The following is a 56480-nucleotide window of genomic DNA, read 5'->3' as shown; positions in this document are numbered from 1 at the left end:
CGGAAACGCATCCTCCAGCAGGCTGCGGGCGAGGGTGTTCAGCTGGCTGGGCGAGAGGATCTCGCCGGTGACGGCGGCATTCATCCGGTCAGGATAAACGCTGCCGCGGCAGGGACAGGTAAAATGGCGCCATGTCCGGATCGCCGCAACCCCTCCCGCCTTGCCACTCCGATGACGTGGCGCCGTATGGCGCGATGCCGCGCCGCGCCACGCGTCAGGTGGGCGTCGGTGGCGTGAAGGTGGGCGGCGACGCACCGGTGGTGGTGCAGTCGATGACCAATACCGATACCGCCGACGTGGCATCGACCGCGAAGCAGGTCGCCGAGCTGTGGCGTGCGGGTTCGGAACTGGTGCGCATCACCGTCAACAATCCCGAGTCGGCCGCGGCAGTGCCGCGCATCGTCGAGCGCCTGGCGATGCAGGGCATCGAGGTGCCGATCATCGGCGACTTCCACTACAACGGCCACCAGCTGCTCGAACGCGAGCCGGCCTGCGCCGAGGCGCTGGCGAAGTACCGCATCAACCCCGGCAACGTCGGTTTCGGCAAGAAGCGGGATACGCAGTTCGCGCAACTGATCGAGTTCGCCATCCGCTATGGCAAGCCGGTGCGGATCGGCGCCAACTGGGGCTCGCTGGACCAGGCATTGGCCGCGCAACTGATGGACGAGAACGCGCAACGCGCCGAACCGTGGGACGCGGGACGCGTGCTGCGCGAGGCGCTGATCCGTTCCGCGATCGATTCGGCCGAACGCGCGGTCGAGCTCGGCCTGCCGCGCGAGAAGATCATCCTGTCGGCCAAGGTCAGCGGCGTGCAGGAACTGGTTGCGGTGTATCGCGACCTCGCGCGGCGCAGCGATTTCGCCCTGCACCTGGGCCTGACCGAAGCCGGCATCGGCAGCAAGGGCATCGTCGCGTCCAGTGCGGCGCTGGCGGTGCTGCTGCAGGAAGGCATCGGCGACACCATCCGCATCTCGCTCACGCCGGAGCCGGGCGCGCCACGCACGCAGGAAGTGGTGGTGGCGCAGGAACTGCTGCAGACCATGGGCCTGCGCGCGTTCACGCCGATGGTCACCGCATGCCCCGGCTGCGGCCGTACCACCAGCGAGTTCTTCCAGGTGCTGGCCAAGGCGGTGCAAGAGCACGTGCGCGCGAAGATGCCCGAGTGGAAGGTCACGCATCCGGGCGCCGAGAACATGACCCTGGCGGTGATGGGCTGCGTGGTGAACGGCCCGGGCGAATCGCGACACGCCAACATCGGCATCTCGCTGCCGGGCACGGGCGAGGCGCCTGCCGCACCGGTGTTCATCGACGGCGAAAAGGCGGTGACGCTGCGCGGCGAGCACATCGCGGGTGAGTTCGTCGCGCTGGTGGACGACTACGTCGACCGGCACTACGGCCGCGTCGCAGGTGGCTGAACCGAACGGGATCCTGCGCGGCGAATGGCGCGAGCTCATCGCCACGCTGGTGCGGCATGGTCCGAGGCTGGCATTGCTGTTCGCAGCGCTGCTGCTGCCGATGTGGCTGTTCCTTGAGTTGGCCGACGAAGTGCACGAGGGCGAGTCGCTGCCCTTCGACGAGCCGATCCTGCTGTTCGCGCAGGCAATGGCGCGCGACGGCTTCGATCGCGTGTTCCTGTACTTTTCGGCAGCGGGCTACCAGTACGGCGTGGTGCCTTTCGACATCCTGCTGGTGGCGGGGCTGGCCATCGCACGTCGCTTCCGCGACAGCGTATTCGCCGGCCTTTCAATTGGGGGTTCCGCGCTGCTGAACATCGCGACGAAGCAACTATATGCACGGGACCGGCCGTCGCTGTGGGAGTCGATCGCGCCTGAGTCCACCTTCAGTTTCCCCAGCGGCCATGCGATGGGCTCGATGACCCTGGCGCTGGTCCTGCTGCTGTTGTGCTGGCGCACGCGGTGGCGCTGGTGGGTGGTCGCTGCCATGGCCGTGTTCGTGCCGATGGTGGGCCTGTCGCGCGTGTACCTGGGGGTGCACTACCCCTCCGACATCCTCGCCGGCTGGGCCGCGGCCACGGTGTGGGTGCTCGGTGCATGGGTGCTGGTGCGCCCATTGCGCGCCCGTCCTGCCTGACGCAACGCGGCCTTATCCGACGGCTCGTTACCCCATTCGTGACCGTATGCTGCGCTGCGTTGTGCAGTCCTCCGCAAAACCGGTAGAGTCGGCTGCAATGGCGGGCGTGGCCGAGGGGGCCGCCGCGCCATTGATTCCGTGTATCCCGTATGCGTCGCAGGCCATGCCTGCGGTGCCTCGTTCATTCCTCAGCTGTGCCGATCTGGAGAGAGATCAGATGTCTCGAGCAAGAACATTCGGCTGGACCGCGGGGTTGCTGGCGATCGCTGCGATCGCGGGTGCCGCCGTACTGACAAAGGCAGGGCCGGTCGCCGGCCTGTTGTCCGGAAGCGACGCGCGCACGCAGCCGGCACAGCCTCCGGGCGCCGGCACTGCGGTCGTCGGCGAGCGGCTTGCAGGCCTTGGCATTGACGGGCCGCCCGCGCGCGCTGCGGTTGATGGCGCCAAGGGGACCTTCATCGTCGTGTTCCGCGAACCCGCGCTGGGCGCCTATCGTGGCGGCATCGCCAGCCTTCCGGAACCGAAGCGCACGGTGGGCGCGCGAGGCAAGGCGAAGCTGGACGTCAATGCGCCACAGGCCAGGAACTATGTCAGCTACCTGCGCGGCCGCCAGGCGGACCACAAGGGAAGCATCGAACGCAGCATCGGCCGCCCGCTGGATGTCCGTCTTGGCATGCAGCACGCGGTCAACGGCATCGTCGCCGAGGTCTCGGCGGTGGAGGCGGAACGCATCCGCAATCTGCCGGAGGTGCTCCTGGTCGAGGAATATCGCGAGTACCTGCTGGATACCGATCTCGGCCCGGCGCTGATTGGCGCCGAACCGGTCTGGACGGGCACCAATCCGGGTGCGCCGACCGCCTACAAGGGCGAGGGCATCGTGTTCGGCATCCTCGATTCCGGCATCAACTGGGGCAGCCCGTCGTTCTCGGCGCTGTCGGCCATCGATGGCTACCAGCACGTCAATCCGCGTGGCGCCGGCAACTATCTCGGCACCTGCGCGGCGGGGGGCGTGGATGCCGGCCGCTGCAATGACAAGCTGATCGGTGGTTACGATTTCGTTTGCGGCGCGCCGGGCAACCAGTGCGGCCTGGCGAACATCCGCGAAGAGCCGGGCTTCGGCGATACCAATGGCCACGGTAGCCACACCGCTTCCACCGCGGGCGGCAATCGCCGTGCCGTGGAGTTCGGCGGGCATGACCTCGAGATCTCCGGCGTCGCGCCGCGCGCGAACATCGTCGCGTTCGATGTCTGCTACACCAATACCGCGACCGGCCAGGGCCTTTGCCCGAACGTGTCGGCGGTGGCGGCCGTCAACCAGGCCATCGCCGATGGCGTGGTCGACGTGATCAACTACTCCATCGGCGGCGGTGCGCAGCCCTGGAGCGAGGCCGTGTCGCTGGCCTTCCTCAATGCCGTCGATGCGGGCATCTACATCGCCGCGTCCGCGGGCAACAGCGGCCCGGGGCCGAACACGATGGGACACCTCGAGCCGTGGGTCGCCTCGACGGCGGCGTCGCAGCATGGCCGTGGCGATTTCCTGACCGTACTGGAAGTGACGGGACCGGCGCCGGTGCCGGAGCCGCTGGGCGCGGTGATCATGAATCCCGGCAGCAATGGCGTCGCACAGACGGTCTCCATCCCGGGGACCTCGCGGCTGGTCGTCAGCCCCGGCATCGACACCGCCGCGGATGGCTGCCTGCCCAATCCCTATCCGGCCGACTCGCTCACCGGCGCGATCATCGTGATCCGGCGCGGCACCTGCGGATTCGCCGAAAAGGTCAACAACGCTGCAGCCGCAGGGGCCGCCGCGGTCGTGATCGCGAACAACGCCGCCGGCGGCATCATTCCCTCGGTGCCGGGTACCACCATCCCGGCGTTCGGCATCCTGCAGGCCGATGGCAACGCACTGCGCAACTTCGCGGCGGCCAATCCCGGCGCCACCACGGCGGGCATTCCCTACCCCGCGATCATCATGACGAACACACCGGACGCACTGGGCGCATTCAGCTCGCGCGGACCTGCGGGGACGTTCGATTTGCTGAAGCCCGACGTGACGGCACCCGGCGTGCGCGTGCTTGCGGTCACTGCGGGGACCACGCTGACCGGGTTCGAGAATGCGATCGACCTGTACAACGGCACCTCGATGGCCTCGCCGCACCAGGCGGGCGCCGCCGGCCTGGTGCGCCAGGCGCGTCCGGGCTGGACGGTGCCGGAGATCAAGTCGGCACTCGCGCTGACCGCCGACCAGACCGTGTTGCTGGAGGACCAGGTCACGCCAGCCACGCCTTTTGGTGCGGGCAGCGGCCGCATCCGCGTGGACAAGGCCATCAATGCCGGCCTGGTCATGGATGAAAGCGTGGCGAACTACCTGGCGGCCAACCCGGCCACCGGTGGCCAGCCCTCCACGCTGAACCAGCCCAGCCTTGCCAGCGCCAGTTGCTTTACCTCGTGTTCGTTCCAGCGCACGTTCCGCAATACCCAGGCGCGCGCGATGACGTGGCGAGTGACGCTGGAGGGCCTGCCGGGCCGTACCAACGGGGCGAACCTCAAGTTCGCGGCCAATGGCACGGCGACCCTGAACGTGCTGGTCGATACCAAGTCGTTGCCGGCCGATGGCAGCTGGCATTTCGGTACCGTGGTGCTCACGCCGACCACGGCCGGCACCAACGCGTCCGTGCTGCGCATGCCGGTCGCGGTGTCCGTGCCGCCGCCGGCGATCGTGCTGCCGGACGTCATCGCATCGTTGCAGGCGAACCGCAGCGGCGCTGGCACCGGTTCGGTGGCCAATGTCGGCGGTTCGACGCTGCATTACACGATCGACAACGCCGGCGTAGCCAGCACCACGGTCGTCGACGTGCCCCGCGGCACGCTGACCAGCGGCTACGCATCGTCGTTCCTCAGCGACAATGCCACACCGGCGCTGTTTGCCGCGGACGATTTCGTGCTGTCGACCCCGCTGACCGTGAGGTCGGTCTATACCGAAGGCTTCACGGTGACTTCCGGGTCGCTGCTGACCAGCGCGACACGGTTCGGCTGGGCGATCTTCGCCGATGCCGGCGGCAATCCGGCCGGTAGCCCGAGCAACTTGTCGTCCGCCGTGTGGAGCTACGAATCGGCCCCGAACGGACCGGGAATCACCATCACCACCTCCGGGCAGTTCAACCACGTCCGCTTCGACCTGGCCGCGGCTGGCCAGGCACCGACGCTGCCGGCGGGACGCTATTGGCTGGTGCCCTATGCGCGCACCACCACCAACTTCCGTTGGGTGTGGTTCGGCTCGCAGACCGCGACCGGTGATTTCAGGACCATGACCCAGAACGCCGGTGGTACCGCCGCATGGACGACACCGGCGGCCGCGTACAATGGCCTGAACCTCAACATCGTCGGCGAGGTGCCATGCGGCGCGCCGTGGATTGGCCCGGTGACCCCGGTCGTTGGCAATGTGCTGGCAGGCAATGCGAACACGCTGCGCATTGCTCTGTCTTCTGCAGGGTTGGCGCCGGGCAGCAGCAATGTCGCCTACATCTGCGCGTCGAGCAACGACCCGCTGAAGCCCAAGGCGGCGGGCCGGGTTCGCCTGAACGTCACGCCTTGAGCAACGTTCCCTGGATGTGATCCTGGAAGGGCCGGTGCAAACCGGCCCTTCTTCTTTTCCGGAGGCTTGCGTGTGCGGAGGGGTGCGAGGGCGTGCAGGCAGGCCTGGACGGCCATCGATGTGCCGGCCGTGGGCCTGGAGCGACCAAGCGCCGACACCGGCGTACCGGGGCGGGTTTCCCGTGGAAGGCGTTGCGGGCGAATCGGAACGCCGGGGTCAGGTTTCCACGCACACCTGGTTGCGGCCACCGTCCTTGGCACGATAGAGCGCGGCATCGGCGGCAGCCATCAGCGATGGCCTGTTGGCGCGTGCTTCCGACAGTGTCGCGATGCCGATGCTGACGGTGATGCGCCGGGATTCGCCGCCAGGCGCGAACGTGGCGGCGGCGATGGCCTGCCGCACGCGCTCGGCAAAGTGCGAGGCAACGCCGCCATCGCTCTCGGGCAGCAGTACCGCGAATTCCTCGCCACCAATGCGTGCAGCGATGTCCTCGCTGCGGACGTGCTGGCCCAGTAGCGCTGCGATACGCCGCAGGACCTCGTCCCCGGCGATGTGGCCATGGCGGTCGTTGACCGGCTTGAACAGGTCGACGTCGATGATGCACAGCGCCAGCGGACGCTGGTGGCGCAGGGCGCGTGCGATTTCCTTGTCCGCCATCTCGATGAAGTGCCGGCGGTTGTACAGCTCGGTCAGCATGTCGTGGGTGGCGAGCTGGTAGATCTCTTCGTGGTAGCGCGCCTCGACGCTGGTCTGGCTGATGAACTTCAGGATGCTCTCGCCGACCACGATGTGGTCGCCGTCGGACAGCACGGTTTCCTCCACGCCACGGTCGTTCACGCGCGTGCGGTTGGTGGCGCCGAGGTCGCGCAGGCGGTAGTCGTCGCCATCGCGCCAGATGCGGCAGTGCTCGCGCGACACGCTCTTGTGCGCGATCACCAGGTCGGATTCGTGCGATCGACCGACCAGGACGGGCGCATCTTCCACGTCCGCGCGACGGCCGAGGCCTTCGCCATGGATGACTACCACGCAGGCCGAACGCGGCGTGGTCCGGTGCGGACCACTGCTGAGCAGGGTGCGTTGCGTGGTTTCCGCGGGATCGTGGGGCACGGCCGGGACGGCATGGAGGGGAGACTGGAGTGTAACGGCAGGGGCGTGCCGCGTTCATCCGGTCGTTCGCGTATTCATGCCGGGTGGGGTGGTTCCGTTACCATGCACGCTGCCTGGCCGAAGGGGACGACCATGGGCACCGGTGAGCACGAGCACGACCCAGACCGCACCGAGCTGCTGGCGACGCAATCGTCGCTGGCAGGCGTGGACGTGGGCGACGGCTTGCCGCCGGGGACACGCCTTGGTCGCTACCGCATCCAAGCGCGCGTGGGACACGGCGGCATGGGGGACGTCTATCGTGCCGAACAGCTGCATCCGGTGCGGCGCACGGTGGCGCTGAAGCTGCTGCGCGCGCAGCGGCTGGAGGCGAGGCACAAGGCCTACTTCGAACTCGAGCGGCAGGTGCTGGCGCAGATGCGGCATCCGGCGATCGCCCAGATCTACGATGCCGATACCACCGAGGATGGCCAGCCGTACTTCGCGATGGAGTTCATCGACGGCCGTCCGGTCACGGAGTACTGCCAGTCGAACGGCCTGCTGCTGGCCCAGCGCATCGCGCTGTTCATCGACATCTGCAACGGCGTGCAGCATGCGCACCAGAAGGGCGTGATCCACCGCGACCTCAAGCCGGGAAACCTGCTTGTGGATGAGATCGACGGCAAGGCGCACCCGAAGATCATCGATTTCGGCATCGCGACTGCGGCTGCACTGGCGGAAACGCGGGAAGTGGCCGGCACGCCCGACTACATGAGCCCGGAGCAGGCGGGCGGGGACCAGTCGCTGGTGGATACGCGCAGCGATGTCTACGCCCTGGGCGTCGTGCTGTGCGAACTGTTGACCGGGCGGCGCCCCGCGACGGCCGGCGAAACGATGACCGACCATGAGCGCACGCTGCGCCTGCCGTCGGAGCAATTGGCGACCTTGCCACCGGGCGAGGCCGAGCGGCTGGCGAAGAGCCAGGGCCGCCGCCTGTCCGGCATGCGGCGGGTGTTGCGCGGCGAACTCGACTGGGTGGTGGCGAAAGCCATGCGCCATGACCGCAACGCGCGCTACGCGTCGGTGGCGGAACTTGCCGACGACCTGCGCCGATTCCTCGATGGCAGGGTGGTGCAGGCGGTGCCGGCGTCGCGCTGGTATGCGTCGCGCAAGTTCGTCTCGCGCCATCGCGTGGGCCTTGCGGCGGCGTCGGTGGCGGTGGCTGCACTGGTCGGCGGACTGGCGCTGTCGTTGCTGGGGCTGATGGAGGCGAGGGAACAGCGCGCCATCGCCGAACGGCGCAGCGGCGAACTGGAGAAGGTGGCGGCGTTCCAGCAGTCGATGCTGGAGAACATCGACATCCAGGGCATGGGGCTTGGACTGTCCGCGGGCCTGCGCGATCAGGTGGCGCGCGCCGATCCCGACCGGTTGCCGGCGCTGGACGCCGTGCTGGAAGCCGCCAGTACCACCGACATCGCACGCATGTTGATCGAACGCGAGATGCTGGACCGGGCGGAACTTGCGATCGCGCGCGACTTCGACGACCAGCCTGCCCTGGCGGCAGACCTGCGCGAAGCCAGTGGTCGCGTCCATGCCGCGCTTGGCCTCTATGAAAAGGCCGCCGAATCGCAGGCCGCCGTGGCGGCCTATCGGGCATCGACGCTGGGACCGCGCGATCCGGCGACGCTGCGCGCGCGGATGGCCCACGGCAGTGCGCTCCACAAACTGTCGCGTTACGACGATGCGCGACAGGTGCTGGAATCGGCGCTCGTGGATGCGGCGGCATTGCCGGATGGCGACGAGACGCGCGCCGGCATCGAGCTGGAACTGAGCGAAGTCGATGCCCTGCAAGGCGACCTGCCCGAAGCGGTGGCGCGCAAGCGCGGGGTGGTCGAACGCCTGTCCACGGTCCGCGGCGAGGCCGATACGCTGACCCTGCGGGCGATGACGGGCCTGGCGCTGGTGCTGGGACGCGCGGGCGACATCGTCGAAGCGCGTGCGCTGCTGGAGAAGGTGGTGCCGTTGCGCATCGAGGTGGATGGACTCGACGACGGCGACACGCTGGCATCGATGGGTGCGCTGGCGACGATGCGCGCCATGCAGTCCGAGTTCGAGCCTGCGGTGGCGATGCAGCGGACGCTGGCCGAGGCGATGATCCGGCGGCTGGGTGCGGAGCATCCCGACACGCTGGCGGTCCGCAACAACCTCGCCAACATGCTCAGCGGCCTGGGGCGACACCACGAGGCGCTGGCCGAGGCGCAAGCGGTCCTGGAGGCGCGCACGCGGGTGCTGGGCGCGGAACATCCACAGACGCTGCGCACGGCGCTCAACGTCGCCAGCTTCCACGCCCGCATGGACGACTTCGACCGCGGCCTGCCGCTGGAGGCGAAGGTGCTGGAGGCTCGGCGGCGCATCCTGGGCCAGGATCATCCGGACACCTTGTTCATCCAGCTCAACCACGGCGTCACCCTGCAGCGTGCGGGCCGGTCGCGCGATGCCTTGCGGCATTTCGATGATGGCCTGCCGCGCGCCCTGCGCGTGCTGGGCGAAAAGCATCCCCAGTACCAGGCCGGGTTGATGATGTCCGGGGAGGCCTTGCTGGATACGGGGCGCAGGAATGCGGGGATCGAACGGCTTCGGCAGGCGTTGGCGCTGCGCAAGGCGCACTTGCCGCCGGATTCGCCCGAAACCCCCAATACCGCCTGGGCCCTGGTGAAGGCACTGCGGCTGTCGGGTCTCGGCGACGAGGCCGCCGAGGTGCAGCGGCGCGACATCGATCCGCTGCTGGCGGCCGATCCAGCCACGCTCACCGCGGCACTCACCGAACGGCGCGGCAGGATCGAGCAGCAGATCCGCGAAGGCGAACCCGGCAGCCGGCGCTAGCGCTGCGTCATTCTCCCGGCTTGGCGGCTTCCACCGGCGCCCTGGTCGCCGCGCGGCGCTGTAGTACCGCCTCGCGGTGGGCGATGTAGCCATTGGCGCCGAGCACGATGCCGGCCCCCAGCAGGGTCCAGGCATCGATGGTTTCCGCGAACAGCAGCCAGCCCAGTACGATGACGATCGGCAGCTGCATGAAGCTGATCGGCTGCAGCGCCGAGACCTCGCCCAGCTGCAGCGCACGGGTCCACAGCAACTGGCCGAACGTGCCCAGCACGCCGGTCGCGACCAGCCATACCCACGCCTCGCCTTGCGGCCAGGTCCAGTGCAGCAGGGCCGGGCCCAGCGACAGCGGCACCCAGAACACATAGGTGTAGAAGACGATGGTGTCGGGCGCGTCCAGCCGCGACAGCTGCTTCATCTGGATCGCCACCAGTGCGGCCAATCCTGCGCCCAGCAGCGCCACCAGCATGCCGGGGGTGAACGACGCCCCCGGGCGCAGGATCACGATCACGCCGACGAAACCGGCGGCGACCGCCAGCCAGCGTCGCACGCGCACGTTTTCACCCAGCCACAGCGCGGCCGCGATGGTGGCGAACAAGGGCGTGGCGTAGCCCAGCGACACCGCCTGCGACAACGGCAGGTGGCCGATGGCCCAGAACGCGCACAACATCGAACCCAGGCCGATCGCGGTCCGCACGAAGTATCGGCCCAGGTGCCGCGTGCGCGGCAGCGCCCTTCGCTTGTGCAGCAGGATCGGCAGCAAGGCCAGCAGCCCGAAGAAGTTGCGGAAGAACGCGATCTCGCCGGTGGGAATGGTTTTCGACGCCAGCCGGATGGTCAGCACCATCACCGCGAACGCCGCGGTGCTGCCCAGCATCAGCAGCGCGGCGCGGCCGTGCGCGGTGGTGGGCAGGCCGCGACGGGGCGGGGCCACGCTCACCAGCGTGCGCCGACGATGCGCGGCTCCGGTTCCAGCGCCACGCCGAAGCGCGCCTGCACCGAAGCCGCGATGCGGCGCGCGAGATCGAGCAACTGCGCACCGGTCGCGTTGCCATGGTTCACCAGTACCAGCGCGTGCTGCGCGGACACGCCGGCGTCGCCGTCGCGGTGGCCCTTCCAGCCGCAGGCGTCGATCAGCCAGGCCGCGGACAGTTTGCGCGTGGCGTCGTCGCTGCCCCGGAACACCGGCAGTGCCGGATGTTCTGCCGAAAGCACGTCGGCAATCGACGTCGCGATGACGGGATTCTTGAAGAAGCTGCCCGCATTGCCGACCACGGCCGGGTCGGGCAGCTTGCGTTGGCGGATGCGGACCACCGCGTCGCCGACCTGGCGGCAATCCGGCGTGGCGATGCCCATGCCGGCCAGTTCGTCGCGCAACCCGGCGTAGTCGAGCCGGGGCGGGGCGCTGCGCGACAGCGAAAACGACACCGCGGTCACGATGAAACGGTCGGGCTCGCGCTTGAAGCGGCTGTCGCGATAGCCGAAGCCGCAGTCGGCGGCGTCGAAGCGCAGCGCCTCGCGCGTGCCGGTGTCGAACGCCTCGACGGCAACGATGCATTCGCGCACTTCCACGCCATAGGCGCCGATGTTCTGGATGGGCGCTGCACCAACGGTGCCCGGGATGAGCGCAAGGTTCTCCAGTCCGCCCAGTCCTTGCGCCAATGTCCACTGCACGCAGCGATGCCAGTTGGCGCCGGCCTCGGCGCGCACGATGGCGGTGTCGCCGTCGTCGTCGAGCGTGACGATGGCGTCGCCCGAGAGCGCCAGCATGGCCACGTCGGGATCGCCGGCCAGCAGCAGGTTGCTGCCGCCGCCAAGCACCATCGCGCCCTCGGCGTCGAAGCGTGGATCGGCGAACAGGTCGGGCAGGGCGCGCGCGTCATGCACCTCGGCAAGCATTGGCGCGCGTGCCTGCACCCCGAAGCTGTTGCGTGCGCGCAGGTCCGCATCCGCGGACAGCGTGTAGGCCGGCGTCATCGCGGGATCACGCCAGCGGGATATTGCGGCTGGGGGCTTCCTTGCGCCGGCGCATGGCCTCGACGCATTCGCCGATCAGCTGCGGGCCGCGATACACCAGCCCGGTGTACACCTGCACCAGCGCTGCACCGGCGGCCATCTTCTTCGCGGCGTCGGCGCCGGACAGGATGCCGCCCACGCCGACCAGCGGGATGTGCTCGGGCATCCGCGTGCGCAACATCCGCAACACCGCGGTGGACTTGTTCATCAGCGGCTCGCCGGACAGGCCGCCGGTTTCGCGCGCCTTCGGATGGCCCTGCACGCTGATCCGCGACACCGTGGTGTTGGTGGCGATCACGCCATCGACCTCCAGGTCCGACAGCACGCGCGCGGCGGCGTCGACGTCATCGTCGGACAGGTCGGGCGCCACCTTCACCAGCATCGGCACGCGCTTGCCGTGTTTCGCGCCCAGCCGTTCCTGCGCCTCGCGCAACAGGCCGACCAGGCGGCGCAGGGCCTGCTCTTCCTGCAGCTCGCGCAGGCCCGCCGTGTTGGGCGAGGAAATGTTGACCGTGATGTAGTCGGCCAGCGGATAGACGCGTTCGAGGCAGAAGAGATAGTCGGCCTCGGCCGAGTCGTTCGGCGTGGCCTTGTTCTTGCCGATGTTGATGCCCAGCAGGCCATCGCGTCGCTGCGCCTTGCCGACGTTGCGTACCAGCGCCTCGACGCCATCGTTGTTGAACCCCAGCCGGTTGATGACCGCCCGGTGCTGCGGCAGCCGGAACATGCGTGGCTTGGGATTGCCCGCCTGCGGCTCCGGCGTGACCGTACCCACCTCGATGAAGCCGAAGCCCAGCGCGAACAGCGCATCGATGTGCGCGCCGTTCTTGTCCAAGCCGGCGGCAAGGCCCACCGGGTTGGGGAAGGTCAGCCCGAACGCACGCGTGGGGAAGGGGTGCGGCTTGCGCGCGAGCAGCGGCGAGAGGCCGGTGCGATAGGCCGTCTCCAGCGCAGCCAGCCCGGCCCCGTGCGCACGCTCCGCATCGAGGCCGAACAGGAAGGGACGCGCCAGGCCGTACATGTCAGCTGTTCAGCCCGAACCAGACCAGGCCGCCGAAGAACAGCATCACCAGCACCAGGCCAACGAAGCTCAGCGCCAGCATGGCATAGCCCAGCACCAACCCCGCGACGGCCATGCCGTCGCCGTCCATGCCATCGACGGTACGCCGGATCTCCGAACGCGCGAGATGCCCGGTGATCACCGCCACGATGCTTCCGATCCATGGCAACAGCGTCCAGCCGAGGATGCCGAACACGAGGCTGACGATGGCGAGCGTGCTGGTGGCGCGGACCGGGGCGTGCATGCGCGTGTCCTCTCGGGGATCGAACGGGTCAGAGGTCGAACTTGATGCCCTGTGCCAGCGGCAGCGCGTTGGAGTAGTTGATGGTATTGGTTTGCCGGCGCATGTAGGCCTTCCACGCATCCGAGCCGGATTCACGGCCACCGCCGGTCTCCTTCTCGCCGCCGAAGGCGCCGCCGATCTCGGCGCCCGAGGTGCCGATGTTGACGTTGGCGATGCCGCAATCCGACCCCCACGCCGCGAGGAACTGCTCGGCGCGCTTGAGGTTGGTGGTGAAGATGGCCGACGACAGGCCCTGCGGCACGTCGTTCTGCATGGCGATGGCGTCGTCCAGCTCGCGGTACTTCATCACGTACAGGATCGGCGCGAAGGTCTCGTGCTGGACGATGTCGGCATCGTTGGACAGGCCGGTGACCAGGGTCGGCAGCACGAAGTTGCCCCTGCGGTCGGTCAGCGCGGCACCGCCGGTCTCGATGGTGCCGCCGGCCGCCTTCGCCTTTTCGATGGCGTCGAGGTAGGCCTGCACGCCTTCGGGGCTGTTGAGCGGGCCCATCAGGTTGGCCGGGTCGGTCGGGTCGCCGATCTTCTTTTCCACCTGCTTGTAGGCGGTGACCAGCTTGCCCAGCACGTCGTCGTACACCGATTCGTGCACGAACAGGCGGCGCGTGGTGGTGCAGCGCTGGCCGGCGGTGCCGACCGCGCCGAACACGATCGCCGGGATCGCCAGCTTCAGGTCGGCGGTTTCGTCGACGATGATCGCGTTGTTGCCGCCCAGCTCCAGCAGGCTGCGGCCCATGCGGCGCGCGACGCGCTCGCCGACCTGGCGGCCCACCTTCGTCGAACCGGTGAAGCTGACCAGCGCGATGCGCTTGTCGTCGACGAACTGCTGCGCCAGTTCGGTGCCGCCATCGTTGAACAGGAAGAAGATGTCCGGGAAGCCGCCCTCGCGCAGCGCCTCGTTGCAGATCTTCATCGAGGCGATGGCGGACAGCGGCGTCTTCGGCGACGGCTTCCAGATGCAGATGTCGCCGCACACGCCGGCGACGAACGCATTCCACGCCCACACCGCCACCGGGAAGTTGAACGCGCTGATGATCCCGACCAGGCCGATCGGATGCCACTGCTCGTACATGCGATGGCCGGGGCGCTCGCTGTGCATGGTCAGGCCGTAGAGCTGGCGCGACAGGCCGACGGCGAACTCGCCGATGTCGATCATCTCCTGCACTTCGCCGTCGCCCTCGGGCTTGGACTTGCCCATCTCCAGCGCCACCAGCGAACCCAGCGCGTCCTTGTGCGTGCGCAATGCGTCGGCGCAGAGGCGGATGGCCTCGCCGCGGCGCGGCGCAGGCGTGGTGCGCCAGACCTTGAACGCGGCCTGCGCGCGCTCGACGATCAGGTCGTAATCGGCCTGCGAAGAGGCCTGCACCTTGCCCAACACCTCGCCCGTGGTCGGATTGACCGGCTCCAGCACGCCGGCATCGCGGGTCTTCGCCCATTCGCCGTTGCCAAGGTAGGTGCCGGATTCGTCGGCGGTCAGGCCGAGGGCGGTGAGGACGGAATGGGTCATGGGGTGCGGACTCCTGTGCATCGCAACGCCTCGTTGGCGGGCGGCGATGGCCTTGCATGGGTGGTGCCCCCGGCGCGATTCGAACGCACGACCTTCCCCTTAGGAGGGGGACGCTCTATCCAGCTGAGCTACGGGGGCGAAGTGTGATGATTTTCGCACGGGGCAGGGCGATTCCCCAACCGCCGGCGAAGCGGTGGGCGCGGGCTTCACATCAACCGTGGCGCAGATAGGCGCTATTGCGGCAGCGGCTGGCAGCCCAGTGCCGCAAGCGGGCCGTGCAACATTGGCACCAGCATCAGCCATGGCGCAGCGAGGGTCAGCAGGCCGAGGGCGAGCACCGTGCCTGCGGCCAGGCCGCGTAGCCGGGGGCGCTGCAGCCAGCGTCCCAGGCGCTGCCCCGACCAGGTCAAGGGCAGCATCACCGGCAGGGTGCCCAGACCGAAGGCCAGCATGGTCAGCGCGCCGTTGCGGGGATCGGCCTGCAGCCATGCCACCGTGAGCAGGCTGAAGCTCAGCCCACAGGGCAGCCAGCCCCAGAGCGCGCCCGCCACCAGCCGCCGCGGGAGCGTCGTCGCGGGCAGCACCCGGCGATGCAACGGTTGTAGCCAGCGCCAGAGCCGCTGGCCCGGCCGTGCCAGGAAACCGCCGACGCCGGCCACGCCGAACAGGCGCAGTGCGATCACCACCAGCGCCGCACCCACCAGCATCCGCAGTCCGATGCCGAGCCACGGCGAGCGCAGCGCGGCCAGCAAGCCGTGCCCGAGCGCGCCGACCAGCGCGCCGGCCGCGACGTAGCCGCCGATACGCCCGATGTTGAGCTGCAGCGCCGGCGCCCAGCCCCGTGCGACGGACGTGGCCGACAATCCGGTGGCGATGCCGCCACACATCGCGGCGCAGTGCAGCCCGCCCAGCAGGCCGCTGGCCAGCGCCGCCGGCAGCACCAGCCAGTCAATCGGCATCGGGGGCGCGATCCGGGGCCTGTGTGTCCGCCAGTGATGGCGGCAGCGGGCGCTCGCGCTGGTCTTCGGCCAGGATGTCCAGCGCGGGTGTGTCGAGGTCGTCGAACTGGCCGCGCCGCACCGCCCAGATGAACGCCCAGAAGGCGAACCCCAGCAGCACCAGGCTGATCGGGACCAGCAACAGCAGGATCCTCATGTCGAAGGCCTCGTCGTGCGCGCCAGGCGCAGGGCATTGAGCGTCACCACCAGCGATGATCCTGCCATGCCCAATGCCGCGATCCACGGCGTCACCATGCCGGCGGCCGCCAGCGGGATGGCCAGCAGGTTGTAGCCGAGCGCCCAACCGAGGTTCTGGCGGATCACCGCGCGGGTGCGCCGTGCCACCGTGATCGCCGCCGGGATGCGTGCCAGCGTGGGGCCGGTCATCACCAGGTCGGCGGCACGCTGCGCCAGTGCCGCGCCACTGTCCATCGCCAGCGAGACATCGGCGCCGGCCAGCACCGGCGCGTCGTTGAGGCCGTCGCCCACCATGGCCACCACGCGCCCCTCGGCCTGCAGCCGGCGGACGAACGCAAGCTTGTCCTCGGGCCGTTGCCGCGAATGCGCACCGTCGACGCCAAGCCGCGCCGCGAATGCCTCGACTGCCGCGCTGCCATCGCCACTGGACAGGTGCGTGCGCAGGCCGAGGCCGCGCAGCGACGCGAGCGCGCCGCCGGCGTCGTCGCGTTCGGTTTCGCGCAGGGAGAAGCGCGCCAAGGCGACGGCACCGTCACCCAGCCAGAGCGCGCCGTCGTCCTCGCGTCCGGCTGCGAAGTCGGCGCGACCGACGCGCCAACGCACGCCGTCGATGCTGCCTTCCACACCCTGTCCGGCGCGCGTCGCCACATCGCGGGCAATGAGCGGCGTCTGCACGCCCGCGAACGCAGCGGCGAGCGGATGGTTCGCGTCGCGCTCCAGCGCGGCGGCCAGCGCAAGCACCTGCGGTTGGCTGCTGTCGCCGAAACATTCCACCGAGGCCAGCGCCGGGCGATCGGTACTGAGCGTGCCGGTCTTGTCGAACACCACGTCGGTGGCGGCGGCCAGCGTTTCCAGCGCATCGGCGCGCGTGGCCAGTACGCCCAGGCGGGCCAGTGCGCCGTGCGCCGCGGCCAGCGCGGTCGGCACCGACAGCGACAGCGCGCAGGGGCAGCTGACCACCAGCAGGGCCAGGGTGACTTCGAACGCGCGCGACGGGTCGTAAATGCGCCAGCCGGCATACACCGCCACCGCCACCAGCAGCAGTCCGATGACGAAGCGGCTGCCGATGCCATCGGCGATGCGCGCCAGCCGCGGACGATGCGATTGCGCGTCTTCCACCAGGCGGGTGAGCTGCGACAGCCGTGTTTCCGGCCCGGTGCAGGCCACGCGCACGCGTACCGGCGATTCGCGGTTGACGGTGCCGGCGTACACCGCGTCGCCGGCGTGCTTGCGCACCGGGCGCGATTCGCCGGTGAGCAGGGATTCCTCGAACCAGGCCTCGCCATCGAGCAGCACGCCATCGGCAGGCACTGATTCGCCAGCGGCGATGCAGGCCACGTCGTCGATCGCGAGCTCGGACACCGGCACGATCCCGCGGCCGCCATCCGCCGTCTCGCGCATGGCGAACGCCGGCCGCGCCCGCGCCAGGGCATCGACCTGCGCGCTGGCCACGTTGCGCGCGCGCTGCTCCAGCATCCGCGCCAGCAGCAGCAGGAACACGAACATCACCGCGGCGTCGTACCAGACGTGCAGGCCGCCACGGATCGTCTCGACCAGGCTGGCGACATAGGCGAGCAGGGTGGAGGTGGCGATCAGCGTATCCATGCCGACATGGCGTGCGCGCAGTTCGCGCCACATGCCGGCCAGGAACGGCCAGCCGGAATAGAACACCACCGGCGTGGTGATCAGGAACGCGATCCAGCGGAAGAAGTCGCGCGTGGCCGGCGGCATCTGGTTGTCGAAATCCAGGTACAACGCCTCGGCCATCATCATCGCCTGCAGCGTGCCCAGCCCGGCGATGCCGATGCGCAGCAGCCAGCGATTGCGCTCGCCGATGCGTGCGCGTTCGCGGGCATCGCCAGTGGCGAGGTAGGGGCGGTATCCCAACGCCGTCAGCCGTTGCAGCACCGAGGACAGTGGCGCCTGCGTTGGATCCCATTCGATGCGGATGCGGCCGGTGACGGCGTTTGCGGTCACGTCGCGCACGCCGGTTTCGCGCAGCAGCGCCTTCTGGATCAGCCAGGCGCACGCGGCGCAGCGCATGCCGTCGGTCAACAGGGTGATGCGGCGGCCATCGTCGACGGCATGGGCATGTTCGCGCAGCAGGTCCTCGCGGTCCCATGCCGAGAAATCGACGATATCGGTGCCCACGCGCCCGGCATGCGCGCTGCGCAGCCGGTAATAGTCGCCAAGGTCGGCGTCGCGGATCCAGCGCGCCGCAGCGGCGCACCCCTCGCAGCAATACGCATGCGGGCCGTCGCCGGCATCGGCCCGGACCGCATTGGCTGGCAGGGATTCGCCACAGTGGCGGCAGGCGGCTGCATGGGCCGCGACGCGGATCATCAGGCTCGACCGGACGCGCTATTGCGCCAACGCAGGTGCCAGCCGGGTGGCATGCTGCTGCCGCGGCAGGCGACCGCGCAGTCGCCAGCCGCCTTCGGCCGACGCCAGCTCGACCAGCCAGTCATGGCTGTCGTCCAGCGCGTACCTCACCTGCCAGCCGCCGTCTGCGGGCGGCAACTCGACTTCGATGTCCTCGATGGCGCGGGTCGGGTGCGCCAGTACCAGCCGCAGCGTCGCGCCGGCATCGAAGTCGCCGGTGGCCGGGATGACCTGCAGCACGCCGTCGTCTGCGCGCAGCACCGCGCTCAGGCGCAGTTCGCGGGCGCGGCCATCGGCGCCCAGGTCGGCGGTCTGGATCTGTGAGACGCGTTGCACGTCGTCGCGCACCACGTCGGCACCACCGCTGCGGATGGCGATGGCCAGCAGGGACAGCCCGGCCACCACGGAGGCGAGCGGCAGGCCGATCACCAGCCACATCATCGGGACTTTCCAGAACGGCTTGTTCTCTTGCATCACAGGGGTCCGAAGAAGCTGCTGTCGACGTGTTTGCGGGTGGTGCCGTCGCTGTCCTCGATGCGGAACCGCACGTCGCTGCGACCGCTCGTGCCCGGCGGTGCCACCAGGACCACCGGCACCGAGGCGACGGTTCCCGCGCGGGCGTGTGTGAGCTGGCCATCGTCGCGCAATTCGATGCCAAAGGGGGCGGCCTCCAGCACGATGCGGAAATCGCGGTCGCGGTCGGACTTGTTCACCAGCTTCAGCGTGTAGCTGTTCTCGATGCCGCCGTCCGCGGCTTGGCGATACAGCGCGTTACGGTCACGCAGCACCTCGACGATCAGGTCGTCGCGCGTGCCCACGCCGACCGTCCACGCGACCATGAAGCCCAGCAACAGGGTGCCGTACAGCAGGATGCGCGCCCGCAGCACCCGGGTCGGCTTGCCGTCGATGGCGTTCTGGGTGGAGTAGCGCACCAGCCCCTTCGGATAGCCGACCTTCGCCATCACCTCGTCGCAGGCATCCACGCACGCGCCGCAGGCGATGCACTCGTACTGCAGCCCGTTGCGGATATCGATGCCGGTCGGGCAGACCTGCACGCAGATGGTGCAGTCGATGCAGTCGCCCAGTGCGTCGGGCGCGAACTTCGGCAGGGGCTGCGCGTCGCCCAGGTCGCCGTCCCAGGTGATCGTGCCCCGGGCATGCGCGGCCTGCGTGGCCGCGGACGGATGCCGGCCGGCGCGGAACACGTAATCGTATGCGGTGAGCTTGTCGAGCAGGCCCCGGCCCCGGGCCATTACGTCACCCAGCCCGCGCTTGCGCGGACCGCGCGGCTCGCCGCGCATCGGGTCGTAGGCGATGATCAGCGTGTTGCGGTCGAACATCGCGCTCTGGAAGCGCGCGTAGGGGCACATGTACTTGCACACCTGTTCCCGCAGGAAGCCCGCATTGCCCCAGGTGGCGAAGGCGTAGAACAGTACCCAGAAGGTTTCCCAGCCGCTCCACGACAGGGTGGCCAACCGCGCGGCCAGGTCGGTGATCGGGGTGAAGAATCCGACGAAGGTAAACCCGGTCCACAGCGCGAACCCGACCCACAGCGCATGCTTCGCGCCCTTGCGCGCGAGTTTTTCGCCGCTCCACGGCGCGGCATCGAGCTTGATCCGCCTGGCGCGGTCGCCTTCGGTCCAGCGCTCCATCTTCAGGAAGACTTCCGTCCAGACCGTCTGCGGGCAGGCATAGCCGCAGAACAGGCGTCCGGCCAGCGCGGTGAAGAAGAACAGGGCCAGCGCCGCGATGATCAGCAGCAGCGCCAGGAACAGGAAGTCCTGCGGCCAGAACGTCAGCCCGAACACGTGGAACTTGCGCGCCGGCAGGTCGAACAGCACGGCCTGCCGGCCGTCCCAACGCAGCCACGGGAACACGTAGAACATGCCCAGCAGCCAGGACGCCGCGGCGATGCGCAGGCGCTGCAGCCGACCGCTCACGTCGCGCGGATAGACCTTGCCCTCGCTGACGTAATGCGAGTCGCCGTGCGCGTCCACAACGTCCAGCGGGATGCGTCGGCCGGTCACGACGATGCTCCGGTCGCGGCGGGGCGCAGGGCGCGATGGCAGGTGTGGAGGGTCATGGGGTATGTGGCCAAGGCTTGCCGCCAAGGCTCAGTCGTCCTGCAGCGGCCGGTTGTAGCGGCTTGCCGGGCGCAACAGGATCCAGGTGAACAGGCTCGACGATGCGGTCGCCAGCCAGAACGCGAAGAAGCCGACCGTGTAACCCCCTTGGCGGGTCAACGCCAGGCGCGGGAAGGTCATGTCGCGCAGTTCGAGCGGATCGACGAAGGCGAAGAACACCATCGTGCACACCCCGGCGGCGAAGAAGCTCGGCCACAGGATGGCGCCCACCCGCTGCGCCATGGGGCGTGGCGGGTGGTCGAAGCGCTTTTCGCCGGTATCGCTCATGGCGCGGCCGTCGATGCGGATGCGTCGGGCGGGTTGGACAGCGACCACACATACGCGGCGGCGAGGCGGGAACGGGTCTCGCCCAGCAGGCCGCGGTGCGCGGGCATCACGCCGTGCCGGCCCTGCATGATCGTGGCGCGGATGCCATCGAGCGACGACGGATACATGCTGTTGCGCGCGGTCAGGTCCGGTGCGCCAAGGTCCGGGTTTCCGTGCCCCTGCGGGCCATGGCACGCCACGCAGAGGCTGTCGAAGTACTTTTGCCCCATCGCGGCCATCTGGTCGGTACGCAGCGTCTGGCTCACGTCGGCCGTGCGCAACGCACGCACGTAGGCCGCAGTCTGGGTGACGGCGACGTCGCCGCCGATGCCGGTCAGCACCGTGCCCAGCGGCGGCATGATGCCTTCGCGGCCGTCGAGCACCGACTGCAGTACCTGTTCGGGGGTTCCGCCCCAGTTCCAGGTGTCGTCGGTGAGGTTGGGATAGCCCGGCGCGCCCTGCGCGGACGAGCCATGGCAGGCGGCGCACGTGTTGGCGAAGATCGAACGGCCGATCTCGCGCGCCTGAGGGTCCGCTGCCAGCTGGTCGATCGGACGGCCGGCGTACATGCGGAAGGTTTCTTCCAGCAGCGCATCGCGCCGTGCCTTGTCGGCATCGTGTTCGCCTGCCGACGTCCAGCCGCTGGCGCCGGCGAAATTGCCGAAGCCCGGGTACCACACCAGGTAGCCGATGCCGAAAACGATGGTGAGGTAGAACAGGTTGATCCACCACTTCGGCAATGGCTTGTTGTACTCGGTGAGATCGCCGTCCCAGACGTGGCTGGTGTCCTCCGGCCTGGGGTCGCCCGGGCGGCGCCTGGCTGTCCACCACAGCAGCCAGACGCAGCCCGCGACATTCAGCAGCACCAGTGCGATCACGTACCACGACCATGCATGGCTCATGGCGCGTGCTCCTCGTCGTTGGACAGCGGCAGCTGCGCGGCTGCCTCGAAATCGGATTTCCGCCGCGGGCTCCACGCCCAGATCCATCCACCGATGAAGCACAGCAGCAGGACGGCAGTGACGATGCCGGAGATCATTGCGTGGCCCCCCCTTCCTTCGGCGCGTGGCGCCCCAGTCCCTGCAGGTACGCCACCATCGCGTCCAGCTCGGTCTTGCCCACCAGCGCTTCCGGCGCACTGGCGATGTCTTCGTCGGTGTAGGGGTCGCCCAGGCGCTGCAGTGCGCGCATGCGGCGCACGATCTGCTCGCGGTCCAGTGCGCGCCGGGCCAGCCAGGGGTACGCCGGCATGTTGGATTCCGGCACGACGTCGCGCGGATTGGTCAGGTGCACCCGGTGCCACTCGTCCGAATAGCGGCCCCCGACGCGCGCCAGGTCCGGCCCGGTGCGCTTGCTGCCCCACTGGAAGGGGCGGTCGTAGACCGATTCGCCGGCCAGCGAATAGTGACCGTAGCGTTCGGACTCGAAGCGCAGCGTGCGCACCATCTGCGAGTGGCAGTTGTAGCAGCCTTCGCGCACGTAGACGTCGCGTCCGGCGAGCTCGAGCGGCCGATAGGGTTCCACGCCCGGCAGCGGTTCGATGGCTTCGGCCTGGTACATCAGCGGCACGATCTCGGCGAGGCCGCCGAACGACACCACCACCGCGATCAGGATCGCCATGAGGCCGACGTTCTTCTCGACCTTCTCATGCGCGTTGTTGCCGCTCATGCCTGTGCTCCTGCGCGGGCCGTGGCGGGCATCACGGCGTGGTGGGGGTCGGGAGGCAGCGCCGGCTGGTCGGCCGGCACGGCGCTGGACTGCTGGTAGGTCTTCCACACGTTCCAGGCCATCAGCAACATGCCGCCCAGCACCACCACGCCGCCGGCCAGGCGCACCAGGTAGTAGGGATAGGTGGCGTTGAGCGACTCGACGAAGGTGTAGGTGAGCGTGCCGTCGTCGTTGGTGGCGCGCCACATCAGGCCCTGCATCACGCCGGCGATCCACATCGAGGCGATGTACAGCACCACGCCAATGGTGTGTACCCAGAAATGGATGTCGATCCACTTGGTCGAGTACATCTCGCGCAGGCCGAGCATCCGCGGGAGCAGCGAGTAGATGGAGCCAATCGAGATCATCGCCACCCAGCCCAGCGCGCCGGCGTGCACGTGGCCGACGGTCCAGTCGGTGTAGTGGGACAGCGAGTTGACCGTCTTGATCGACATCATCGGCCCCTCGAAGGTCGCGATCATGTAGAAACTCAGCGCGACGATCAGGAACTTGAGGATCGGGTCGGTGCGCAGTTTGTGCCACACGCCCGACAGGGTCATGATGCCGTTGATCGCGCCGCCCCAGCTGGGCGCCAGCAGGATCAGCGAGAACACCATGCCCAGCGACTGCGCCCAGTCCGGCAGCGCGGTGTACTGCAGGTGGTGCGGGCCCGCCCACATGTAGACCGCGATCAGCGCCCAGAAGTGCACGATCGACAGCCGGTAGGAGTAGATCGGGCGGCCCGCCTGCTTGGGGACGTAGTAGTACATCATCCCCAGGAAGCCCGCGGTCAGGAAGAAGCCGACCGCATTGTGGCCGTACCACCACTGCACCATCGCGTCGACCGCGCCGGTGTAGGCGGAGTAGGAGTGCAGCAGGCTGGACGGCATCGCGATGCTGTTGACGATGTGCAGCAGCGCCACCGCGATGATGAAGGCCGCGAAGAACCAGTTGGCCACGTAGATGTGCTTGACCTTGCGGATCGCGATGGTGCCGAGGTACAGCACCGCGTAGGCCACCCAGACCACCGCGATCAGGATGTCGATCGGCCAGATCAGTTCGGCGTACTCCTTGCCCTGGGTGAGCCCCAGCGGCAGGGTGATGGCGGCCAGCACGATCACCAGCTGCCAGCCCCAGAACACGAAGGCGGCCAGCTTGTCCGACAGCAGCCGCACGTGGCAGGTGCGCTGCACCACGTGCAGGCTGGTGGCGAACAGCGCGGAGCCGCCGAAGGCGAAGATCACCGCGTTGGTGTGCAGCGGCCGCAGCCGGCCATAGCCCAGCCACTCGATGCCGCGGGTCAGGTCGGGCCAGTACAGCTGCGCGGCGATGACCACGCCCACCAGCATCCCGACGATGCCCCAGGCCACGGTCATCACGGCGAACTGCCGGACCACCTTGTCGTTGTACGTGCCCTCGATGGCGTGCTGCATCGGGTGTTCCCCAGGTTTCGACGGGGGGATGCTAGGCAGGCACGCACGGTTTGTACTTGATCCAGATCAACGCCCTGCCGCCGCCGCCATGCCAGCGTTGTTCACCGCCTGCGAGGCCTTGATCGAGGTCAACGCGCGGAAAGCGGCCCGCCGCGAGACTCTGGCCATGGACAGCGCATCTACCAGTATCCCCACCCCCGCCGCGGATTGGACCTTCGACACCGACCTGTTGCGTCGCTACGACGGTCCGGGTCCGCGCTATACCTCGTACCCCACTGCGCCCAGTTTCGATCCGGCCTTCGGCGAAGATGGCTACCGCCGTGCGGTGGCGCGGGGCAACGTGCGCGCCACGCCGCTGTCGCTCTACGTCCATGTCCCGTTCTGCAACAGCCCGTGCTTCTACTGCGGCTGCAACCGCGTGGTCACGCGCGACAACACCCGTGGGCTGGACTACGTGGACCGGCTGCTGCGCGAAGTGGCGATGGTCGCGCCCCTGTTCGACAGGGGACGGCAGGTGGTGCAGCTGCACCTGGGTGGCGGGACGCCCAACTTCCTGCGCCCGGCGCTGCTGGAGAGGCTGGTGGACGGATTGGGCCGGCGCTTCGGCTTCAGCGCCACCCCCGGACGCGACTTCTCGATCGAACTGGACCCTCGCCACGTGACCGCGGACGACATCGCGATGCTCTCGGCGATCGGGTTCAACCGCACCAGCCTGGGCGTGCAGGACTTCGATCCGGCGGTGCAACTGGCGATCAATCGCGAGCAGGGCGTGGACGACACGCTCGAGATCATCGATGCCTGCCGTCGTTATGGCATGCGTTCGGTCAACGTCGACCTGATCTACGGACTGCCGAAGCAGACGCTGTCCGGCTTCTCCCACACGCTGGACACCGTGGTCGCCGCGCGTCCCGACCGCCTGGCGATCTACGGCTACGCGCACATGCCGCAGTTGTTCCGCGCCCAGCGGCAGATCCGCGATGAGGACCTGCCTGGGCCGGAGGGGCGCCTGGCACTGCTGGGCATGGCGGTGGAGCGGCTATCGGCCGCAGGCTACGAGTACATCGGCATGGACCACTTCGCCCTGCCGGACGATGCGCTGGCCCGCGCGCGACGGGAGGGCGGGCTGCATCGCAACTTCATGGGCTACACCACCCATGCCGATACCGATCTCGTGGGCCTGGGAGTGAGCGCGATCAGCCGCATCGGCGACAGCTTCAGCCAGAACCAGCGCGACCTGACGGCGTGGGAGGCGATGGTGGATGCCGGGCGGCAACCGCTGTGGCGCGGACTGTGCATGGACGCGGACGACCTGCTGCGGGCCGACGTGATCCAGCAGCTGATGTGCCGCGGCGAGATCGACATCGGCGACATCGAGCGACGCCACGGCATCGCGTTCCCGGCCTACTTCAGCGACGCGCTGGCGGCACTGCAGCCGCTGCAGGCCGATGGCCTGGTGGATTGCTGCGGCGACCGCATCGTCGCCACGGCGCGGGGCCGCGCGCTGCTGCGGGTGATCGCGATGCGTTTCGACCGCTATCTCGCCACCCCGACGGGGCAAGGCGGGTATTCGCGCGCGGTCTAGGGACTTTCCGGCCAGGGCCAGCCGTGCATGCCCCCCGCGATCAACCGCAGGGCCGGTCGCGCGCGAACGGATTGAGCCGGCGCACCCAGCTGTCGCCGCAGTTGATGTCCCGGGGTGCAGGTTCGACGACGGGGGCGGCGGCTTCGGCTGCGCGTTGCGCGGTTTCGCGGCGGCTGCGTTCGGCCTGGGCGATCGCGGTACGGATCTGCGGCAGCGCCGCCAGCGCGGCGCGTTCGCCTTCGAGGATCGCGGCATTGCGCTGCTGGAAGCTGACCGGGCCGATGTCGTTGACCTGCGGGCGGATCACCACCTCGGCGCGCGCCAGCTCCTGGCGGCCGAGGGTCTGGCCCATGATCATGATCGACTGGTTGACGATGCCGGCCATGCCGGTGGGCGTGTTGCCCGCGGCCTTGCTGGAGATGTCCACGGCGATGACGAGGTCGGCGCCGAGCTGGCGCGCGGCGTCCACCGGCACCGGGCTGACCACGCCGCCGTCGACATAGCTGCGCTCACCGATGCGGACGGGTTCGAACACGCCCGGCACGCTGCTCGACGCGCGCACCGCCTGCCCGGTGTTGCCGCGCACGAACACCACGCGATCGCCGGTGTCCAGGCGCGTGGCCACCGCGGCGAACGGCTTGCGCATGCGCTCGATCGGCAGGCGGTTGATCTCGGTGTTGATGTAGTCCTCCAGCGCCTGCCCGCGCACCAGCCCGCCGGAAAACAGTCGCACGTCGCGCAGGCTGGATTCGTCCAGCGCCACCGCGCGTTCCTGCATGCGGAACGCGTCCATGCCGCTGGCGTAGAACGCGCCGACCACGCTGCCGGCGCTGGTGCCGGAGACCACGTCGACCTGGATGCCGTTGGCCTCCAGCATCTTGATCACACCGATGTGGGCAAAGCCCTTGGCCGCGCCGCCGCCCAGCGCGAGGCCGATGCGCAGGGGCGGCAACGCGGGCGCGGGCGCGGGTGTCACCACCACCGGCGCCAGCAGGGTGTCGCTGCGCGTGGTGGCGTCGCGTCCGCCGCAGGCGGCCAGCAACACCATCAGGCAGGCGAGGGCGGTGGCGGGTAGCCGGGGCAGGCGGGCAAGGATCATGCGGGCAAGGGATGGCGACAGGGTGGGCGGCAGCATAGCGGGCGGCGCCCTGTCGGCAGCTGAAGCCGGCGGCGGGCTCAGCCAGCCTTGCGCGACTTGCGCTTGCGCGACGGCTTCGCGCCATCGCCTTGCACGGCGCCGTTGCGGGCGTGGTCGTCCAGCCACGCCAATGCATCCATGTAGGAGACGAAGTGCTGGAGGTAGCCGGGCGAGAGCGCCTGCATGCGCGCCAGCATCCGGTGCACCAGGCGGCTGGAATTGAGCGGCCCGGCGTCTTCGGCCGTCTGTTGCAATGACTGCTGCAGCTGGCTGCGGGCGCGCACGCCGGACCAGGCGCGACGGGCTTCGGCCAGTGCATGCGCGGCCGGCGAGTTGGAGGGCGCGGTCGCGGCGCCGGCTTCGGCTTCTGCGGCAGCGTTTGCCTCGGGATCGTCGCGCGCAAGGCGGGCCAGCAGGCTGGCGAGTGCATCGTCGGCCAAAGCATCGGCGTCGCGGGTCGCCTGCATGTCGCGTGCCGCAGCCACGGCGGCGTCGATGGCAGGGGCGTGGGTCGCGACCAACACGTCGAGCCGCTGCGCAAGCAGGGTGCGCGTCTCGCCGACGTGCTGCGGCAGCCGCTCGGCCATCGCGCGCAACAGGTGGAACGGCAGCGGTGCCAGCCGTTCGGCGCCGGCATCGCGCCACTGCGCGAGGCGGGCTTCGAGATCGCGCGCGTCAGCGGACATCGTCGGCCTGCGCCACTTGCCGCGTGCGTGGCACCGGCGCCAGTTCCACGCGGCGGTTGCGTGCGCGGCCGGCGTCGTCGGCGTTCGATGCCAGCGGCTGCTCGGCGCCGAACGCCGCGGCGAACACCGCGCCCGAAGGCACGCCGTCGGCGACCAGCGCGCGGGTCACGGTCAGCGCGCGCTGCGCGGACAGTTCCCAGTTGTCGGCATAGCGGCGGTTGCCGTCGTGGATCGGCTGGTCGTCGGTGAAGCCGCTGACCATCAGGATCTCGTCGCGTGCCTGCAGGTACTCCGCCAATGGCCCGGCCAGGCTTCGAAGCAGCGTCTCGCCTTCGGGCTGCAGGCGGTCGGAGTTCAGCGCGAACAGCACGCTGCCGTGGATGCCGATGCGGCCATCGACCAGGGTGATGCGTCCCGCCGCCAGCGGTGCGGCCAAGGCCTGTTCCAGCGCCTGCCGCTGCTGTTGTTCGGCCTGGCGCTGGCGCGTCTCCTCGACCAGCTTGAGTTCGAGATGCAGTTGCACGCCGATCACGCCGACCAGGATCAGCACGAAGGCGCCCAGCAGCACCGCCATCAGGTCGCCGAATGCCGGCCACACCGGCGCGATCGCGCCGGCGTCCTCGCCCTCGGGATTCATGCTGCTTCCGCCCGGTCGTCGCTGGATTGCGCGTGCAGGCGCTGCAGGTCGGCGATCACCTGGCGCTGGGTCAGCAGGCTGAGGTCGATGACCTCGCGTGCCTGCGCCACGTAGTAGGCCAGCTGCTGGTCGCTGCGCGCGGTGGACTTGTCCAGCGCCGCCTCGACGCGCTGCAGGCGCTCTGCCAGCTGCTGGTTGGCGTCGCCGAACACCTGCACCGCCGCGCCGAACGCGTCGCCGAGGCTGGCGACCTCGTTCGCGCCCGCGGCGACTTCGGCGGAGACCTGCGCCAGCGCCTGCGTGCCGGCCTGCACCTGCGCATCGAAGCGCGCGCCCAGGCGTTCGAGCATGTCGCCGGACGTGGCGACCAGCGCATCCACCGCGGCGCGCTGCTCGGTGGACGCCAGGTTCACCGATTCCAGCAAGGTGCCGAGGGTTTCGACCAGGCGCGTGCGCTCTTCCAGCATCGCGGTGTCGCGCGCCATGCTGTCGGACAGCGCCTGGCGCAGTTCGCCGATGACTTCGGCGGCCACGCGCGGCGCTTCGGACGCCGCCTGCGCCAGGCCTGCGATCTCGGCGAGGGTGCTGGCGGCGTGCGACTGCGATTGCGCGACGATGTCGTTGGCGGTGGTCTCGAGCGTGGCGCACACCGCCTGCGTGGCTTGGGCGGCCATCGCATCGTGCGCGGCCTGCTGCTGCGCGAGGGCATCGCGCCAGGTGTCGGCGACGCTGGACACGTTGGCATCGAGGCGCGCGGACACGGCATCGACCAGCGCCTGCGAACGTTGTTCGAAGCGATCGGCGAAGGCCTGCAGCGCCTGCTGCAGGTCCTGGGCCAGCGTGGCGTTGGAGGCGTGCTGTGCATCCACGGCGCCTTGCCAGCGCGCGGACAGCGCGGCGACGGCGGTGTCGAGGCTTTCCGTGGTGGCCGCCACCTGGCGATCCACGGACTGGCTGACGTGCGCATGCAGGGCGGATTGTTCGCTGGCCAGCGTGGCCATCGTGGAGGCGACGACCGGCTGCAGCGCCGCGCCGGCGGCGCGTGCACTGTCGGCGGCGCCTTGCCGCAATGCGTCGGCAACGGTGGTACCCAACTGCTGGTGGAAGTGGTCGGTGCGCGCGTGGAAGGCGTCCTGCTGCGCCAGCAGGCGCGCATGCGTCGCCTCGCCCTGTCGCTCCACGGCGGACACCATCGCCTGCAGCTGCGCCACCAGTGCCGGCATCAGTTCGGCCTGTTGCTGCAACAGCAGCAGGGTCTGTTCGCGCTGGTGTGCCGGCGTGTGCGGGCGCAGCGCCGATGCGGCGAGGGCGTCGAGGCGCTGCACCGCCGTTTGCCGTTCGCGGCGGCACAGCGTGGCCAGCAGGCCGAGCATGGCCGACGCGGCCACGCCCGCGATCGAAGCGCCGAAGGCAAAACCCAGCCCCTTCACCGGCGCGGCCAGCGAATCGCGCACCGCCTGCAGGTCGGTGGCGGTTTCCAGCGCCATGCCGGTGCCGCGCAGGGTCAGCATCATGCCCAGCAGGGTGCCCAGCATGCCCAGCAGCACCAGCAGGCCGACGAGGTACGGCGTGAGCATCGGCGCGGGCAAGGCCGCGCGTTCGCCTTCGATGCGCTGGCGCGTGGCGGTGCGCAGGCCTGGGTCGAGGCGCTGCAGCCAGCCATCGAGATCGTTGGTCGCAGCGTCGGCATTGTCCACCACCTGCAACAGGGTGGCGGTCGCCGCGCGATAACGATGCAGCTCGAGGGCGCCGGCCAGATAGCCGCCGGCGATCACCAGGGTCACGACGAACGCGACCGGACTGGTGGTGGCGAAACCGATGGCGATCCAGCACACCACGGCAAGGCCGACGGCGAACACGACGTGGAAGGGGAGATTGCGGCTCATGGGGTCAACGGTCCATGTTGGCGAAGCGCTGCCAGCAGCCCTTCGATGGGTTGGAAACGCACATCCAGTTCGGCGTGCAACAGGTCGCGCAGGTCACGCAGGAAGGTGGTGGGCCAGTCGCTGCCGGCCGACGCGGGAAGGGACACGGGGATGGCGTCCGTGTCCCGGGGCGGATCGGTCTCCGACTGCGGGCCCGCGCCGTCGCCGCGCAGGCGCGCGGCATGGTTGGCGAGCAGGGTGGGGATGCCGTCCAGCAGTGCCTGCTCGCGGGGACTCAGCAGGCCTTCCATCACGACATCCAGCTCGGCCAGTTGCGCCATGTCGGCAGATTGGCTGCGGACGCATTCGCGCGTGCGGTCGCGCAGGCGGCCGGTGCCGGCCTGCAGCCTGCGCTGCAGTTCGATGTACTGGCGGATCAGCGGCGCCGCGTCGTCGATCCCGGCCGCGTCCGCGGGCAGGTCGAGTGCGTCGATGGCCCGGGCGAAGGATTCGCGCGCCTGGCGGGATTCGTCTTCGACCGGGGGCGAAGACGATGCGGAGGCCTCGGCGCGGCCCGTTCCAGGTCCGGGCGCAACGGCCGTGTCCAGCACGCGCGCCAGTGCCACGGCACGGCGCCAGTCCAGCCATTCCCCCAGGCGCTGTGACAGCGACGCACCGGCTTCGGCATGGGCGACGTCGGACAGTCGCGACGCCATTCGGATGAACGTGGGGCCGGCGAGCGGCACCCGATGGGAAACTTCCAGCATGCGTGGCCAGGCAGCGATCCCGCGACAGGCCAGCGGCGCCAGCGCAACGAGGCGGCCCGGCCGTCCCGGGGATCGAAAGGGGACATGAAAAACCCCGGGAAGCATGGCTTCCCGGGGTCGGGATTGGTGGAGCCAGGGAGGATCGAACTCCCGACCTCGTCATTGCGAACGACGCGCTCTCCCAGCTGAGCTATGGCCCCGTGCGAACGCGATTATACGGGCGCGTCCGGGCTGCCGCCAGCCGCGGCCAGCAATGGCGACAGGGCCGGTTCCAGCTGCTGGCGCCGCCAACCCCCGAGCACGCCGGGCCAGTCCTCGCCATCCATCAACGTCTCCAGCCAGCGGCGCGAAGCGAGCACGCCATCGGGCAGGCCCAGCTCGGCGCTGCGTGCGGCCACGGCCTCCTGCAACTTGCGCAATACCCGTTTGTCGCGCTCCTCGGTGCGCATCCCGGGCGCATCTGCCTCGTCGGGTAGCGGTGCGTTCAGCGCGTCCCAGATCTTCCCGGCCAGCTTGTGCGGCGCCTTGGGCGAACGTTCGAACAGCGTGCGCAGCGCTTGCGGGCTGTCCGGTGCCTCGCGTGCCAGCGTGGTGGCCAGTTCGTTGTCGAGGATCCAGCTGCGCGGGCGATCGCTGTCGCGGGCGTGCGCTTCGCGCCAACGCAGCAGGCGCAGCAGGCGGCGCTGCGCATCGATGTCCAGGTATTGCGAGGACCGCATCGACAGGTGCGGCCAGCGTTCGCCGTCGTCGTCGCGCGCGTTCGCGACCATCCGCGCGCAGTCCTCGTCGAACCACGTGCGGCGGCCGCTCGCGTCCAGCTTCTTCGACAGCGCGTCGTGCAGCGTGAACAGGTGGCGCACGTCGTCGGCGGCGTACTCCAGCTGCGACGGCGACAGCGGGCGGCGCATCCAGTCGGAGCGGGTCTCGCCCTTGGGCACGGTCACGCCGGCGATGTCCTGCACCAGCCGCTGGTAGCCGGTGCCCGCACCCACGCCAACCAGCGCGGCGGCCACCTGGGTGTCGAACAACGGCGCAGGCACGGCATTGCAGGCGCGGCGCAGCGCGATCAGGTCCTCGCTGGCGCTGTGCATCACCTTTTCGATGGTCGGATCGAGCAGCACATCGCGCAGCGCTGCGTCGATCCCGGGCGCAAGCGCGTCGACCAGCAGGATGTTCGGGGCACCCTGGTCGGCGTCGATCGCGATCTGCACCAGCGCCAGCTGCGGCCAGTAGGTGCGCTCGCGGATGAATTCGGTATCCAGCCCGATGCGGGTGCCGGCGTTGGCCAGATGTGAACGGAGTTCGGTGGGGTCTTCGACCCAGGGGGCAGGTAACGACATGGGGCCAGCGTAGCGGGTGCCGCGGCGCGGTGGCAATGCGATGCGTGGCGCCCGCCATCATCTCGCGCGTGTTGGCGCGGTGGCTTAATCTGCACGCGTGGACCGATGCAAGATGAATCGATGGGCGTGGAGTGCGCTGCTGCTGGCCGTGCTGTGCTCGGCGTGCGGGCGCGACGACGCGGCACCCGATGCCGACGCGGCGAGCGAACGCCAGCGCGACGGCAGCGTGACCATCAGCGGCGACGACAGCCTCGCCGACAGCCTGACCTGGCGCATTCCGCCTGTGGCCATTGCCGAAGGCGAGGAGCGCGACGCCCTGCAGCGGGCGCAAGCGTCACTGGAGGAGGGGCGCCTGTTCGAGGACGCAGACGCCGCCATCCCGCTTCTGCTGGAACTGCGCAACTGGCCCGACCAGGCGCGCGCGGCCGAACAGGCGCTGGAGCGCGCGCTGCGCCGGCTGCCGGTGGAGGGCGACCGGGCGCTGGCCGATGCCGATGAAGACATCGACGCATTGCGCCGCGCGCAGCGCATCGCGGCGGTGGCGCGTACGGTGCGTGCGCACGACGAAGCCGTGCTCGCCTACCTGGAGCGGGTGGACGCCGCCGAGCAGGCCTGGCAGCTGAACGTCGATGGCGAGCGGGCCTTCGCCGAAGGACGGCTTGGCGAGGACGGGCAGGGCGCGCTGGCCCTCTTCCGCGCCGCGGAGAAGGCGCGACCCGGGCAGGCGCGCGCGCGGCAGAACATCGCCGCGGTCGAGAGCGCGATGATCCGCCGCGCCGAGATCGCGGCCGAAGCCTACGATTTCACGCTTGCCCAGCGCTGGCTGGCGCACGCCAACGAAGTGCGGCCCGAGGATGATGTCGGCACGGTGACGGATGCGCGCGGTCGCATCGAGCGCCTGCGCGCCGCGCGCATCGTGCGCCTGCGTGACCTGGGGCTGGAAGCGTTGCCCCGGCTCAACGGCGTCAACGTCGCCCGCGGCCACCTGGCCGAACTGCTGCGCATCGCGCGCCCCGGCGATCCAGCGGCGTCGGAACTGCGCGAGCGCATCGACCTGTCGGTGCACTACGGGCTGTACGGTCCGGGCCAAGTGTTCACCGACGCGCTGAAGGGGGGCGGACGCGGCCCGCAGATGGCGGTGGTGCCGCATGGTGCGTTTACGTTGGGCGCGCCTGCGGACGAGGTGGACTCCAGCGACAACGAGCGCCCGCAACACGCCATCCGCTTCGAGCGCGGGTTCGCGCTGGCCATCCATGAGGTGACGGTGGGCGAGTTCCGCCGCTTCATCGCCGCCACCGGCCACCAGACCCGCGCCGAGCGCCGCGGTTATTCCATGCCTTACGACGAGCGCAGCAACAACTTCGTACGCCGCAGCGGCGTGGACTGGCGTTCCGACTATCGTGGCCAGCCTGCGGCCGACGACCTGCCGGTCCTGCATGTCAGCGCACGCGACGCCGCTGCCTACGCCGAGTGGCTGGCGGCGCAGACGGGCCATCGCTACCGCCTGCCCAGCGAGGCCGAGTTCGAGTACGCACTGCGCGCGGGCGGACAAGGGCGTTACCCGTGGGGTGGCGGCAATCCGCCCGAGCGAGCGGGCAACTTCACCGGCGCGCTGGATCGCTCTCCCGGCGGGCGCACCTGGACCCACGCCTTCGCGGGCTACGGCGACGGGCACTGGGGCCCGGCGCCGATCGGCAGCTTCCAGCCCAACGCGTGGGGACTGCACGACCTGGCCGGCAACGTCAGCGAATGGGTGGCCGATTGCTGGCATGATAATTACCGTCGCGCGCCCGGCGACGGCTCGGCCTGGGTCAACCCGGGCTGCCGCGACCAGGTGATCCGCGGCGGTTCGTGGTCCAGTTCGCCGGCGCAGACGCGATCGGCCTGGCGCGCACCGGCGCAGGTGGATACGACGAATGCCAAGGTCGGGTTCCGCGTGGCGCGGGACCTGTAGCGGTTCGATGGAGTGACGGTCCCTGCGGGGACGGGAGGCGGCAGGTGCGACAGGATCCGTTCGGCGGCAGGCGCGACCCGCAGGGCACGCGCCGGCGTGGCTTCAATCCCCGGTTGCTCATCCTGCTGCTGTTCGCCGGCTACGGGGCGTTCTACTGGATCAGCAACCGCACCGTCGATCCCTACACCGGCGAGAAGGTACTGATCGACCAGTCCATCGGCATCGAGGACGAGAAGGCGCTGGGCCTGCAGGCCTACGAGGAGATCCTGCGCCAGGAGCGTCCGGTCGATCCCGATTCGCCGATCGCCCGGGAAGTGCGCACCATCGCGCAGCGGCTGATCGCCAAGGTGCCGCAGGTGGCCAACGCCATCGCCGCCGAGCGTGGCACGCAGATGGCACCGATCTGGGAGGGCTTCGACTGGGACGTCAACGTCATCCAGTCCGACCAGGCCAATGCCTTCTGCCTGCCGGGGGGCAAGATGGCGGTCTACACAGGCCTGATCCCGGTGGCGCAGAACGCCGATGCCGTCGCGGTGGTGATGGGGCATGAAATCGCCCACGCCTTGCTGCGGCACGGGGCGCAACGCATGTCGCAGCAGAAGCTCACCCAGATCGGCCAGATGGCCGGCGCGATGAGCGGGATGGACCCGCAGCAACAGCAGATGGTGATGGCGGCGATGGGCTACGGTTACCTGCTGCCGTACGCGCGGCAGCATGAAACGCAGGCCGATGAGGTCGGGCTGATGCTGGCCGCCGCCGCCTGCTACGACCCGCGCGAGGCGGTGCCGCTGTGGCAGCGCATGGGCGCCGCCAGCGGCGGACAGGCGCCACCGGAGTTCTCGTCCACGCACCCCAACCCCGGCACCCGCATCCAGAACCTCGAAGCCTTGATGCCGCGGGCGCTGGAATACCGGCAGAAGTTCTGCGAGCAGGCGGGCGCGGCGGGGCAACCATGATGCGCGCCGATCGCGCTTCCGCATTGGCGGCGGCATGATCGATGCCGGTGGTGTCGGCGCCGATGCGGATGCCCTGCATCTGAAGCCCTCCCGATGGAGGTTGTTGCTGTTGCTCGCCGGCAGTCTCGGGTTCGTCGCCCTGGGCGTGCTGTTGGTGCGCGAGGGAGAGGCCTGGGTCGCCTGGTCCTGCATCGTGTTCTTCGGCCTGTGTGCCCTGGTGGCGATCGTCAGCCTGTTGCCGGGTGCCGGCGGCTTGTGGCTCGACGCGCAGGGGTTCAAGGTGCGATCGCTGTACCGCACCTGGTCCGTGCGCTGGCAGGATGTCGCCGGTTTCCATCCCGCGCGCATCGGGCCGAACCGGATGGTCTGCTGGGACTATGCGCCTGGCTACCGGCCGCAGCAGCGCATCCGGCGATTTTCGCGCGGCGTGGCAGGCGCGGAGGCTGCGTTGCCGGAAAGCTATGGCATGCAGGTGGACGCATTGGCTGTGCTGCTCGAGCGCTGGCGGCTACGGCACGCGCAGCACGGTGTCGATGCCGGCGACTCCAGGGGCATCCAATGAATCGTGCCGTGCGGTTCAGTAATCCATGAACAAACCGCCGTTGACGGGCAGGTTCGCGCCGGTGATGTAACCGGCATCGTCGGCAGTGAGGAAGGCGACGGCGCGCGCGATGTCGTTCGGCTGGCCGAGGCGGCCGACGGGGATCTGCGACTGCGTGCGTTCGCGCACCGCATCGGGCATGGCGCGGGTCATCGGGGTCTCGATGTAGCCCGGCGAAACGCTGTTGACGGTGACGCCCTTGGTGGCGGTCTCGCGCGCCAGCGACATGGTGAAGCCGTGCAGCCCGGCCTTGGCGGCGGCGTAGTTGGCCTGGCCGAAGTTGCCGGACTGGCCGCTGACCGAGCTGATGTTGACGATGCGGCCGAAGCCGCGCTCGATCATGCCGTCGATACTGTGCCGGCACAGGTTGAACGCGCTGCCGAGGTTCACGTCGAGCACCTGCTGCCACTGCTCGGGCGCCATCTTGCGCAGCGTGGAATCGCGGGTGATGCCGGCGTTGTTGACCACGATGTCCAGCGCGCCGAAGTGCTGCGCCACGTCGCGCACGAAGGCCGCGCAGGCGTCGAAACTCGACACGTCCAGCGGCATCACGTGGATGTCGAGGCCGTCGACGTCGCGCTGGAAGCGCGCTATGCGATCGGCATCGCCGGGCAGGTCCGCGGCGATGACCGTGCGGCCGTCGCGGGCCAGGGCGATGCAGATGGCGGACCCCAGTCCACCGATGCCGCCGGTCACGACGGCCACGCGCTTGCTCATCTCGTCACGCTCCCCTGGCAGGCATCGCCCGCGGTCGTGCGGCCGGCAGGGCCGCGCCACGGGCACAGGTATCGATCAATCGGGATGCGGCGCACGCGATGCGGGCGCCGCCGGCCAAGCGCGCGCGTCAGCGGCCGCGCTTGTCGTTGCCGGCCTTGTCGTTGCCTGCCTGGCCGATGCTGCCGGTCAGGTTCTTCTGGAATTCCTTCCACATGTCCATGTTGCGCTCGGTCAGCTGGTTCATCATGGTCCACGGCGTCTGCCCCAGCATGCCGCCCATCTGCTGGCGGAACTGCGCCTGCTGGTCCATGAAGATCTGCATCGAACGCTCCAAGTAGTTCCCCATGAAGCCCTGCATCGAATCTCCGTAGAAACGGATGATCTGGCTGAGCACCTGGGTGGAGAGCACCGGGTCGCCGTCGGATTCGTGCTCGGCGATGATCTGCAGCAGTACGGAACGGGTGAGGTCCTCGCCCGACTTGGCGTCGCGGACTTCGAACTCCTCGCCATCGACGATCAGCTGGCGCACGTCCTCGATGGTGATGTAGCTGGAGATCTCGGTATCGTAGAGGCGACGGTTGGGATACTTCTTGATGATGCGGAGCTCGGCCATGGAGCAAACGCTCTAAGGTATGGTGCCGCGCAGCATGGCGCAGCGCAGCAGGGGATGCAACCGTGCCGGAGGGTACAGGCCTGGCTGAAGCCGACGATCGGGCAGGGAACCTGAACGAAAAAAATGCTGCGCAGCCGATGCCGGCCCGGCTGCAACAAACGCTGCAACAAAAAAGGCCGGCAAGCGCCGGCCTTTCGTGTGGCGCCGGGGCTTCACCAACCCATGTGGTGGCCGCCGTTGATATCGAGGTTGGAACCGGTGATCCACGCCGCCTGATCGTCGACCAGGAAGGCCACGGCGTAGGCGATTTCCTCCGGCTTGCCGAGGCGCCCGGTGGGGATGTCCGCGGCGATCTTGGCGCGCACTTCCTCCGGCACCGCCATCACCATGTCGGTGGCGACGTAACCGGGCGAGACGGTGTTGACGGTGATGCCGAGCTTGGCGTTCTCGCGCGCCAGCGAAATGGTGAAGCCGTGCATGCCGGCCTTGGCCGCGGCGTAGTTGGCCTGGCCGTACTGGCCCTTCAGCCCGTTGATCGAACTGATCTGGATGATCCGGCCCCACTTGCGCTCGCGCATGCCCTCGATCACCGGGCGGGTGACGTTGAACACGGAGTTGAGGTTGGTGTTGATCACGTCGCCCCACTGCGACGACGACATCTTGTGGAAGGTGCCGTCGCGGGTGATGCCGGCGTTGTTGACCAGGATGTCGACCGGGCCCAGCGCCTTTTCCACCTCGCGCACCATTGCCTCTGCTTCGTCGGGCGAGGTCACGTCGCCCTTGACCAGGGTGAAGTCGTAGCCGTCGGCCTTCATCTGCGCCTGCCAGGCCTTGGCCTTTTCCTCGCTGCGATAGTTGGTCGCCACCTTGTGCCCGCTGTCCGCGAGTCGCTTGCAGATCGCCGTGCCGATGCCGCCGGTTCCCCCTGTCACCAGTGCCACGCGTGATGCCATGTGCCTTCGTCCTCCCTGCCGTCGTTGTGCGGTGTCGCCTACAGTCTAAACATGGCCAGTGGCAGGCGCGTTGTGCGACGCGGCGAGGATGCGGGTACCGCCGCGCGGTATGCGGGACGGATCGAAGCCGTCGATGGCGTGCGCGAGGAACGCGTCCGCGTCGCGGGCGTCGTCCAGGCGGGACGTGCCCGCCTGGCCCAGCGCCGACCACGCTGCGCGGAGCGCGGGCAGCGGCGCGTCGTCGTCCAGCGGCAGGGCGGACAGCGATTTCGACAGCTTGCGGCCCTCCTCGTCGACCACCACGGGCAGGTGCGCATAACGCGGTGTCGGCAAGCCCAGTTGGCGCTGCAGCAGGATCTGGCGCGGGGTGGAGTCGAGCAGGTCGGCGCCGCGGACGACGTCGGTGATGCCTTGTGCGGCATCGTCCGCCACCACCGCCAGCTGGTAGGCCCACAGCCCGTCGGCGCGGCGCAGCACGAAGTCGCCGACCTCGGCGGCAACGTCCTGCTCGAAATGGCCGCGCAGGGCATCGTCGAAGGCGATGCGCGTCCCGTCGGGCACGCGCAGGCGGATCGCCGGGTCCGGGCGGGGGTGCGTGGCAACGCAGCGGCGGTGGATGCCGTGGCTTGCAGCGAGGTCGCTGCGGCTGCAGTGGCATTCGAAGGCGTCGCCACTGGCCAGCAGTGTCCGCAAGGCGGCGGCGTAGGCGTCGTTGCGGTCGCGCTGGTGCAGGACCTGGCCATCCGGGTGCAGGCCGAACGCGGCCAGCGTGCGTAGTTGCGCCTGCGTGGCGCCCGCGACCTCGCGCGGCGGGTCGATATCCTCGATCCGTACCCGCCATTCTCCCCCGGCACTGCGTGCGAACAGCCAGCTGCCCAGCGCGGCCACCAGCGAGCCGAAATGCAGCGGGCCGGTCGGCGAGGGCGCGAAGCGGCCACGGTAAGGCGCGGGTGGGGCGGTCACGGCGGGTCGAGTGGAACCAGGGCGCGGGATGGCTTGAATTTAACCATCATCGGCCATAATCGTTCCTGCAAGGCAGGCCATCCGAGGTGCCCGCCAGATGGAGACACCATGTTCAAGCGCATCACATTGTTCCTGATCACCAATCTCGCAGTGCTCGTGCTGCTCGGCATCATCATGAATGTCGTGCTACCGATGTTCGGTATCAGGCTTGCCGGGATGGGGGGGCTTCTCGTCTTCGCCGCCATCTTCGGCTTTGGTGGCGCCTTCATTTCGCTCTTGATGTCGAAGTGGAGCGCGAAGCGCTTCAGCGGCGCGCAAGTCATCACCGAGCCGCGCAACGATACCGAGCGCTGGCTGGTCGACACCGTGCGCAGGCAGGCCGACGCGGCTGGGATCGGCATGCCCGAAGTGGCGATCTTCGATGCGCCTGAAATCAACGCCTTCGCCACCGGCGCCAACCGCAACAACGCACTGGTGGCCGTGTCCACCGGCCTGCTGCGGGCCATGGACAAGGACGAGGCGGAGGCCGTGCTGGGCCATGAGGTGGCCCACGTCGCCAATGGCGACATGGTCACGATGGCCTTGCTGCAGGGCGTGTTGAACACCTTCGTCATCGTGCTGGCCCGCCTGGTGGCGCGCGCACTGAGCAATTACATGGGACGCGACCTCGGCGGCTTGGCGTACTTCGCCGTCGTGTTCGTGCTGGACATGATCTTCGGCCTGTTCGCGAGCATGATCGCCATGTGGTTCTCCCGCCATCGCGAATTCCGCGCCGATGCCGGTGGCGCCGCACTCGCCGGTCGCGACAAGATGGTCAAGGCGCTGGAGAAGCTGTCGTTGACCTACGGCCACAACACCCTGCCCAAGCAGGTGGCGGCGTTCGGCATCAGCGGCGGCGTGGGCCACGGCCTGAAGAAGCTTCTGATGAGCCATCCGCCGCTGGAAGAGCGCATCCAGGCGCTGCGTAACGTGCCTCAGGACCAGCTGCGGCAGAACCTGGCGGCGTAAAGGCTCCGGCGAGCGCCATCGTTCCGGAACAAGAACCCCGCCGAGAGGCGGGGTTCTTCGTTTCACGTGACGGACAGCATTTCGTCGGGAAAGCCCTCGGGCGCGATTGGCCCTCGATGCGAATCCAATCGCCCCGGGGGCGCTGCTGCGGAAGCGGCTACTCGAAGTCGTAGTTCATGTGCGGACCGGCAGCGGCCAGGAAGTGGCCTTCCACGTAATCGACGCCTGAAGAAAACAGGATCGACATGCTGGCCGCGTCCTGCACGAACTCGGCGATGGTGCGGATGCCAAGGTCGCGGGCGCGCGTGGTGATCTCCTGGATTCGCTTCTGGTTGTCCGGGTTCTTGGGCAGGTCTTCGACGAAGCTGCGGTCCAGCTTCAGCAGGTGCGGCTGCAGGTGCTGGAGCAGTTGGAACGAATCCAGGCCGATGCCGAACTGCTCCAGCGCAAGCCGGCAATCGTGCTTGCCGATGGCGGTGGCGAAGGCCTGGGCCGCCTTGAGGTGGGTGAACACCTTGGCCTCCGGCAACTGCAGCACGAGGTATTCGCCCGGCACGCCGTGGGCCAGCAACTGCTCGCCGATATAGGCCGATAGCGTGTCATCGTCCAGCGCCGCCTGGCTGACCTTGACCAGCAGCGTGGTCGGCTTGTTGCCCTGCATGCGCTGGCCGATCACGGTGATCGCGCGATTGATCACGTAGCGATCGATCTCGCCCAGCAGGCCGTGCTCCTCGGCGATCTGCAGGAAGCTGCCCGGCAGCACCAGCTCGCCGTCGCCGCCATCCAGCCGTAGCAGGGTTTCGTACACCGCGCCGGTGTCGCCCTGCAGGTTGATCACAGGCTGGTAGTGCAACTCGAAGCGCTGGTTGTCCAGCGCGTCGCGCAAGCGCGCGACCCAGGCGCGGACGTGCTCTTCCTCGGCCCGGTCCACGGCGCTGGGGTCGAAGATTTCGTGCCGGTTGCCGCCGACGCCAATGCTCGATTCCACGCCTTGCGTGGCCTTGGCCAGCACCTGGGTGACGTTGGCGATCTTCTCGCCGATCTGCACGCCGCCGATGCTGGCGGTGATCACGCTGGAACGGACGCCGATGGGGAACACGTCGGCGGCGAACGCCTCCCGGATGCGCTCGGCCAGGGCCACGGTGCGGTCGTAATCGCCATCCTTGAGCAGGACGGCCAGCGTGTGTTCGGAGAAGCGTGCGGCGATGGCATCCTCGCCCAGCACGCCCTGCAGGCGCTGGCCGAGTGCGGCCAGCATGGCGTCGGCCGAATCCAGCCCGATGTCGTGAAGCAGGCGCTGGTAGTGGTCGGGTTCGACCAGCAGCAAGCCGTGCTGGGCGTGGTTCTGCGCCGCGTCCGCCACCGCGTCTTCCAGTGCGCGCAGGAAAGTGGGGCGGTTGAGCAGGCCGGTGACCTGGTCGCGCTGGCGCAGTTCCTCCAGTTCCTGCGCCAGTTCCGGGTCCACCAGCTCCTGGCGACGGAACACCACCTGCAGGCAGGGTTCGCCCTCGTATTGCGCCTGGGTGAATTCCATTGCCGCGGGAAACGCGTTGCCCTCGATGTCACGGGCCTCCAGTTCGTAGCGTGGCGGCGGCGCTTCGCCCTTGCTCAGCGCTTTCAGCAGTTGCTTGAAGTCTTCGACGTGCTGCGGCCCCACCATGTCCAGCAGCGACATGCCTTCGACATCCTCGAAGCTGTCGTAGCCGAACATCTCGAGGTACGCACTGTTGGCGCGGATATGCATGCCCTCGTGGACGTAGGCGATCGGGTCGCGCGAGGATTCGATCAGGGCGTCGCAGCGGCGCTCGGTCTCGCGCACGCGCGCCTCCAGCCGGCGCTGGGCGCGACGGGCCTCCAGGTCTTCCCATTGCGCGCGCACGGTGGCCAGCAGCTGTTGCGGCTTGTGCCGCAGTGCGACCGCGCGTGCGCCGTTGCCCAGTGCCTCCACGTATCCGGCTTCGTCCAGGGCATCGACCACGGCGATCACCGGCAGGTCCTTGCCGCTGGCGACCACCTGCTGCAGCACCTCGGCTAGCGGCAGGGCCTGCGACGAGTGTGCGGCCACCACCAGGTGGCCCGACAGGCCGGGCAGGGCGGCGGCCAACTCATCGGCGCTGGCGGCGCGTGTCGGCCGCACCGCGATGCCGGCATTGCGCAGCCCGCTGACGATCGCTTCGGCGTCCTCGACGCGGTCGTCGACGATCAGCAGGCGCAGGGCGTGTTCAGTCTTCTTGTTGGTCATGCCAGTCCCCGGGAACAACGCGGGTTATGCCACGTTGCCGCCGCATCCGTCCATCGTGCCCTGGTCAAAGTGGGCGCTTCGACGCCTCGCCGGCCACCTCGCGCACCAGGCGCGGCAGCAGGTAGCCGGACAGTTGCTGTCTAAGCGTGGCGTGCAGGCGCAAGGCCTCGTCGTCATGCACCTCGAAGTGCGCGGCGCCGGCCACGCGGTCCAGCTGGTGCAGGTAATAGGGCAGCACGCCGGCATCGAAGCTGCGCGTCGAGAGGTCGGCCAGCGCGTCGACGGAATCGTTCACGCCACGTAGCAGTACCGCCTGGTTCAGCAGGGTGGCGCCGGTCGTGCGCAGCCGCGCCATCGCCGCATCGACGCCCGCATCGAATTCGTGCGCATGGTTGGCGTGCACCACGATGGCGACCGGCCAGGGCAGGCCAAGCAGCCAGTCGCGCAGGGCGTCGTCGACCCGTTCCGGCAGCACGATCGGCAGGCGGGTGTGGATGCGTAGCCGCCGTACATGCGGGACGCCGGCCAGGGCCTCGGTCAGTTCCGCCAGCTTCGGCGTGGACAGCGACAGCGGATCGCCACCCGACAGGATGACCTCGTGCAGCGAGGCATCGGCACGCACGGCCTCCAGCGAGGCTTGCCACTGGCCGGCCGCTGCGGTCTCGTCGGCATAGGGGAAGTGGCGGCGGAAGCAGTAGCGGCAATGCACGGCGCAACTGCCGGTGGCGACCAGCAGCGCACGGCCTTCGTATTTGTGGATCACCCCGTGCCCGGCGCGTGCGGGGGCATCGCCCACCGCGTCCAGCGAGAAGCCCGGCACGAGGCGCAGTTCGTCGTCCACCGGCAGCACCTGGCGCAGCAGCGGGTCGTGCGGGTCGCCGTGGCGCATCCGTGCCGCGAAGCCGCGGGGCACGCGCAGGGCGAACTGCGCGGCGGCGGCGGCAGAAGCGTCGACCACGCTTGCCAGCCCCAGCAGGGCCAGCAGTTCGGCGGGGTCGCGGATGGCATCGCGCCACAGCTGCTGCCAGCGCACGCCGGTGGCCGGCACGGGCTCGGGCTGCAGCCCGGCAGGGGCAGCGGGTATCATGGCGGTCTGCGCTTCTTTAAATGGGTCCGGCCGTGCCGGACATCCTCATTCCATCATTCTAGCTGCCCGCGGGCGGCCCCATCAGGAGATTCCATGGCCAGCCTGGGCATGAACGACGTGAAGACCGGACAGAAGATCCTGGTCAACAACGACCCTTGCATCATCACCGAGACCGAGTACGTCAAGCCGGGCAAGGGCCAGGCCTTCACCCGCATCAAGTACCGCAACATCAAGTCCGGCCGCGTGGTCGAGCTGACGATGAAGGCGACCGACTCGCTGGAAGTGGCCGACGTGGTCGACACCGACATGCAGTACCTGTACTCCGACGGCGAGTACTGGCACTTCATGAACCCGGAGAGCTTCGAGCAGGTGCAGGCCGACGAGGCCGGCATCGGCGACACCCGCAAGTGGCTCAAGGGCGAGGAGACCTGCGTGGTGACGCTGTGGAACGGCGTGCCGATCCAGGTCACCCCGCCCAACTTCGTCGAGCTGAAGATCACCGAGACCGACCCGGGCGTGCGCGGCGACACCTCCGGCGGCGGCGGCAAGCCTGCGACGCTGGAAACCGGCGCCGTGGTCCGCGTGCCGCTGTTCGTCGGGCAGGAAGAAACCATCAAGGTCGACACCCGTTCCGGCGAATATGTGTCGCGGGTGAAATAAACCCATGCGCGAGGCCGGACCGGGCGAACCCTGTGACCTGTTGATCGAAGCCGGCCACGTGGTGCCGGTGGAACCGCATGGCGTGGTGCTGGAAGACCACGCGGTCGCGGTGCGCGACGGCGCGATCGTCGCCGTGCTTCCTATCGCCGAGGCCCGTGCGCGTTTCGATGCGAAGGACACCGTGTCGCGGCCCGATGCCGCGCTGGTACCGGGCTTCGTCAACGCGCACACGCACAACCCGATGACCCTGCTGCGCGGCGTCGCCGACGACCTGCCGTTGAAGGTCTGGCTGCAGCAGCACATCTGGCCGGTCGAGGGCGCGGTGATCGGCCCGGAGTTCGTGGCCGATGGCGTGACCCTGGCCATCGCCGAGATGCTTCGCGGCGGCACCACCTGCGTCAACGAGAACTACTTCTTCCCGGACGTGCAGGCGGCGACCTACCGCCGGCACGGTTTCCGCGCGCGCATCGGCCTGCCGGTGATCGATTTCCCCACGGCGTGGGCGAAGTCCGACGACGAGTACTTCGACAAGGCCGGCGAGGTACACGACCAGTGGCGCGGCGATGCGCTGATCGACACCGCATTCGCGCCGCACGCACCGTACACCGTCAACGACGCCAACTTCGAACGCATCCGCGTGCTGGCCGACCAGCTCGACGTGCCGGTGCACCTGCACCTGCACGAGACCGCGCAGGAAGTGCAGCAGTCCATCGAGCAGCATGGGCAGCGCCCGATGGCGCGGCTGGACCGCCTGGGCCTGGTGAACGACCGCCTGATCGCGGTGCACATGACCCAACTGACCGATGCCGAGATCCACCTGTGCGCCGAACGCGGCGTGAGCGTGGTGCACTGCCCGGAATCGAACCTCAAGCTGGCCTCCGGCTTCTGCCCGGCCTGCGCGCTTGAACGTGCAGGCGTGACCCTGGCCATCGGCACCGACGGTTGCGCCAGCAACAACGACCTCGACATGGTGGGCGAGACCCGCACCGCGGCGCTGCTGGCCAAGGCGGTCGCCAACGACGCCGCCGGATTCGACGCCTTCACCGCGCTGCGTGCGGCGACGCTGGGCGGCGCGAAGGCGATCGGTTTCGACCACCTGGTCGGGTCGATCGAACCGGGCAAGCAGGCGGACCTGGCCTGCATCGACCTGTCGGCGCTGGAAACCCAGCCGTTGCACCACGTGGTCTCGCAGCTCGTCTATGCCACCGGCCGCCAGCAGGTGACCGATGTGTGGATCGCCGGCAAGGCGCGGCTGCGCCAGCGCGAACTGGTGGACATGGACGTGGCGGCCATCGTCGCCAATGCGAAGCAGTGGCGGGCGCGCATCGCCGCCGTCGAGATCACGTAGGCGTCTTCGCTGGCGCCGCCTCCGCGCCCGGATCGACCATGGATCACCATGCGCCCAAGCGCGCATGCCACCGCAGCACACAGGAACACCGCCATGACCGCGACCGCCTCCAAGGGTGACAACTACCGCCAGCAGGAGCTGGACAAGTTCGCGGCGCTCGCCAACCGCTGGTGGGACCCGCAGGGTCCGCAGAAGCCGCTGCACGCGCTGAACCCGGCGCGGCTTGGCTACGTGGCCGAGCGTGCATCGCTGGCGGGATCGCGCGTGCTCGACGTGGGCTGCGGCGGCGGGCTGCTCAGCGAGTCGATGGCGAAAGCCGGCGCCGACGTCACCGCGATCGACCTGGCCGACGACCTGGTGAAGGTGGCGCGGCTGCACAGCCTCGAATCCGGCGTGAAGGTCGACTATCGCGTGCAGGCGGTCGAGGCGCTGGCGGACGAGCAGCCCGGCGCGTTCGACGTGGTGACCTGCATGGAGATGCTGGAGCACGTGCCCGATCCCGGCGCGATCCTGCAGGCCTGCGCCACCCTGCTCAAGCCGGGTGGCCGGCTGTTCGTGTCCACGCTCAACCGCACGCCGGCCGCATTCGCGCTGGCGATCGTGGGGGCCGAGTACATCGCGCGGCTGCTGCCCACGGGCACTCACAGCTACAGCGACTTCATCAAGCCATCCGAACTCGCGGCATGGCTGCGTGCGGCCGGGCTGGAGCTGGAAGACGTGAGCGGATTGATGTACGAGCCATGGCGCAATGCCGCGCGCATCGTCTCGCGCACCGACGTGAACTACGTGGCCTGCGCGTTGAAGCCGGCATGAGCGGACGGCGATTCCCGCGCGGCGTGCTGTTCGACCTCGATGGCACCCTGCTCGACAGCGCGCCGGACATGCTGGCCACGGTCAACCGCATGCGTGCGACGCGCGGTCGTGCGGCGGTCACGCTTGCGGCCATCCGTCCGCATGTCTCGCGCGGCGCGCGCGCGATGGCATCGGCCGCCTTCCCGGACGTGGCGCCCGAGGACATCCCGGCGATGGTGCCGGAGTTCCTGTCGGTGTATGCGGACGAACTGGGCCGGCACAGCCGTCCGTTCGACGGCATCGAAGCGATGCTGCTGGCACTGGAGGCCGACGGCGTGCGCTGGGGCATCGTCACCAACAAGCCGGAGTACCTCGCGCGCGAGATCCTGCCGCAGCTGGGCTGGGACACGCGCAGCGCCGTGCTGGTCGGTGGCGACACGCTGGCCGAACGCAAGCCGCACCCGCTGCCGCTGCAGCACGCGGCCGATGCCATCGGCATCGCCCCCGGCGACTGCGTGTACGTGGGCGATGACCGGCGTGACATCGATGCCGCGCGCGCGGCCGGCATGCCGTCGGTGGTGGCGCTGTGGGGGTATCGCCTCGACGACGACGACCCCGCGGCATGGCAGGGCGACGTGATGGTGGAACGCCCCGACGATCTGCTGTCGCCTGCGGCCTGGCCCTAGCGGCTGAAGTGCCCCCACCCCAGCCCTCCCCCGCCTGCGGGGGAGGGAGCAGAAGCGGGCGATTCGATCAGCCTCGCCAGCACGCAACGGATACCCCCCGCGTGCGGGGGAGGGCTGGGGTGCGGCGGCAACGTCGCGTTCCTTCCTACAATGTGCGCATGAACGATTCCGCGTCCCTCGCCAGTTTCATCGACAAATGGCGCCAGCGCTGGCCGGAGTGGGCACTGGTGGCGGTATTCGTGCCGGTGGCGCAGCGCCAGCGCGTGGCGGCCTGGTTCGCATTGCTGCAGGAACTGCGCGATGCCGCGTGGCGGGGCAGCGATCCCGCGCCCGGACTGGCGAAGCTGGCCTGGTGGCAGGAAGAGCTGCGCGGATGGAGCCGCGGCGCGCGTCGCCACCCGCTGGGCGACACGCTGCAGAAGCTCGATGCGCCTTGGGGCGTGCTGGCATCGTCGCTTTCGGCATTGCCGGCGACACGGCGGCCTGCATCGGCCGACGATGATGCGTCGGCACTCGAATCCTTCGCATCCGCGGTGCTGGCCTGCGAAGCGGCGCTGTTCGACGGTCCTGCGCCGACCGCGGAGGACATCGCCGCTCTGGCGGCATGCGAGCGCATCGAACGCGCGCTGGAGCAAGGGGAGACAGCGCCAGCCTTGCCGCAGGTTCCCCCGCACGGTCGAGCCACGTCGATGACCGGTCCCCGTCGCCTGCAACGGGTCGTGCTGCGCGAGCGCCTGCGCATGCTGGCCAAGCACCCGTCGGCTCCCGCGAGGATGCCGGCGCTGCGGCTGCTGTTCGCAGGCTGGCGCGCCGCGCGCGGCGCCTGAAACGGGGCATGCACTGGGCCGGGCCAAGGAAACGCAGCGTTGCAGGGGCGTTCCGGGCCGGACCGTTAGACTGTGCATCCGCCCCGCACCCAGCCATCCCTTGTGAACAGCCAGCCCCAACGCCAGATGCCCGATGTCGCCGGCGATGCCGCCCGCGCGGCGCGCACCCTCGACTGGGTGGGCATGGACCGGATCGCGCTGCCGGTGCGCATCGCGGGCGAGGCGGGCGTCGCGATGCAGGTGCCGGCGGCGGTGGACATCGCGGTGGACCTGCGCGATGCCGACGTCCGCGGCATCCACATGTCGCGGCTGTACCTGCGCCTTCAGGATGCGTTGACCGCGGAGTCCCCCAGCCACGCCGGCCTGCGTCGGGTGCTGCAGGATTGCATCGACTCGCAGCAGGGCCTGTCCACCCGCGCGCGCATTGCGATCCGCTACGAGCATCTGCTCAAGCGTCGGGCGCTGGCCAGCGACAATAGCGGCTGGAAGGCGTATCCGGTGGAAATCGTCGCCACGCTGGCAGACGGCCATCTGGCGCTGGACATGACCTTCTCGGTCGATTACTCCAGCACCTGCCCGGCGTCCGCGGCGCTGTCGCGGCAGTTGAACGCCGATCGCTTCGCCGAGGATTTCGCGACCTCGGGTGCCGTGCCGGCCGCAGGCGTCCGTGACTGGCTGGCCTCCGAACGCGGTCTGGCGGCCACGCCGCATGCGCAACGCAGCCGCGCCACGATCACCGTCGGCTTGCGCCCCGCCTTCGACGAGCTGCCGCTGGCGTCGCTGGTGGACGCCGTGGAAGCCGCGCTGGGCACGCCGGTGCAGACCGCGGTCAAGCGCGAGGACGAACAGGCCTTCGCCGCGCTCAACGCCGCCAACCTGATGTTCTGCGAGGACTCTGCGCGCCGCATCGCCGCCGTGCTGGCAGGCGACGCGCGTGTCGAACACTACGACGCGACGGTGTCGCACCTGGAAAGCCTGCACGCCCACGATGCCGTGGCGCGCGTCAGCGGGCGCAACGCCTGACCGGGCGGGACTGGCGCGACGACGGAGCTCGTCTCGCCATGCGTGACATGGAAAGACGGTCTCGTTACCGCCGTTCAAGCACCAGTTGCGGATCGATGCGTACGTCGAACCGCGCCGAGCGGACCTGAGCATTGCGATGATGACGAACGCGTCGCCACGCGTGACGGCAGTGAGTGACGACGTTATCGCCGTTCAAGCACCAGTTGCGGATCGATGCGGACGTCGAACCAGTTCATCCCCCAATGCAGATGCGGCCCCGTCGACCGCCCGGTCGATCCCACCGCGGCCACCACCTGCCCCTGTTCGACGCGATCGCCCACTTTCACGTCGATCCGCGACAGGTGCAGGAAGTTGCTGCTGATGCCGTGTCCGTGGTCGATCAGCAGGGTGCCGCCGGTCAGGTAGAGATCGCCGTCGGCGAAGGTGACGATGCCGGCGGCCGGGGCCTTGACCGGCGTGCCGGTGGGCGCGGCGATGTCCATGCCCGAATGAGGCGAACCGGGCTGGCCGTTGTAGACGCGGGCGCGACCGAAGCGACCACTGATGCGTCCCTCGACCGGCCAGATGAAGGTTTGCACGAAATCGGCGCGGGCATCGTCGCGGGTGCGCGTTTCGGTCACGCGTGCCTGCTCGCGGCGGATGCGTTCGGCGATCGCGGGTGGCGGGTTCACGGTCGCCGGCGGTACGCCATTGATGCGCTGCTCGGGCCAGTCGCGCGCGGTCACGGCGACGCGTGCGGTTTCGCGGCTGCCATCGGGCCGGGTGACGGTGACGGTCGCCGGGCCGGTCTCGTTGCGGCCTACTCCGAACACCACGCTGCCGTAGCCGGTGGTACGCAACGTGCGGCCGGCATACTCAACGCGGCTGCCAGGCGGCACCTTGCCGATCACCATCGATCCCTGCTGCACGCTTGCGGGGAAGACGATGCGGGTGTCGGCCGGGGACGTTTCGGCCCGTGCCGGCACGTGCGGCGTGGCAACGATGCCGCAGGCGAGCAAGGCGGTGGCGGCGGCGAGCGTGCGGAAGCTCATCGATCGAACTCCAGCCGCTGCCCCCGGGGTCCGCCCACGAGCGCGGTGCCATCCCAAGCCAGCGCGCCGTTGATCCAGGTGGACGCGATGCGCGAGCGGAACGTGGTGCCCTCGAACGGCGACCAGCCGCATTTGGACAGCACGTCTTCACGCTTCACGGTGAACGGCGTGTCCTCCACCAGCACCAGGTCGGCGAAATAGCCTTCGCGCAGGAAGCCGCGCTCCTTGACGTCGAACAGCTGCGCCGGTGCGTGCGCGAACTTCTGCACCAGGTGCGCGGTGCTGAAACTGCCTTCATGCACGCATTCCAGTGCTGCGTTGAGGGCGAACTGCACCAGCGGCAGTCCGCTGGGCGCGCGCACGTAGGGATTGTGCTTTTCGTCCCAGGTGTGCGGCGCATGGTCGGTGGCCAGCACGTCCAGCACGTCCTCGGCCAGCGCGCGGGTAATCGCCTCGCGGTCGGCCGGGTCCTTGATGGCGGGGTTGCACTTGATCTGGTGGCCCAGCCGCGCGTAGTCGCGGCGGTCGAAGCGCAGGAAGTGGATGCAGGTCTCTGCGGTGATGCGCTTGCGGCTGCCGTCGGCGCGGATCATCGGGCCGTGCTCGAACAACGCCAGCTCGTCGGCGGTGGAGATGTGCAGCACGTGCAGCCGGGTGTCGTGCTTGCGCGCCAGCGCCAGCGCCAGCCGCGTGGACTTGATGCAGGCCTCGCGCGAGCGGATGTCCGGGTGGCATTCGGCGGGGATGTCGTCGCCGTACTTCGCCCGGTACTGCGCCTGGATCGCGTCGATCGTCGGCGTGTCCTCGCAGTGGGTGATGATCGGCACCGGCGTGTCGCGGAAGATGCCGTCCAGCGTCTCCGGGTCGTCGACCAGCATGTTGCCGGTGGACGCGCCCATGAACACCTTCAGGCCGGGGGTGGCCTTCGGATCGATGCCGCGCACGTCGGCCAGGTTGTCGTTGCTGGCGCCGAAGTAGAAACCGTAGTTGGCGCGGGCACGGCCGGCGGCACGCGAATACTTGTCCTCCAGTGCGGCATCGTTGAGCGTCGGCGGGCTGGTGTTGGGCATGTCCATGAAGCTGGTCAGCCCGCCCGCGACCGCAGCCGCCGACTCGGTTGCCATGTCGGCCTTGTGCTCCATGCCCGGTTCGCGGAAGTGCACCTGGTCGTCGATCATCCCCGGCAACAGGCGGCGTCCGGCGGCATCGACCACGGTGTCGCCATTGCGCGCGGACAGGCCGCTGCCGATCTCGGCGATGCGGTCGCCGCAGATGCGCAGGTCGCCGTCGAACTCGCGGCCTTCGTTCACCAGGCGGGCGTTGACGATCAGGGTGTCGGTCATGTCGGGTCCTTGGGGGCGGGGCAGCAGCCCGGGGCGTCAGGGTGGCCGGGCACGGGGTCGAACCCACCCGGGTGGAGCGGGTGGCAGCGGCCCAGCCGGCGGATCGCCAGCCAGCTGCCCTTCAGCGCGCCGAAGCGGCCGATCGCGGTCATCGCGTACTCGGAACAGCTGGGGACGAAACGGCAGCGCGGCCCCAGTAGCGGGCTGATGAAGCGCTTGTAGCCGCGCAGCACGAAGATGAGGAAACGGTCGATCACGAGGCTGTCTGAGGGGGCGGTCGCGGTTGCCGCTGCCGCCGGGGCAGGGTATAACAGCGCGCTTTCCCGTCAAAGGGAACCAGAGGATTCCAGTCAAGTGGCAGTGAAGAAGTCCGCCAAGAAGGCCGCCAAGCCGGCCAAGGCAACCAAGTCGTCCAAGCCCGCCGCCAAGGCCAAGCCCGCCGCGAAGAAGCCCGTCGCCAAGAAGGCCGCCGTGAAGAAGGCACCTGCCAGGAAGGCTGCGCCGGCGAAGAAGGCACCGGCACCGAAGAAGGCAGCCGCCAGGAAGGCTGCGCCCGCGAAGAAGGCCGCACCGGCCAGGAAGGTCGCGCCCGCGAAGAAGGCTGCGCCGGTCAGCAAGAAGGCTGCGCCCGCCAGGAAGGCTACGCCCACGAATAAGGCTGCGCCGGCCAAGCCGTCGCCCGCTGCCAGGCCCACGCCTGCGGCGAAGCCGGTCGCGAAGAAGGCCGCTGCGCCTGCCGTGAAGACTGCGCCGAAGGCGAAGGCCCCTGTGCCGGCCAAGGCCGACCCGAAGGCTGCCAAGCCCGCCAGGCCCGTCGAAACCAAGGCTGCGCCGACCAGGCCGTCGGTGGTCCGTCCCGCCGGCAAGGTGGCCGTGGCCGTGGTGTCCAAGCCCGCCGCGCCCGCCCCGAAGGCCAAGGTGAAGGTGGTGCCGTACAAGAACGATCCGGAAACCGGGCGTCCGATCCTCCCCGCCGGCTACAAGCCCAGCGCGGACGAGGAGTACATGAATCCGCTGCAACTGGAGTATTTCCGGCAGAAGCTGCTGTCGCGCCGCGAGGAGCTGGTCGACGAGTCGCGCCAGACCATCGAGAACCTCAAGGACGAAGTGCGCGATGTCGGCGACGAAGCCGAGCGCGCCAGCCGCGAGACCGAGAACGCCCTCGAGCTGCGCACGCGCGACCGGTATCGCAAGTTGATCAGCAAGATCGAGAGCATCATCCGTCGCGTGGACGAGGGCGACTACGGCTACTGCGTCGAGACCGGCGAGGAAATCGGCCTGGATCGCCTCGAGGCCCGGCCACAGGCCGAGCGCACCATCGATGCCCAGGAACGCTGGGAACACATGCAGAAGCAGATGGGCGATTGAGCCTGACCCACAACCCCGCTGATGCGGGGTTGTTCGTCTGGTGGCGTCGACATCGGCTGGCATGGCGCCCCGGCATTCCGCGGAACGGGCCATCGTTCGCCATCGAACGGGCAATCCGCCGGGCGCAGGCGTTGTGCAGCACTGGTGCGCAGGAGTGCACCAGCATGTGCACCAGACGTTGTGCGGCGCTTGCCGCGTCCTGGCCGGGCTGCATCGAAAACGCATCAGCGGGTATGCTGGACGTGTCGTCCCCGTTGCGCATGCCCCGGTGCCTCCCGGTCGGCGCGCACATGCCGACCTTCAAGCGAGACGAGTTTCCCGGCGAAGATGACCCCGATCGATAGCGAACAAGAGTCTTCCGAGCCACGCCTTGCGATCGTGGAGGACGACGAGGAACTTCGCGAGAAGATCATGCTGCCGGCACTGCGCCACGCGGGTTTCGACGCGGTTGGGTTGGCGAACGCGCTGCAGCTGTATCGAATGTGGGCAAGCTCGCACTTCGATCTGGTGCTGCTGGATGTCGGCTTGCCCGACGACGATGGCGTCGAGATCGCGCGCCATCTCCGGGAACTGTCGCAGTCGCTCGGGATCGTGATGTATACCGGGCATGGGCGCAGTGTCGACCGGATCAGGGCGCTGCGCGCGGGCGTCGACGCGTACCTGGTCAAGCCGCTCGACATGGATGAGTTGATCGAGACGCTGCGCAATGTGCGCGCACGGCAGGCTGGTCGCGAGATGCCGGACGCGCCGAATGGGGGCGGCTGGGCACTCCGCCGTCATGGATGGTCGCTGTCGACGCCGTCGGGTGCAACGGTGGCGCTGAATCACGCCGAGCGCCAGATCATGGGCCTGCTGGCGACCCGGCCGAACCAGCCGGTCAGCCGTGAAACGCTGATCGCCCACCTGACCAGCGACGTCGAAGGCTTCGATCCGCATCGGCTGGAGATGCTGGTCTATCGCCTGCGACGGAAATGCATCGATGTCTCTGGAGAGGCCCTGCCGCTCAAGGCCGTGCGCGGCGTCGGCTATCTGTTCGAACGATAGGAGTGTCGCGCTGCCGCGCGGCACTGGTCACGGTCCCAGCGAGGCCTGGACGTCGAGTGGCAACCGGATACGGAACATCGCGCCCGATGCGCTTCCGCCGGGATCCAGCGTCAGGCTGCCTCCCGCCGCCTCGACCAGGTCGCGGGCCACCGCGAGACCCAGACCGGTGCCGTGATCGGGTGGCTTGGTCGTGAAGAAGGGTTCGAAGACGCGTTCCCGCAGCGGCTCGGGAACGCCGCCGCCGTCGTCGCCGGCAGCGATCTCCAACGTGGTGCCGTCCACCACACGTGCGGCCAGTACGAACCGCCCGCCCTCGGGCATGGCGTCGGCGGCATTGGCTGCCAGGTTCAGCAGCACGAGTGCGAACTGCTCTCGATCGAGGCGTATCGGCACCGGCGGTTCCGGGAGACCGAGCTCCAGGCGGTTCGCCGCGCCCAGGGTCTGGCGCAGCATCGGTGCGATGTCACGGATGGTTGCCGCTGCGTCGAAGCCCTCGGCGAGGCCTGGGTCGCGTCTAGCGAAATGCAGCAGCCTGCCGACTTGTGCATCGGCGCGGGCAGCGGCGGAACGCACGCCTTCCAACGCCGCCGTGCGCTCGTCTTCGGACGTGGCCTTGACGGCGTTGGCCGCGTATCCGTCAACCAAGGTCAGCAGATGGCCGAAGTCGTGGGCCAGTCCGCTGGCCATGCGTCCAACCGCTTCCATCTTCTGCGCGTGCAGTACCTGCGCCTGCGCCTGTTCGCGCGCGTTGATCTCTTCCAGCAACTGCGCATTGGCCTGCTCCAATTCGGCACTGCGCGCCATCGCGTCCTTCAGGGATTCACGCAACGCCGCGACGCTGCGGTCGATCACCAGCGCGATCAGCAGGAACATCACACTGCGGATCACGGCGTCGCCGAAGGCATGCCCCGGGGCCATTGCTTCGTTCCTGACATCGGCGCCGGCGCCAAGCATCAGCGCAAGCACCAAAGCGCCATACATGCTCCACAGCGCCTTGCGTCCGATCATCATCCCGGCGACGAAGAGCCACAGCACCTGCACGGGCATTTCGAACACGTGCGCGCCCAGCCCGGTGAGTGCATACGAGACAACGAGGATGACCGCGACCAGCAGCATCAGCTGCCGGATGGCCCACTGGAACCGCCCGCGGCGGATCAACATGACAGACCACAGCGCGATGCTGCTGATCAGGAGGCTGGCGGAGAGGCTGACGGTTTCCCCGGGCCGCCAGGGAATCTGGGTGCCGAAAATGCGGTAAAGCCAGAGCACCGGCGGCAAGGTTCCAAGTGCCAGCAGCACCACCTGGAGCATCGGTGCGTTGCGGCGATCGACCGGGTCGTCGATCCTCGTGGCCTGCAGCCATTGCCTGATCCCGCTTCGTGCCATCCCAGGTGCCTCACGTGTGGACGACGGGAATGATTGCCGAAATGCGCGGCCGCGTAACTCACCGAATGTGAGCAATCGTGAGCGACTTGCGATTGTCGGGGTTGCCGCCCGCATCTACAGTGCGCGCACTTCGGCGTCGCCATCCGTGTGATGGGCTTCGATGCCGCAAGTCCGGATCAGGGGGGATCCAGCACCTCGCTTCGACGAGGTATCCGGGAATGGACTGCATGCCGCTTGTCGTCACTCGCGTGGCGAATCGCGGCGTTCGTGCACGCCCGTGCGCGGACCTGCCGCGGACTTTCCTAGGGGGTTGAAGGTGTCTTCAAACGGTTTCGGGCAGGCCAAGGCGGCCGCCGCAGGTCTCTTGCTGGCGCTCGTTGCCGGCGTCATGACGCTGGCGGCAGCGCCCGCCCTCGCGCAATCGGCATCGCTGACCAACGTGGCGACCGTCGCCCCGCCGGCGGGCACCAACGACATCGATCCCGACAACGACACCGGTACCGCAACGGTCACGATCTCGGCGGCAGGCGGCTACAGCTTCTGCGCCGCACCGGCCGGCAGTGCGACGGCGAACGCGATCTACAGCATCGTCAACGGCGTGGAAATCTGGCGCTACGAGCCGGGGGCGTCCGCCGATGCGATGGTGCCCGAACTGGCGCTGCCGACGGTGGGTGGCAACGTCAACGCGCTGATGATCGATCCGGTCAGGGACCGCTTGCTGTTCCACGCCAGCACCGGTTCGATGGTCTGGGCCTACGACGCCGGCAATGGTGGTTGGTACCAGGCGCTCGCGTCCGGGCTGCCGAGCAGCGATTTCCCTCGTGCCGGCATGGCTCCCGATGGCGTCGGCTACCTGGTCGCCGGGGGCGCTTCGCCGGTGGTGTACCGGTTGACCGCCAACGCAACGGGTTTCGGCTACAGCGCGCAGAACATCGGCAACCTGCAATACGACTTCGCGCCAACCAACCTGAGTTCGGGCGACCTGGCATTCGACGCCGACGGATTCGGCTGGATCGCAGCCGGACAGGACCTGTATCGCATCGACTTCTCCACGCCGGGCAGCCCGCAGGCCACACGGCAGACGCGCCCGCTGCTCAATGGACAGCCGTCGACGATCCAATGGGCTGGCGTTGCATTCGGTGATGACGGGCGGCTGTATGTGGCCAACAACTCCGCACCCAGCCAGTACTTCGCCTTCGACCAGGCCACCGGCATCCTCACGCCGCAGGCACCGACCGGGGCAAGCGGTTCCCGCGACCTGGCGTCCTGTGCGTTCCCGGCCATTGCCGAACCCGAGTTGTCGGTCGAGAAGACGCTGGCCGAGGTAAACGGCCAGCCGTATGTCGCCGGTAGCGCTGTCGCTCCGGGCGACGTGCTCTCGTACGCGATCACCATCAGCAATGCCGGTGGTGCCGCGGGCACGCTGTTTTCCGGCGATGTTGCCGAAACCCTGCCGGCGAACACGTCCTATGTGGCCGCTGGCAACGACTTCACCTGTGCTGGCACTGCCTGCACCAACACCAGCGCGCTCAACGTGCCCGCAAACGGCAGTGCCGGGTTGCGCTTCGTGGTGCAGATCGACGATCCGCTGCCGTCGGCGGTGTCCAGCATCGCCAACGCGGTGACGTTTCCAAACGGCCACATCGACTGTGCGGCGGCAGGCAACGACTGCGAGGAAACCACGCCGCTCGGCCCGGTAACCAGCATCGCCAAGACCTCGAGCCCGGCCTCGGGCACGACGGTGAGCCCGGGCGACACCATCGGGTACACGCTGACGGTGACGGTGGCGAACGCGGCGACGAATGACGCGATCACACTGACCGATACGCTGGGCGCGGGCCTGACCCTGGACGGTGCGTTGCCGGCCGGTTGTTCGGCGGCCGGCCAGGTGGTGACCTGCGTGCTGGCGGCCGGCGCCGCGGTGGGCACCCATGCCTTCGATTACAGCGCGACGGTGGATGCCGACGCGACGGGCGCGGTGGGCAACGTGGTGGTGGCGACGACACCGCCCGGCGGCACCGATCCGGAGCCCGAGTGCACGGCGTGCGAGACCGAGCATCCGGTCGTGCCGGCGTCGATCGCGGTGGCGAAGAGTGCCGATCCGGCGTCCGGCAGCGAAGTGGCGCCGGGCGAGACGATCGCCTACACGCTGACGGTGACGG

50 protein-coding genes, 2 tRNA genes and 1 pseudogene (1 of these 53 running past the window's edge) are annotated in these 56480 nt (G+C 69.1%); 18 read left to right on the top strand and 35 right to left on the bottom strand.

The features are described 5' to 3' along the window. Positions 1 to 84, bottom strand: the 5' portion of a protein-coding gene (gene xseA, locus E2F46_RS07335; RefSeq protein WP_133321431.1) for an exodeoxyribonuclease VII large subunit. The gene continues 1266 nt to the left of window position 1, outside the view; only the first 84 of its 1350 coding nucleotides appear in the window; the start codon lies at positions 82 to 84; its stop codon lies off the left edge, out of view. Between the two features lie 110 nt (positions 85 to 194). Here xseA and ispG point away from each other — a divergent pair, with 110 nt between their 5' ends. The 3 genes from ispG to E2F46_RS07320 all read left to right on the top strand — a co-directional run bounded on the left by ispG (position 195) and on the right by E2F46_RS07320 (position 5686). Beyond that, positions 195 to 1415: a flavodoxin-dependent (E)-4-hydroxy-3-methylbut-2-enyl-diphosphate synthase gene (gene ispG, locus E2F46_RS07330; RefSeq protein WP_165967399.1), complete on the top strand. Its 1221-nt coding sequence runs from the start codon at positions 195 to 197 to the stop codon at positions 1413 to 1415. Then, positions 1408 to 2091, top strand: a complete 684-nt coding sequence (locus E2F46_RS07325; protein WP_425599809.1) for a phosphatase PAP2 family protein — start codon at positions 1408 to 1410, stop codon at positions 2089 to 2091. Before ispG ends, E2F46_RS07325 begins: the two co-directional genes overlap by 8 nt. Before the next feature lie 217 nt (positions 2092 to 2308). Continuing rightward, on the top strand, positions 2309 to 5686 hold the full coding sequence (locus E2F46_RS07320) for a S8 family serine peptidase (protein ID WP_133321429.1): 3378 nt from the start codon (positions 2309 to 2311) through the stop codon (positions 5684 to 5686). A gap of 216 nt (positions 5687 to 5902) precedes the next feature. Here E2F46_RS07320 and E2F46_RS07315 read toward each other — a convergent pair whose 3' ends face one another. Then, positions 5903 to 6793: a GGDEF domain-containing protein gene (locus E2F46_RS07315; RefSeq protein WP_133321428.1), complete on the bottom strand. Its 891-nt coding sequence runs from the start codon at positions 6791 to 6793 to the stop codon at positions 5903 to 5905. 132 nt (positions 6794 to 6925) lie between these two features. Between E2F46_RS07315 and E2F46_RS07310 the strand changes: the two genes are divergently transcribed. After that, entirely contained in the window at positions 6926 to 9652 is a 2727-nt protein-coding gene (locus E2F46_RS07310) for a serine/threonine-protein kinase (protein ID WP_165967390.1), read from the top strand. A 7-nt stretch (positions 9653 to 9659) separates the two neighbouring features. Here the strand turns inward: E2F46_RS07310 and E2F46_RS07305 are convergent, their stop codons facing one another. From E2F46_RS07305 to ccoN, 16 genes are all read right to left on the bottom strand, one after another. Further along, positions 9660 to 10526: a DMT family transporter gene (locus E2F46_RS07305; protein ID WP_133321589.1), complete on the bottom strand. Its 867-nt coding sequence runs from the start codon at positions 10524 to 10526 to the stop codon at positions 9660 to 9662. A 59-nt stretch (positions 10527 to 10585) separates the two neighbouring features. Further along, a complete protein-coding gene (murB, locus tag E2F46_RS07300) occupies positions 10586 to 11626 on the bottom strand; it encodes a UDP-N-acetylmuramate dehydrogenase (protein ID WP_133321426.1) in 1041 nt (346 codons plus the stop codon). A 7-nt stretch (positions 11627 to 11633) separates the two neighbouring features. Beyond that, a complete protein-coding gene (locus tag E2F46_RS07295) occupies positions 11634 to 12686 on the bottom strand; it encodes a quinone-dependent dihydroorotate dehydrogenase (RefSeq protein ID WP_133321425.1) in 1053 nt (350 codons plus the stop codon). 1 nt (position 12687) lies between these two features. Beyond that, a complete protein-coding gene (locus E2F46_RS07290; protein WP_133321424.1) occupies positions 12688 to 12969 on the bottom strand; it encodes a DUF4190 domain-containing protein in 282 nt (93 codons plus the stop codon). A gap of 28 nt (positions 12970 to 12997) precedes the next feature. Next, complete coding sequence (gene amaB / locus E2F46_RS07285; protein ID WP_133321423.1) at positions 12998 to 14533, bottom strand: L-piperidine-6-carboxylate dehydrogenase; 1536 nt, start codon at positions 14531 to 14533, stop codon at positions 12998 to 13000. Positions 14534 to 14594: 61 nt separating this feature from the next. Continuing rightward, positions 14595 to 14671: transfer RNA gene (locus tag E2F46_RS07280), tRNA-Arg, on the bottom strand. A 95-nt stretch (positions 14672 to 14766) separates the two neighbouring features. Next, positions 14767 to 15492, bottom strand: coding sequence for a sulfite exporter TauE/SafE family protein (locus E2F46_RS07275; protein WP_133321422.1), 726 nt, complete (start codon positions 15490 to 15492; stop codon positions 14767 to 14769). Further along, a complete protein-coding gene (ccoS, locus tag E2F46_RS07270; RefSeq protein ID WP_133321421.1) occupies positions 15482 to 15688 on the bottom strand; it encodes a cbb3-type cytochrome oxidase assembly protein CcoS in 207 nt (68 codons plus the stop codon). The genes E2F46_RS07275 and ccoS overlap by 11 nt, the downstream gene beginning before the upstream one ends. Next, the gene (locus tag E2F46_RS07265) at positions 15685 to 18072 is read right to left on the bottom strand and encodes a heavy metal translocating P-type ATPase (RefSeq protein WP_133321420.1); all 2388 of its coding nucleotides are present in this window, start codon (positions 18070 to 18072) and stop codon (positions 15685 to 15687) included. Before E2F46_RS07265 ends, ccoS begins: the two co-directional genes overlap by 4 nt. A gap of 18 nt (positions 18073 to 18090) precedes the next feature. Continuing rightward, a complete protein-coding gene (locus E2F46_RS07260) occupies positions 18091 to 18585 on the bottom strand; it encodes a FixH family protein (protein ID WP_133321419.1) in 495 nt (164 codons plus the stop codon). Next, complete coding sequence (locus tag E2F46_RS07255) at positions 18585 to 20138, bottom strand: 4Fe-4S dicluster domain-containing protein (protein ID WP_207949548.1); 1554 nt, start codon at positions 20136 to 20138, stop codon at positions 18585 to 18587. The genes E2F46_RS07260 and E2F46_RS07255 overlap by 1 nt, the downstream gene beginning before the upstream one ends. Positions 20139 to 20225: 87 nt before the next feature. Beyond that, positions 20226 to 20522 carry a hypothetical protein gene (locus E2F46_RS07250; protein WP_133321418.1) on the bottom strand — a complete coding sequence of 99 codons (297 nt, stop codon included), beginning with the start codon at positions 20520 to 20522 and terminating at the stop codon, positions 20226 to 20228. Further along, positions 20519 to 21463, bottom strand: coding sequence for a cytochrome-c oxidase, cbb3-type subunit III (ccoP, locus tag E2F46_RS07245; RefSeq protein ID WP_133321417.1), 945 nt, complete (start codon positions 21461 to 21463; stop codon positions 20519 to 20521). Before ccoP ends, E2F46_RS07250 begins: the two co-directional genes overlap by 4 nt. After that, positions 21460 to 21600, bottom strand: coding sequence for a cbb3-type cytochrome oxidase subunit 3 (locus tag E2F46_RS07240; RefSeq protein WP_133321416.1), 141 nt, complete (start codon positions 21598 to 21600; stop codon positions 21460 to 21462). Before E2F46_RS07240 ends, ccoP begins: the two co-directional genes overlap by 4 nt. Next, positions 21597 to 22229 carry a cytochrome-c oxidase, cbb3-type subunit II gene (gene ccoO / locus E2F46_RS07235; protein ID WP_133321415.1) on the bottom strand — a complete coding sequence of 211 codons (633 nt, stop codon included), beginning with the start codon at positions 22227 to 22229 and terminating at the stop codon, positions 21597 to 21599. The genes E2F46_RS07240 and ccoO overlap by 4 nt, the downstream gene beginning before the upstream one ends. Continuing rightward, positions 22226 to 23701 (bottom strand): cytochrome-c oxidase, cbb3-type subunit I, encoded by a 1476-nt coding sequence (gene ccoN / locus E2F46_RS07230; RefSeq protein WP_133321414.1) that lies wholly within the window; start codon positions 23699 to 23701, stop codon positions 22226 to 22228. Before ccoN ends, ccoO begins: the two co-directional genes overlap by 4 nt. A 166-nt stretch (positions 23702 to 23867) precedes the next feature. On the opposite strand from ccoN, the gene hemN reads away from it, so the two are divergent. Continuing rightward, positions 23868 to 25283, top strand: a complete 1416-nt coding sequence (gene hemN / locus E2F46_RS07225; protein WP_133321413.1) for an oxygen-independent coproporphyrinogen III oxidase — start codon at positions 23868 to 23870, stop codon at positions 25281 to 25283. A 40-nt stretch (positions 25284 to 25323) separates the two neighbouring features. On the opposite strand, the gene E2F46_RS07220 is transcribed toward hemN, so the two are convergent. The 7 genes from E2F46_RS07220 to rnd all read right to left on the bottom strand — a co-directional run bounded on the left by E2F46_RS07220 (position 25324) and on the right by rnd (position 31716). Beyond that, positions 25324 to 26382, bottom strand: coding sequence for a patatin-like phospholipase family protein (locus E2F46_RS07220; protein WP_133321412.1), 1059 nt, complete (start codon positions 26380 to 26382; stop codon positions 25324 to 25326). Between the two features lie 77 nt (positions 26383 to 26459). After that, complete coding sequence (locus tag E2F46_RS07215) at positions 26460 to 27107, bottom strand: DUF2894 domain-containing protein (protein WP_133321411.1); 648 nt, start codon at positions 27105 to 27107, stop codon at positions 26460 to 26462. Continuing rightward, the gene (locus E2F46_RS07210) at positions 27097 to 27744 is read right to left on the bottom strand and encodes an OmpA family protein (RefSeq protein WP_133321410.1); all 648 of its coding nucleotides are present in this window, start codon (positions 27742 to 27744) and stop codon (positions 27097 to 27099) included. The genes E2F46_RS07215 and E2F46_RS07210 overlap by 11 nt, the downstream gene beginning before the upstream one ends. After that, positions 27741 to 29630, bottom strand: coding sequence for a DUF802 domain-containing protein (locus tag E2F46_RS07205; RefSeq protein WP_133321409.1), 1890 nt, complete (start codon positions 29628 to 29630; stop codon positions 27741 to 27743). The genes E2F46_RS07210 and E2F46_RS07205 overlap by 4 nt, the downstream gene beginning before the upstream one ends. Then, a complete protein-coding gene (locus tag E2F46_RS07200; RefSeq protein WP_243720344.1) occupies positions 29627 to 30325 on the bottom strand; it encodes a DUF3348 family protein in 699 nt (232 codons plus the stop codon). The genes E2F46_RS07205 and E2F46_RS07200 overlap by 4 nt, the downstream gene beginning before the upstream one ends. 175 nt (positions 30326 to 30500) lie before the next feature. Next, positions 30501 to 30576: transfer RNA gene (locus E2F46_RS07195), tRNA-Ala, on the bottom strand. Between the two features lie 12 nt (positions 30577 to 30588). Then, positions 30589 to 31716 (bottom strand): ribonuclease D, encoded by a 1128-nt coding sequence (gene rnd, locus E2F46_RS07190; protein ID WP_133321407.1) that lies wholly within the window; start codon positions 31714 to 31716, stop codon positions 30589 to 30591. Between the two features lie 112 nt (positions 31717 to 31828). On the opposite strand from rnd, the gene E2F46_RS07185 reads away from it, so the two are divergent. From E2F46_RS07185 to E2F46_RS07175, 3 genes are read left to right on the top strand one after another with little or no spacing between them, the layout of a single operon-like run. Beyond that, positions 31829 to 33670 carry a formylglycine-generating enzyme family protein gene (locus tag E2F46_RS07185; RefSeq protein WP_133321406.1) on the top strand — a complete coding sequence of 614 codons (1842 nt, stop codon included), beginning with the start codon at positions 31829 to 31831 and terminating at the stop codon, positions 33668 to 33670. 44 nt (positions 33671 to 33714) lie between these two features. Then, positions 33715 to 34626, top strand: coding sequence for a M48 family metallopeptidase (locus E2F46_RS07180; protein WP_133321405.1), 912 nt, complete (start codon positions 33715 to 33717; stop codon positions 34624 to 34626). 34 nt (positions 34627 to 34660) lie between these two features. Beyond that, positions 34661 to 35188 carry an STM3941 family protein gene (locus E2F46_RS07175; RefSeq protein WP_133321404.1) on the top strand — a complete coding sequence of 176 codons (528 nt, stop codon included), beginning with the start codon at positions 34661 to 34663 and terminating at the stop codon, positions 35186 to 35188. 15 nt (positions 35189 to 35203) lie between these two features. Here the strand turns inward: E2F46_RS07175 and phbB (E2F46_RS07170) are convergent, their stop codons facing one another. From phbB (E2F46_RS07170) to gluQRS, 4 genes are all read right to left on the bottom strand, one after another. Further along, positions 35204 to 35944: an acetoacetyl-CoA reductase gene (gene phbB, locus E2F46_RS07170; RefSeq protein WP_133321403.1), complete on the bottom strand. Its 741-nt coding sequence runs from the start codon at positions 35942 to 35944 to the stop codon at positions 35204 to 35206. A 127-nt stretch (positions 35945 to 36071) separates the two neighbouring features. Further along, on the bottom strand, positions 36072 to 36557 hold the full coding sequence (gene phaR / locus E2F46_RS07165; protein WP_133321402.1) for a polyhydroxyalkanoate synthesis repressor PhaR: 486 nt from the start codon (positions 36555 to 36557) through the stop codon (positions 36072 to 36074). A 212-nt stretch (positions 36558 to 36769) separates the two neighbouring features. Beyond that, a complete protein-coding gene (gene phbB, locus E2F46_RS07160; RefSeq protein ID WP_133321401.1) occupies positions 36770 to 37510 on the bottom strand; it encodes a beta-ketoacyl-ACP reductase in 741 nt (246 codons plus the stop codon). Positions 37511 to 37555: 45 nt separating this feature from the next. Continuing rightward, positions 37556 to 38473, bottom strand: a complete 918-nt coding sequence (gene gluQRS / locus E2F46_RS07155) for a tRNA glutamyl-Q(34) synthetase GluQRS (RefSeq protein ID WP_133321400.1) — start codon at positions 38471 to 38473, stop codon at positions 37556 to 37558. 108 nt (positions 38474 to 38581) lie between these two features. Here gluQRS and htpX point away from each other — a divergent pair, with 108 nt between their 5' ends. Next, complete coding sequence (gene htpX / locus E2F46_RS07150) at positions 38582 to 39481, top strand: protease HtpX (RefSeq protein WP_133321399.1); 900 nt, start codon at positions 38582 to 38584, stop codon at positions 39479 to 39481. 157 nt (positions 39482 to 39638) lie between these two features. Here htpX and E2F46_RS07145 read toward each other — a convergent pair whose 3' ends face one another. Continuing rightward, a complete protein-coding gene (locus E2F46_RS07145; protein WP_133321398.1) occupies positions 39639 to 41723 on the bottom strand; it encodes a GGDEF/EAL domain-containing response regulator in 2085 nt (694 codons plus the stop codon). A 64-nt stretch (positions 41724 to 41787) separates the two neighbouring features. Continuing rightward, complete coding sequence (epmB, locus tag E2F46_RS07140; protein WP_133321397.1) at positions 41788 to 42810, bottom strand: EF-P beta-lysylation protein EpmB; 1023 nt, start codon at positions 42808 to 42810, stop codon at positions 41788 to 41790. Between the two features lie 93 nt (positions 42811 to 42903). On the opposite strand from epmB, the gene efp reads away from it, so the two are divergent. From efp to folE2, 6 genes are all read left to right on the top strand, one after another. Beyond that, on the top strand, positions 42904 to 43470 hold the full coding sequence (gene efp / locus E2F46_RS07135; protein WP_133321396.1) for an elongation factor P: 567 nt from the start codon (positions 42904 to 42906) through the stop codon (positions 43468 to 43470). A 4-nt stretch (positions 43471 to 43474) separates the two neighbouring features. After that, complete coding sequence (locus E2F46_RS07130; RefSeq protein WP_133321395.1) at positions 43475 to 44818, top strand: TRZ/ATZ family hydrolase; 1344 nt, start codon at positions 43475 to 43477, stop codon at positions 44816 to 44818. A 93-nt stretch (positions 44819 to 44911) separates the two neighbouring features. Then, entirely contained in the window at positions 44912 to 45631 is a 720-nt protein-coding gene (gene ubiG / locus E2F46_RS07125) for a bifunctional 2-polyprenyl-6-hydroxyphenol methylase/3-demethylubiquinol 3-O-methyltransferase UbiG (protein WP_133321394.1), read from the top strand. Next, a complete protein-coding gene (locus tag E2F46_RS07120; protein ID WP_133321393.1) occupies positions 45628 to 46296 on the top strand; it encodes a phosphoglycolate phosphatase in 669 nt (222 codons plus the stop codon). Before ubiG ends, E2F46_RS07120 begins: the two co-directional genes overlap by 4 nt. A 158-nt stretch (positions 46297 to 46454) precedes the next feature. Further along, positions 46455 to 47123 (top strand): isoprenoid biosynthesis enzyme family protein, encoded by a 669-nt coding sequence (locus E2F46_RS07115; protein WP_133321392.1) that lies wholly within the window; start codon positions 46455 to 46457, stop codon positions 47121 to 47123. Positions 47124 to 47249: 126 nt separating this feature from the next. Beyond that, positions 47250 to 48146, top strand: a complete 897-nt coding sequence (gene folE2, locus E2F46_RS07110; RefSeq protein ID WP_133321391.1) for a GTP cyclohydrolase FolE2 — start codon at positions 47250 to 47252, stop codon at positions 48144 to 48146. A 182-nt stretch (positions 48147 to 48328) separates the two neighbouring features. Here folE2 and E2F46_RS07105 read toward each other — a convergent pair whose 3' ends face one another. From E2F46_RS07105 to yidD, 3 genes are read right to left on the bottom strand one after another with little or no spacing between them, the layout of a single operon-like run. Further along, the gene (locus E2F46_RS07105) at positions 48329 to 49177 is read right to left on the bottom strand and encodes a M23 family metallopeptidase (protein ID WP_133321390.1); all 849 of its coding nucleotides are present in this window, start codon (positions 49175 to 49177) and stop codon (positions 48329 to 48331) included. Then, positions 49174 to 50520: a dihydroorotase gene (locus E2F46_RS07100; RefSeq protein ID WP_133321389.1), complete on the bottom strand. Its 1347-nt coding sequence runs from the start codon at positions 50518 to 50520 to the stop codon at positions 49174 to 49176. The genes E2F46_RS07105 and E2F46_RS07100 overlap by 4 nt, the downstream gene beginning before the upstream one ends. Continuing rightward, positions 50517 to 50777 (bottom strand): membrane protein insertion efficiency factor YidD, encoded by a 261-nt coding sequence (gene yidD, locus E2F46_RS07095; RefSeq protein ID WP_207949547.1) that lies wholly within the window; start codon positions 50775 to 50777, stop codon positions 50517 to 50519. Before yidD ends, E2F46_RS07100 begins: the two co-directional genes overlap by 4 nt. A gap of 97 nt (positions 50778 to 50874) precedes the next feature. Here yidD and dksA point away from each other — a divergent pair, with 97 nt between their 5' ends. After that, the gene (dksA, locus tag E2F46_RS07090; protein ID WP_133321387.1) at positions 50875 to 51888 is read left to right on the top strand and encodes an RNA polymerase-binding protein DksA; all 1014 of its coding nucleotides are present in this window, start codon (positions 50875 to 50877) and stop codon (positions 51886 to 51888) included. Between the two features lie 378 nt (positions 51889 to 52266). Then, the gene (locus E2F46_RS07085; RefSeq protein WP_243720343.1) at positions 52267 to 52932 is read left to right on the top strand and encodes a response regulator transcription factor; all 666 of its coding nucleotides are present in this window, start codon (positions 52267 to 52269) and stop codon (positions 52930 to 52932) included. Positions 52933 to 52959: 27 nt separating this feature from the next. Here the strand turns inward: E2F46_RS07085 and E2F46_RS07080 are convergent, their stop codons facing one another. Next, entirely contained in the window at positions 52960 to 54234 is a 1275-nt protein-coding gene (locus tag E2F46_RS07080) for a sensor histidine kinase (protein WP_165967388.1), read from the bottom strand. Positions 54235 to 54634: 400 nt separating this feature from the next. Here E2F46_RS07080 and E2F46_RS07075 point away from each other — a divergent pair. Then, positions 54635 to 56480 (top strand): annotated as a pseudogene (locus E2F46_RS07075) (DUF11 domain-containing protein); the annotation flags it as partial.

The sequence above is a fragment of the Luteimonas aestuarii genome, from assembly GCF_004357985.1.
GTDB classification, from domain to species: Bacteria; Pseudomonadota; Gammaproteobacteria; order Xanthomonadales; family Xanthomonadaceae; genus Luteimonas; species Luteimonas aestuarii.
This window is presented reverse-complemented; position numbering and strand designations above follow the sequence as displayed.

Excerpts from the sequence above, each read along its gene's own strand:
- phbB (WP_133321401.1), bottom strand. The coding sequence starts at position 37,510 with ATGGCATCACGCGTGGCACTGGTGACAGGGGGAACCGGCGGCATCGGC.
- E2F46_RS07290 (WP_133321424.1), bottom strand. The coding sequence starts at position 12,969 with ATGCACGCCCCGGTCCGCGCCACCAGCACGCTCGCCATCGTCAGCCTC.
- E2F46_RS07175 (WP_133321404.1), top strand. The coding sequence starts at position 34,661 with ATGATCGATGCCGGTGGTGTCGGCGCCGATGCGGATGCCCTGCATCTG.
- E2F46_RS07130 (WP_133321395.1), top strand. The coding sequence starts at position 43,475 with ATGCGCGAGGCCGGACCGGGCGAACCCTGTGACCTGTTGATCGAAGCC.
- hemN (WP_133321413.1), top strand. The coding sequence starts at position 23,868 with ATGGACAGCGCATCTACCAGTATCCCCACCCCCGCCGCGGATTGGACC.
- ccoS (WP_133321421.1), bottom strand. The coding sequence starts at position 15,688 with ATGAGGATCCTGCTGTTGCTGGTCCCGATCAGCCTGGTGCTGCTGGGG.
- epmB (WP_133321397.1), bottom strand. The coding sequence starts at position 42,810 with ATGATACCCGCTGCCCCTGCCGGGCTGCAGCCCGAGCCCGTGCCGGCC.
- ccoN (WP_133321414.1), bottom strand. The coding sequence starts at position 23,701 with ATGCAGCACGCCATCGAGGGCACGTACAACGACAAGGTGGTCCGGCAG.
- E2F46_RS07260 (WP_133321419.1), bottom strand. The coding sequence starts at position 18,585 with ATGCAAGAGAACAAGCCGTTCTGGAAAGTCCCGATGATGTGGCTGGTG.
- E2F46_RS07240 (WP_133321416.1), bottom strand. The coding sequence starts at position 21,600 with ATGATCTCCGGCATCGTCACTGCCGTCCTGCTGCTGTGCTTCATCGGT.
- folE2 (WP_133321391.1), top strand. The coding sequence starts at position 47,250 with ATGCCCGATGTCGCCGGCGATGCCGCCCGCGCGGCGCGCACCCTCGAC.
- E2F46_RS07120 (WP_133321393.1), top strand. The coding sequence starts at position 45,628 with ATGAGCGGACGGCGATTCCCGCGCGGCGTGCTGTTCGACCTCGATGGC.
- efp (WP_133321396.1), top strand. The coding sequence starts at position 42,904 with ATGGCCAGCCTGGGCATGAACGACGTGAAGACCGGACAGAAGATCCTG.
- E2F46_RS07205 (WP_133321409.1), bottom strand. The coding sequence starts at position 29,630 with ATGAGCCGCAATCTCCCCTTCCACGTCGTGTTCGCCGTCGGCCTTGCC.
- ubiG (WP_133321394.1), top strand. The coding sequence starts at position 44,912 with ATGACCGCGACCGCCTCCAAGGGTGACAACTACCGCCAGCAGGAGCTG.
- ispG (WP_165967399.1), top strand. The coding sequence starts at position 195 with ATGCCGCGCCGCGCCACGCGTCAGGTGGGCGTCGGTGGCGTGAAGGTG.
- E2F46_RS07305 (WP_133321589.1), bottom strand. The coding sequence starts at position 10,526 with ATGCTGGGCAGCACCGCGGCGTTCGCGGTGATGGTGCTGACCATCCGG.
- murB (WP_133321426.1), bottom strand. The coding sequence starts at position 11,626 with ATGACGCCGGCCTACACGCTGTCCGCGGATGCGGACCTGCGCGCACGC.
- E2F46_RS07215 (WP_133321411.1), bottom strand. The coding sequence starts at position 27,107 with ATGTCCGCTGACGCGCGCGATCTCGAAGCCCGCCTCGCGCAGTGGCGC.
- E2F46_RS07295 (WP_133321425.1), bottom strand. The coding sequence starts at position 12,686 with ATGTACGGCCTGGCGCGTCCCTTCCTGTTCGGCCTCGATGCGGAGCGT.
- E2F46_RS07275 (WP_133321422.1), bottom strand. The coding sequence starts at position 15,492 with ATGCCGATTGACTGGCTGGTGCTGCCGGCGGCGCTGGCCAGCGGCCTG.
- phbB (WP_133321403.1), bottom strand. The coding sequence starts at position 35,944 with ATGAGCAAGCGCGTGGCCGTCGTGACCGGCGGCATCGGTGGACTGGGG.
- htpX (WP_133321399.1), top strand. The coding sequence starts at position 38,582 with ATGTTCAAGCGCATCACATTGTTCCTGATCACCAATCTCGCAGTGCTC.
- E2F46_RS07185 (WP_133321406.1), top strand. The coding sequence starts at position 31,829 with ATGAATCGATGGGCGTGGAGTGCGCTGCTGCTGGCCGTGCTGTGCTCG.
- E2F46_RS07220 (WP_133321412.1), bottom strand. The coding sequence starts at position 26,382 with ATGATCCTTGCCCGCCTGCCCCGGCTACCCGCCACCGCCCTCGCCTGC.
- E2F46_RS07105 (WP_133321390.1), bottom strand. The coding sequence starts at position 49,177 with ATGAGCTTCCGCACGCTCGCCGCCGCCACCGCCTTGCTCGCCTGCGGC.
- E2F46_RS07265 (WP_133321420.1), bottom strand. The coding sequence starts at position 18,072 with ATGATCCGCGTCGCGGCCCATGCAGCCGCCTGCCGCCACTGTGGCGAA.
- E2F46_RS07310 (WP_165967390.1), top strand. The coding sequence starts at position 6,926 with ATGGGCACCGGTGAGCACGAGCACGACCCAGACCGCACCGAGCTGCTG.
- ccoO (WP_133321415.1), bottom strand. The coding sequence starts at position 22,229 with ATGAGCGGCAACAACGCGCATGAGAAGGTCGAGAAGAACGTCGGCCTC.
- E2F46_RS07115 (WP_133321392.1), top strand. The coding sequence starts at position 46,455 with ATGAACGATTCCGCGTCCCTCGCCAGTTTCATCGACAAATGGCGCCAG.
- amaB (WP_133321423.1), bottom strand. The coding sequence starts at position 14,533 with ATGACCCATTCCGTCCTCACCGCCCTCGGCCTGACCGCCGACGAATCC.
- ccoP (WP_133321417.1), bottom strand. The coding sequence starts at position 21,463 with ATGAGCCATGCATGGTCGTGGTACGTGATCGCACTGGTGCTGCTGAAT.
- E2F46_RS07210 (WP_133321410.1), bottom strand. The coding sequence starts at position 27,744 with ATGAATCCCGAGGGCGAGGACGCCGGCGCGATCGCGCCGGTGTGGCCG.
- E2F46_RS07100 (WP_133321389.1), bottom strand. The coding sequence starts at position 50,520 with ATGACCGACACCCTGATCGTCAACGCCCGCCTGGTGAACGAAGGCCGC.
- E2F46_RS07200 (WP_243720344.1), bottom strand. The coding sequence starts at position 30,325 with ATGGCGTCGCGACTGTCCGACGTCGCCCATGCCGAAGCCGGTGCGTCG.
- E2F46_RS07250 (WP_133321418.1), bottom strand. The coding sequence starts at position 20,522 with ATGAGCGATACCGGCGAAAAGCGCTTCGACCACCCGCCACGCCCCATG.
- rnd (WP_133321407.1), bottom strand. The coding sequence starts at position 31,716 with ATGTCGTTACCTGCCCCCTGGGTCGAAGACCCCACCGAACTCCGTTCA.
- phaR (WP_133321402.1), bottom strand. The coding sequence starts at position 36,557 with ATGGCCGAGCTCCGCATCATCAAGAAGTATCCCAACCGTCGCCTCTAC.
- E2F46_RS07320 (WP_133321429.1), top strand. The coding sequence starts at position 2,309 with ATGTCTCGAGCAAGAACATTCGGCTGGACCGCGGGGTTGCTGGCGATC.
- E2F46_RS07145 (WP_133321398.1), bottom strand. The coding sequence starts at position 41,723 with ATGACCAACAAGAAGACTGAACACGCCCTGCGCCTGCTGATCGTCGAC.